The organism is Brevirhabdus pacifica, from assembly GCF_002797755.1.
Classification (GTDB): domain Bacteria; phylum Pseudomonadota; class Alphaproteobacteria; order Rhodobacterales; family Rhodobacteraceae; genus Brevirhabdus; species Brevirhabdus pacifica.
In genome coordinates, this window is the sequence record NZ_PGFI01000012.1 from 57,019 (window position 1) to 114,445 (window position 57,427).

General features: G+C 67.0%; 49 protein-coding genes and 4 tRNA genes (2 of these 53 running past the window's edge). 21 read left to right on the top strand and 32 right to left on the bottom strand.

Annotated features, from left to right (window positions below; genetic code table 11):
* The 6 genes from CLV77_RS09805 to CLV77_RS09830 form a co-directional block, all read right to left on the bottom strand.
* A protein-coding gene (locus CLV77_RS09805) for an N-acetylmuramoyl-L-alanine amidase (RefSeq protein ID WP_083707848.1) crosses the window boundary here: on the bottom strand, positions 1–84 show its 5' end (the start). The gene continues 1,254 nt to the left of window position 1, outside the view; only the first 84 of its 1,338 coding nucleotides appear in the window; its start codon is at positions 82–84; its stop codon lies beyond the left edge, outside the window.
* Between the two features lie 84 nt (positions 85–168).
* Positions 169–1,332, bottom strand: a complete 1,164-nt coding sequence (locus tag CLV77_RS09810; protein ID WP_076980715.1) for a pyridoxal phosphate-dependent aminotransferase — start codon at positions 1,330–1,332, stop codon at positions 169–171.
* 77 nt (positions 1,333–1,409) lie between these two features.
* Entirely contained in the window at positions 1,410–2,579 is a 1,170-nt protein-coding gene (ispG, locus tag CLV77_RS09815) for a flavodoxin-dependent (E)-4-hydroxy-3-methylbut-2-enyl-diphosphate synthase (RefSeq protein ID WP_076980714.1), read from the bottom strand.
* Between the two features lie 179 nt (positions 2,580–2,758).
* Positions 2,759–4,144 (bottom strand): helix-turn-helix domain-containing protein, encoded by a 1,386-nt coding sequence (locus CLV77_RS09820; protein WP_076980713.1) that lies wholly within the window; start codon positions 4,142–4,144, stop codon positions 2,759–2,761.
* A gap of 118 nt (positions 4,145–4,262) precedes the next feature.
* Positions 4,263–5,486: a 5-aminolevulinate synthase gene (gene hemA / locus CLV77_RS09825; RefSeq protein WP_076980712.1), complete on the bottom strand. Its 1,224-nt coding sequence runs from the start codon at positions 5,484–5,486 to the stop codon at positions 4,263–4,265.
* An 85-nt stretch (positions 5,487–5,571) separates the two neighbouring features.
* Complete coding sequence (locus CLV77_RS09830) at positions 5,572–6,204, bottom strand: hypothetical protein (RefSeq protein WP_076981205.1); 633 nt, start codon at positions 6,202–6,204, stop codon at positions 5,572–5,574.
* Between the two features lie 150 nt (positions 6,205–6,354).
* Here CLV77_RS09830 and CLV77_RS09835 point away from each other — a divergent pair, with 150 nt between their 5' ends.
* Positions 6,355–7,731 (top strand): M20/M25/M40 family metallo-hydrolase, encoded by a 1,377-nt coding sequence (locus CLV77_RS09835; protein WP_076981204.1) that lies wholly within the window; start codon positions 6,355–6,357, stop codon positions 7,729–7,731.
* Positions 7,732–7,785: 54 nt separating this feature from the next.
* Here CLV77_RS09835 and CLV77_RS09840 read toward each other — a convergent pair whose 3' ends face one another.
* The 9 genes from CLV77_RS09840 to lon form a co-directional block, all read right to left on the bottom strand.
* On the bottom strand, positions 7,786–8,604 hold the full coding sequence (locus tag CLV77_RS09840; RefSeq protein ID WP_076980711.1) for a hypothetical protein: 819 nt from the start codon (positions 8,602–8,604) through the stop codon (positions 7,786–7,788).
* 196 nt (positions 8,605–8,800) lie between these two features.
* Positions 8,801–8,877, bottom strand: a tRNA-Asp gene (locus tag CLV77_RS09845).
* Between the two features lie 218 nt (positions 8,878–9,095).
* Positions 9,096–9,172: transfer RNA gene (locus CLV77_RS09850), tRNA-Asp, on the bottom strand.
* A 198-nt stretch (positions 9,173–9,370) separates the two neighbouring features.
* Positions 9,371–10,306 carry a pirin family protein gene (locus CLV77_RS09855; RefSeq protein WP_076980710.1) on the bottom strand — a complete coding sequence of 312 codons (936 nt, stop codon included), beginning with the start codon at positions 10,304–10,306 and terminating at the stop codon, positions 9,371–9,373.
* Between the two features lie 106 nt (positions 10,307–10,412).
* A complete protein-coding gene (locus CLV77_RS09860) occupies positions 10,413–11,063 on the bottom strand; it encodes a class I SAM-dependent methyltransferase (protein ID WP_076980709.1) in 651 nt (216 codons plus the stop codon).
* Between the two features lie 171 nt (positions 11,064–11,234).
* Positions 11,235–11,310, bottom strand: a tRNA-Val gene (locus CLV77_RS09865).
* Positions 11,311–11,515: 205 nt separating this feature from the next.
* A tRNA-Val gene (locus tag CLV77_RS09870) sits at positions 11,516–11,590 on the bottom strand.
* Positions 11,591–11,609: 19 nt separating this feature from the next.
* Positions 11,610–12,254 (bottom strand): HU family DNA-binding protein, encoded by a 645-nt coding sequence (locus tag CLV77_RS16600; protein WP_083707846.1) that lies wholly within the window; start codon positions 12,252–12,254, stop codon positions 11,610–11,612.
* 217 nt (positions 12,255–12,471) lie between these two features.
* Complete coding sequence (lon, locus tag CLV77_RS09880) at positions 12,472–14,880, bottom strand: endopeptidase La (protein ID WP_076980708.1); 2,409 nt, start codon at positions 14,878–14,880, stop codon at positions 12,472–12,474.
* Between the two features lie 378 nt (positions 14,881–15,258).
* On the opposite strand from lon, the gene CLV77_RS09885 reads away from it, so the two are divergent.
* The gene (locus CLV77_RS09885; protein ID WP_076980707.1) at positions 15,259–16,266 is read left to right on the top strand and encodes a Hint domain-containing protein; all 1,008 of its coding nucleotides are present in this window, start codon (positions 15,259–15,261) and stop codon (positions 16,264–16,266) included.
* 29 nt (positions 16,267–16,295) lie between these two features.
* On the opposite strand, the gene tgt is transcribed toward CLV77_RS09885, so the two are convergent.
* Complete coding sequence (gene tgt / locus CLV77_RS09890) at positions 16,296–17,426, bottom strand: tRNA guanosine(34) transglycosylase Tgt (protein WP_076980706.1); 1,131 nt, start codon at positions 17,424–17,426, stop codon at positions 16,296–16,298.
* A 320-nt stretch (positions 17,427–17,746) separates the two neighbouring features.
* Between tgt and CLV77_RS09895 the strand changes: the two genes are divergently transcribed.
* Positions 17,747–18,112 carry an SUF system Fe-S cluster assembly protein gene (locus CLV77_RS09895; protein WP_076980705.1) on the top strand — a complete coding sequence of 122 codons (366 nt, stop codon included), beginning with the start codon at positions 17,747–17,749 and terminating at the stop codon, positions 18,110–18,112.
* An 83-nt stretch (positions 18,113–18,195) separates the two neighbouring features.
* Positions 18,196–18,579 (top strand): HesB/IscA family protein, encoded by a 384-nt coding sequence (locus tag CLV77_RS09900; protein ID WP_076980704.1) that lies wholly within the window; start codon positions 18,196–18,198, stop codon positions 18,577–18,579.
* Between the two features lie 22 nt (positions 18,580–18,601).
* On the opposite strand, the gene CLV77_RS09905 is transcribed toward CLV77_RS09900, so the two are convergent.
* Positions 18,602–19,564, bottom strand: coding sequence for an isopenicillin N synthase family dioxygenase (locus tag CLV77_RS09905; protein WP_076980703.1), 963 nt, complete (start codon positions 19,562–19,564; stop codon positions 18,602–18,604).
* 154 nt (positions 19,565–19,718) lie between these two features.
* On the opposite strand from CLV77_RS09905, the gene tpiA reads away from it, so the two are divergent.
* Both tpiA and CLV77_RS09915 read left to right on the top strand, forming a co-directional pair.
* Positions 19,719–20,483 (top strand): triose-phosphate isomerase, encoded by a 765-nt coding sequence (gene tpiA, locus CLV77_RS09910; protein ID WP_076980702.1) that lies wholly within the window; start codon positions 19,719–19,721, stop codon positions 20,481–20,483.
* A 74-nt stretch (positions 20,484–20,557) separates the two neighbouring features.
* A complete protein-coding gene (locus tag CLV77_RS09915) occupies positions 20,558–21,739 on the top strand; it encodes a BaiN/RdsA family NAD(P)/FAD-dependent oxidoreductase (RefSeq protein WP_269843300.1) in 1,182 nt (393 codons plus the stop codon).
* 100 nt (positions 21,740–21,839) lie between these two features.
* On the opposite strand, the gene CLV77_RS09920 is transcribed toward CLV77_RS09915, so the two are convergent.
* The 6 genes from CLV77_RS09920 to CLV77_RS09945 form a co-directional block, all read right to left on the bottom strand.
* Entirely contained in the window at positions 21,840–23,216 is a 1,377-nt protein-coding gene (locus tag CLV77_RS09920) for a TRAP transporter large permease (RefSeq protein ID WP_076980700.1), read from the bottom strand.
* A gap of 4 nt (positions 23,217–23,220) precedes the next feature.
* A complete protein-coding gene (locus tag CLV77_RS09925) occupies positions 23,221–23,904 on the bottom strand; it encodes a TRAP transporter small permease (protein ID WP_076980699.1) in 684 nt (227 codons plus the stop codon).
* A gap of 78 nt (positions 23,905–23,982) precedes the next feature.
* Entirely contained in the window at positions 23,983–24,999 is a 1,017-nt protein-coding gene (locus CLV77_RS09930; protein WP_076980698.1) for a DctP family TRAP transporter solute-binding subunit, read from the bottom strand.
* Positions 25,000–25,309: 310 nt separating this feature from the next.
* On the bottom strand, positions 25,310–26,548 hold the full coding sequence (locus CLV77_RS09935; RefSeq protein ID WP_076980697.1) for a sigma-54-dependent transcriptional regulator: 1,239 nt from the start codon (positions 26,546–26,548) through the stop codon (positions 25,310–25,312).
* Positions 26,545–28,392, bottom strand: coding sequence for a sensor histidine kinase (locus tag CLV77_RS09940; protein WP_332881328.1), 1,848 nt, complete (start codon positions 28,390–28,392; stop codon positions 26,545–26,547). Before CLV77_RS09940 ends, CLV77_RS09935 begins: the two co-directional genes overlap by 4 nt.
* Before the next feature lie 104 nt (positions 28,393–28,496).
* Positions 28,497–28,958: an Lrp/AsnC family transcriptional regulator gene (locus CLV77_RS09945; RefSeq protein WP_076980696.1), complete on the bottom strand. Its 462-nt coding sequence runs from the start codon at positions 28,956–28,958 to the stop codon at positions 28,497–28,499.
* A gap of 136 nt (positions 28,959–29,094) precedes the next feature.
* On the opposite strand from CLV77_RS09945, the gene cysG reads away from it, so the two are divergent.
* From cysG to infC, 7 genes are all read left to right on the top strand, one after another.
* Positions 29,095–30,576 carry a siroheme synthase CysG gene (gene cysG, locus CLV77_RS09950; RefSeq protein WP_076980695.1) on the top strand — a complete coding sequence of 494 codons (1,482 nt, stop codon included), beginning with the start codon at positions 29,095–29,097 and terminating at the stop codon, positions 30,574–30,576.
* On the top strand, positions 30,573–30,911 hold the full coding sequence (locus CLV77_RS09955; RefSeq protein WP_076980694.1) for a DUF2849 domain-containing protein: 339 nt from the start codon (positions 30,573–30,575) through the stop codon (positions 30,909–30,911). The genes cysG and CLV77_RS09955 overlap by 4 nt, the downstream gene beginning before the upstream one ends.
* Before the next feature lie 59 nt (positions 30,912–30,970).
* Positions 30,971–32,641, top strand: coding sequence for a nitrite/sulfite reductase (locus CLV77_RS09960; RefSeq protein ID WP_076980693.1), 1,671 nt, complete (start codon positions 30,971–30,973; stop codon positions 32,639–32,641).
* Positions 32,631–33,416: a phosphoadenylyl-sulfate reductase gene (locus tag CLV77_RS09965; RefSeq protein ID WP_076980692.1), complete on the top strand. Its 786-nt coding sequence runs from the start codon at positions 32,631–32,633 to the stop codon at positions 33,414–33,416. Before CLV77_RS09960 ends, CLV77_RS09965 begins: the two co-directional genes overlap by 11 nt.
* Positions 33,413–33,838 carry a DUF934 domain-containing protein gene (locus tag CLV77_RS09970; protein ID WP_076980691.1) on the top strand — a complete coding sequence of 142 codons (426 nt, stop codon included), beginning with the start codon at positions 33,413–33,415 and terminating at the stop codon, positions 33,836–33,838. Before CLV77_RS09965 ends, CLV77_RS09970 begins: the two co-directional genes overlap by 4 nt.
* 69 nt (positions 33,839–33,907) lie before the next feature.
* A complete protein-coding gene (locus tag CLV77_RS09975) occupies positions 33,908–34,726 on the top strand; it encodes a ferredoxin--NADP reductase (protein ID WP_269843288.1) in 819 nt (272 codons plus the stop codon).
* 299 nt (positions 34,727–35,025) lie between these two features.
* The gene (gene infC, locus CLV77_RS09980) at positions 35,026–35,541 is read left to right on the top strand and encodes a translation initiation factor IF-3 (protein WP_321174931.1); all 516 of its coding nucleotides are present in this window, start codon (positions 35,026–35,028) and stop codon (positions 35,539–35,541) included.
* A gap of 97 nt (positions 35,542–35,638) precedes the next feature.
* Here the strand turns inward: infC and CLV77_RS09985 are convergent, their stop codons facing one another.
* The 5 genes from CLV77_RS09985 to CLV77_RS10005 form a co-directional block, all read right to left on the bottom strand.
* Complete coding sequence (locus CLV77_RS09985; RefSeq protein ID WP_076980689.1) at positions 35,639–36,661, bottom strand: molybdopterin-binding protein; 1,023 nt, start codon at positions 36,659–36,661, stop codon at positions 35,639–35,641.
* The gene (locus CLV77_RS09990) at positions 36,658–37,656 is read right to left on the bottom strand and encodes an XdhC family protein (RefSeq protein WP_076980688.1); all 999 of its coding nucleotides are present in this window, start codon (positions 37,654–37,656) and stop codon (positions 36,658–36,660) included. The genes CLV77_RS09985 and CLV77_RS09990 overlap by 4 nt, the downstream gene beginning before the upstream one ends.
* Before the next feature lie 137 nt (positions 37,657–37,793).
* A complete protein-coding gene (locus CLV77_RS09995) occupies positions 37,794–39,485 on the bottom strand; it encodes an OmpA family protein (RefSeq protein WP_076980687.1) in 1,692 nt (563 codons plus the stop codon).
* Positions 39,486–39,547: 62 nt separating this feature from the next.
* Positions 39,548–40,837 (bottom strand): vWA domain-containing protein, encoded by a 1,290-nt coding sequence (locus CLV77_RS10000; protein ID WP_076980686.1) that lies wholly within the window; start codon positions 40,835–40,837, stop codon positions 39,548–39,550.
* Positions 40,838–40,862: 25 nt separating this feature from the next.
* On the bottom strand, positions 40,863–41,774 hold the full coding sequence (locus CLV77_RS10005; RefSeq protein ID WP_076980685.1) for an AAA family ATPase: 912 nt from the start codon (positions 41,772–41,774) through the stop codon (positions 40,863–40,865).
* Between the two features lie 209 nt (positions 41,775–41,983).
* Between CLV77_RS10005 and CLV77_RS10010 the strand changes: the two genes are divergently transcribed.
* Entirely contained in the window at positions 41,984–43,207 is a 1,224-nt protein-coding gene (locus tag CLV77_RS10010; protein ID WP_076980684.1) for an acyl-CoA dehydrogenase, read from the top strand.
* Positions 43,208–43,593: 386 nt separating this feature from the next.
* On the opposite strand, the gene CLV77_RS10015 is transcribed toward CLV77_RS10010, so the two are convergent.
* The gene (locus CLV77_RS10015) at positions 43,594–44,520 is read right to left on the bottom strand and encodes a LysR family transcriptional regulator (protein WP_076980683.1); all 927 of its coding nucleotides are present in this window, start codon (positions 44,518–44,520) and stop codon (positions 43,594–43,596) included.
* A gap of 150 nt (positions 44,521–44,670) precedes the next feature.
* Here CLV77_RS10015 and CLV77_RS10020 point away from each other — a divergent pair, with 150 nt between their 5' ends.
* Positions 44,671–44,946 carry a DUF4242 domain-containing protein gene (locus tag CLV77_RS10020; protein WP_076980682.1) on the top strand — a complete coding sequence of 92 codons (276 nt, stop codon included), beginning with the start codon at positions 44,671–44,673 and terminating at the stop codon, positions 44,944–44,946.
* A gap of 525 nt (positions 44,947–45,471) precedes the next feature.
* Here the strand turns inward: CLV77_RS10020 and CLV77_RS16740 are convergent.
* The 3 genes from CLV77_RS16740 to CLV77_RS10040 are packed head-to-tail and all read right to left on the bottom strand — an operon-like array spanning position 45,472 to position 50,285.
* The gene (locus CLV77_RS16740) at positions 45,472–47,166 is read right to left on the bottom strand and encodes a hypothetical protein (RefSeq protein WP_233128136.1); all 1,695 of its coding nucleotides are present in this window, start codon (positions 47,164–47,166) and stop codon (positions 45,472–45,474) included.
* A 39-nt stretch (positions 47,167–47,205) separates the two neighbouring features.
* Entirely contained in the window at positions 47,206–48,150 is a 945-nt protein-coding gene (locus CLV77_RS10035; protein ID WP_076980681.1) for a hypothetical protein, read from the bottom strand.
* On the bottom strand, positions 48,147–50,285 hold the full coding sequence (locus CLV77_RS10040; protein WP_076980680.1) for a glycosyltransferase family 2 protein: 2,139 nt from the start codon (positions 50,283–50,285) through the stop codon (positions 48,147–48,149). Before CLV77_RS10040 ends, CLV77_RS10035 begins: the two co-directional genes overlap by 4 nt.
* Positions 50,286–50,585: 300 nt before the next feature.
* Between CLV77_RS10040 and CLV77_RS10045 the strand changes: the two genes are divergently transcribed.
* The 6 genes from CLV77_RS10045 to alr form a co-directional block, all read left to right on the top strand.
* Complete coding sequence (locus tag CLV77_RS10045) at positions 50,586–51,491, top strand: hypothetical protein (protein WP_076980679.1); 906 nt, start codon at positions 50,586–50,588, stop codon at positions 51,489–51,491.
* A 242-nt stretch (positions 51,492–51,733) separates the two neighbouring features.
* Positions 51,734–52,729: a hypothetical protein gene (locus CLV77_RS10050; RefSeq protein ID WP_076980678.1), complete on the top strand. Its 996-nt coding sequence runs from the start codon at positions 51,734–51,736 to the stop codon at positions 52,727–52,729.
* Positions 52,730–53,040: 311 nt separating this feature from the next.
* Positions 53,041–54,084, top strand: coding sequence for a dihydroorotase (gene pyrC / locus CLV77_RS10055; protein WP_076980677.1), 1,044 nt, complete (start codon positions 53,041–53,043; stop codon positions 54,082–54,084).
* Positions 54,085–54,310: 226 nt separating this feature from the next.
* Positions 54,311–54,988: an orotate phosphoribosyltransferase gene (locus CLV77_RS10060; protein ID WP_076980676.1), complete on the top strand. Its 678-nt coding sequence runs from the start codon at positions 54,311–54,313 to the stop codon at positions 54,986–54,988.
* Between the two features lie 396 nt (positions 54,989–55,384).
* Positions 55,385–56,890 (top strand): replicative DNA helicase, encoded by a 1,506-nt coding sequence (locus CLV77_RS10065; RefSeq protein WP_076981199.1) that lies wholly within the window; start codon positions 55,385–55,387, stop codon positions 56,888–56,890.
* A gap of 123 nt (positions 56,891–57,013) precedes the next feature.
* A protein-coding gene (alr, locus tag CLV77_RS10070) for an alanine racemase (RefSeq protein ID WP_076980675.1) crosses the window boundary here: on the top strand, positions 57,014–57,427 show its beginning. 702 nt of this gene lie beyond the right edge of the window; only the first 414 of its 1,116 coding nucleotides appear in the window; it begins with the start codon at positions 57,014–57,016; its stop codon lies beyond the right edge, outside the window.

Genomic DNA, 57,427 nt, shown 5'->3' on the forward strand with positions numbered 1-57,427 from the left:
AATGAGCCGGCGGGCTGCCCGCCCACGCGGGCCCCGCGTCCGGGTCGACCGGGGGATGATCGTCGTTGAACGGCGCCTGCTCATTCGCCCTCTCCGTGGCGGTTGCCTGGGAGGCAGTCTAGCGGCGCGGACGGGCCTGAGGCAATCCATCCCGCGCGGCGCGGGCCCTCAACCGGCGGGCGGCACATGGCCCCGGGCCTGCATGAAGGCGCGCAGCCGCTCCAAACCCAGTTCGATCTCGGGCGTTGCCGCGGCGTAGGAAAACCGCAGGGTGCCGCCGCCCCGGTGGGGATCGAAATCCAGGCCCGGGGTAACGGCGACGCCCGCCTCCTCCAGGATCTGGGCGGCGAAGGCGCGGCTGTCGTCGGTGAATTCCGACACGTCCGCGTAGACGTAGAAGGCACCATCGGGCGGCGCGATCCGGCTGAAGCCCGCCGCCGGCAGGCCCTTGAGCATCAGCTCGCGGTTGCGGCGGTAGACGGCCAGGTTGGCGTCCAGCTCCTCGCGGGCATCCAGCGCGGCCAGCGCGGTGACCTGGCTGGCATGGGGCGGGCAAATGAACATGTTCTGCGCCAGCCGCTCAACCGTGCGGACATGATCGGACGGCACCACCATCCAGCCGACGCGCCAGCCGGTCATCGAGAAATACTTGGAGAAGGAGTTGATCACATAGACATCGTCGCTGATCTCCAGCGCCGAGACGGCGGGGCGGTCGTAGTGGACACCGTGATAAATCTCGTCCGAGATGTAGCTGACGCCTTCGCGCGCGGCCGCCTCGATAAGCGCAGTCATCGCCTCGCGGTCCAGCATCGTGCCCGAGGGGTTCGAGGGTGAGGCCACGATCAGCCCGTCCAGCCCCGCACCCGCCAGATCCTCGGGGCGCGGCTGGTAGCGGTGTTCGGCCAGGGTGCGCAGGCCCACGGGTTCCATTCCCAGGGCGCGCAGGATCTGGCGGTAGGATGGGTAGCAGGGCTCTCCCAGCGCGACGCGCGCGCCGCTGTCGAAGAGCGCGGTGAAGGCCAGCAGGAAGGCGCCCGACGCGCCCGAGGTGACGACGATCCGCGCCGGATCCACCTCCAGCCCGTACCATTCGCGGTAAAGCCCCGCGATCCGGGCGCGCAGTGCCGGCAGGCCAAGCGCCACGGTGTAGCCCAGGGCGCCCGCGTCCATGGCGCGGCCCAGGGCCTTGCGGGCAGCCTCTGGCGCGGGGGTGCCGGGCTGGCCGACCTCCATGTGGACGATGTGGCGGCCGGCGGCCTCGGCGGCGCGGGCCGCTTCCATCACGTCCATGACGATGAAGGCGTCAACCTCGCTGCGCTTGGATCTTCTCAAGGGTCTCTCCGTGGGTTCGGGCGGTGTTCGGACGGCATTCGGACCGCGTTCGGACGAGGGTCGCGCAGCGGTCCGGCTCAGCCGGCCTTGGCAACGTCGCCGGAGTCGCGTGCCTTCTCCTCGGCCTCGGCCTCGGCATCCAGGGTCTTCTGGATCTCGGCCGCGCGGGTCTCGACCAGACCAACGATGTGATCGACCATCTGCTCGTTGCTCATCTTGTGGGACTGCTTGCCGGCCATATAGACCATGCCCGCGTCCTTGCCGCCGCCGGTGAAGCCCACGTCGGTCATCAGCGCCTCGCCCGGGCCGTTCACCACGCAGCCGATGATCGACAGGCTCATGGGCGTGCGGATATGCTCCAGCCGCTTTTCCAGGGTCTCGACCGTGCGGATCACGTCGAACCCCTGCCGCGCGCAGGAGGGACACGAGATGATGTTCACGCCCCGGTGCCGAAGCCCCAGGGATTTCAGGATCTCGAAGCCGACCTTGACCTCTTCGACGGGGTCGGCCGACAGGCTGACGCGGATCGTGTCGCCGATGCCGGACCACAGAAGGTTGCCCAGGCCCACGGCGGATTTGATCGTGCCGCTCATCAGGCCGCCGGCCTCGGTGATGCCCAGGTGGATGGGGGCATCGGTGGCCTCGGCGATGCCCTGATAGGCGGCGGCAGCCAGGAAGACGTCGCTTGCCTTGACCGAGATCTTGAACTCGTGGAAGTCGGCGTCTTCGAGGATGCGGATATGTTCCAGCCCACTCTCGACCATGGCTTCGGGACAGGGTTCGCCATATTTCTCGAGCAGATGCCGTTCAAGCGAGCCTGCGTTGACACCGATGCGGATCGAGCAGCCGTGGTCGCGGGCGGCGCGGATCACCTCGGCCACGCGGGTCTTGTCGCCGATGTTGCCCGGGTTGATGCGCAGGCAGGCGGCGCCGGCCTCGGCGGCCTCGATCGCGCGTTTGTAGTGGAAGTGGATGTCGGCAACGATCGGCACCGGGCTTTCGGCCACGATCTCGCGCAGGGCGCGGGTGCTCGACTCGTCCGGGGTCGAGACGCGGACAATATCGGCGCCCGCCTCGGCAGCCGCCTGGATCTGCGCCACCGTCGCCGCCACGTCCGAGGTGTCGGTGTTGGTCATCGTCTGCACCGAGATCGGCGCATCGCCCCCCACGGGAACGCGACCGACGTGGATCTGACGGCTTTTGCGGCGGTCGATGCTGCGCCAGGGGCGAACGGAGTTGAGCGACATGGGGCAAGCTTCCTGAACGGGGGGCGTGTCGCCCCCTGAATAGAGGTGCGGGCGCGGCAACACAATGCAAGGTGGGGGGTGCGGGCTGGGGGCGCAAGGCCGGGCGGTTTCCCCCCTGCCCGTTCGCCGCGGACGCGGGCGGAAAAGGCGGCGCGGGACTGCCCCGCGCCGATAGCCCGTTATGGATTGCTGGACGAGGCGGCGTCGGGCGCGGCGGCGACGGGGGCGGCATCGGCCACCTCGATCACCTTGCGCAGCGCCGGATCGCTGTCGAGATCGGCTACCTGATAGGCGGCCTGAAGATCCTCGACCCCCAGCTTGACCTTCTTGGCGACCGAGGTGCCCGGCCCGGCGGGGCCGTAGGTCTTGCCATTGACCGCAAAATAGACCGAGCCCGAGTTGCCGGCCCGCAGAAGCGGCGGCTCTTCGGTCTTGGGCAGGGTAAAGCGTTCGCCCGTATCCAGGATCTTCTCGAAGATGACAGTGCCGCCGGCGCCGGTCACGCGGACCCAGGCGGGGCGGACGGCGAAAAGCTCGATCGCGGGGGCGTCGGCCGCAACGACCTGAAGGGGCGTCTCTGCCGCCTCGACCTCGGCGGCCTCGCGGGCCAGCGCCTTGTCGTCCAGCGCGTCGCCCTGGCTCGCCTCGATCGGGCGGACGGGGCCGTAGACATCGCTGCGCAGGGCGGCGAGGTCGAGTCCCGCCACGGGCGAAGACAGCATGCCGACACGGTCCGGGTCGAGCGACGAGATCGGTCCGTCGCGGGCAACCATCACAGGCACGTCCAGCGCTTTGGGCCGGTAGAGCCGGTCCAGCGCCTCGGCCCGCAGGTCGGTGGCCTGACTGTCGGAAGCGCCGGTCGCGACACCGGCCAGCGGATCAAGTTCCGCCACGACGCCGGGGGCTTCGTCGACGGGGACCAGGGTCACGCGCTGCACCTGCTGAAGCACCGTCCAGCCGCCATAGCCAAGCCCGGCGATCAGCGCGAACAGCACCGCCAGCGATCCCAGCGCACCGGGATCGAAGCCGAAACCGCCGGCCGAGCTGACGCCCGGCGAAAACGGCGCGCGCGGGTTGATGAGCGGATCATTGGCCGCGTTGACGCGCCCGGCGCGGGCGCGGGGCGCCGCCGGGGTGGCCGACGAATTGTTCACGGGCGGTTCGGACTGGACGCTGCGCAAAGCGCCGCCCATGGCCGCACCGCGCGCGGCGGCGGCGGGTGTGGGACGGCTGCGTGCGCCACCGGCAAGACCGGCCGCGCCGCCGAAATTCGATTCCTCGCAGAACTTGCGATAGGCCCACTCGGGATCCAGGCCGAGGTAACGGGCGTAAGAACGCACGTAACCGGCAATGAATCCGGGGGTTTCAAAGGCGGTCACATCGGACGCCTCGATCGCGGCGATGTAATTCGCCTTGATCTTGAGTTCGCGTTGAACGTCCAAAAGGGATTTGCCGAGCGTCGCCCGCTCGCCCCTCAGGACATCGCCGAGTTTGAGATCAAAGTCGTCGAACCCGCGAGGGGTATCGACTTGGCCATCCTCGGGCGGTGCGCCGCGCCTGATCATCGCCCTGCCCCTTTTTTTCTGCTTCAGTCCCCAAGCACCATCGATTCGCGGCAATGCGATGACGATGCTGTGTCCACATTATCACAGCAGAAAAATCATTGGCACCCGAAGAAATGGCCTAGGCCGAGAGTTCGGCACGATTCAGCGCACACTGGCTCCAGAGGTCGTCCATGCCGGCGACCAGGCGGTCCATCATCTCGGGCGTGTGCACCGGCGACGGCGTGAAGCGCAGGCGCTCGGTGCCCCGGGGCACGGTGGGGAAGTTGATCGGCTGCACATAGATGCCGTGATCCGCCAGCAGACGGTCCGAGATCATCTTGCATTTCACCGGGTCGCCCACGTGGACGGGCACGATGTGGCTGCCGTGATCGATGATCGGCAGGCCCAGCCCCTTGAGGCGCAGCTTCAGCGCCGCCGCCCGCTCCTGCTGAAGGTCGCGCAGGGCCTGGTCGGTCTTGAGATGACGGACCGAGGCCGCCGCCCCCGCCGCGACCGCAGGCGGCAGCGAGGTGGTGAAGATGAAGCCCGGTGCGTAGGAGCGGATGGCGTCGACCAGGTTGGCCTTGCCGGCGATATAGCCGCCCATCACGCCATAGGCCTTGGCCAGCGTGCCGTTGATGATGTCGATGCGGTGGGCCAGGCGGTCACGCTCGGTGATGCCGCCGCCGCGCGGGCCGTACATGCCGACCGCGTGCACCTCGTCGATATAGGTCAGGGCGCCGAATTCCTCGGCCAGGTCGCAGATCGCCTCGATCGGGCCGAAATCGCCATCCATGGAGTAGACCGATTCGAAGGCGATCAGCTTGGGCACATCGGCGGGCAGCTCCTCGAGCAGGCTGCGCAGGTGGGCCACATCGTTGTGGCGGAACACGCGCTTGTCGCCGCCGGCACGGCGGATGCCCTCGATCATCGAGGCGTGGTTCAACTCGTCGCTGAGGATCACGAGGCCCGGAAAGATGCGCGGCAGGGTCGAGAGCGTGGCGTCATTCGCGATATAGGCCGAGGTGAAAAGCAGCGCGGCCTCCTTGCGGTGGAGGTCGGCGATTTCCGCTTCAAGGGCGTTGTGATGCACCGTCGTGCCCGAGATGTTGCGCGTCCCGCCCGAGCCCGCGCCCGTCGCGTCCAGCGCGTCATGCATCGCCGACAGCACGGCCGGGTGCTGGCCCATACCCAGGTAGTCGTTGCCACACCAGACGGTGATCTCGGTCTCGGTGCCGTCGGGCCGGGTCCAGGTTGCGGTCGGAAACTGACCGCGGCGCCGCTCGATGTCGATGAAGGTCCGGTAACGGCCCTCTTCGTGCAGGCGGCTCAGGGCGGCGTCGATGGCGGCTGAATGATCCAAGTTTAGGCTCCGCAAGTCTGTCGCATTCAGGGTTTGCTATATGAAATCGCCCAGCAAAGCTACCCGGCGATTTGTCCCGGTTTTCTCACTCTGCGATCACGATCGCGCAATCGGCCTGGCCGGCCTTGGCCGCCTTGGTGTTGCAGGCGGCCAGCGCCTTGGCGGTCGCCTCGGCGCCGCGCACCACCGACCAGTTGCCTGTGCCCGGCGAGATCGCCATCGCCCGGGGGCCCGATCCGCGCTTGAATTCCTTTCCGAATGCCTCGGTCGCGGCCCGGGACAGGGTCAGCGACCGTTCGGCATACTTGGCGGGCAGCACCCGGGCGGCGATGGTGCAGCCGCGGGTGCCCGGCTTGCGCAGGGCGTTGCAGGCGGCGGTGGCCGCGGCGTCGGCGGCGGCCACCGAATGGTGCCCGGATGCGCCCTGGAAGGCCTGGGACTGGATCCCCTCGTCGGGCGAATAGGCCAGCGAGGCATAGTATTCCAGCGCCTGGCCCTGCTGCTGCGACAACTCCACGACCTTGCGCATCAGGTCACGCTCGGCCTCCGAGAGGCTGGACGAGGTGGCCAGCGTGTAGCCCTTTGCCGCGAACAGCATGGCGCGCGCCTCCTTGCCCGTGGCCGGGGCCGCCACGCTTGCCGAGGCGGCGGCGATCAGCATGGCCGTCGCGGCCAGGACGGTCGGTGCGGCGCGGCGTGGGCGGGGGGTCGGGATCATGGGGGCCTCCGGGCTGAAAAGGGGATCGGGCCGGGCCCGCGCGCTGCGGTCCGGGGGCGCCATTCTAGCCTGCGCCGCGCCCACTTTCCAGCCGCCGCGCCGGTTGCTAGGCTGCGCGCCCGAACCCCACCAACCGGAAGGACAATGTTCATGGCCCTCGACCCCGTTCTCGCCAGAATCGACAAGGATCTGGCCCCGGCCACCGAACGCCTGCTGGAGCTTCTGCGCATCCCCAGCATCTCGACCGATCCCGCCTACAAGGCCGAGTGCGAGCGCGCCGCCGACTGGCTGGTCGAGGATCTGCGCTCCATCGGGTTCGAGGCCGAGAAGCGGGCGACGCCGGGCCATCCGATGGTGGTGGCCCATGCCGACGGCCCCGGCCCCCATGTCATGTTCTATGGCCATTATGACGTGCAACCCGTTGATCCGCTTGATCTTTGGGACAACCCTCCGTTTGAGCCCGAGGTCCAGGACACCCCCGCCGGCAAGGTCATCCGCGGCCGGGGTGCGGCCGACGACAAGGGCCAGATGATGACCTTTGTCGAAGCCTGCCGCGCCTGGAAGGCCGAGCATGGCAGCCTGCCCTGCCGCATCTCGATGTTCTTCGAGGGCGAGGAGGAATCGGGCTCGCCGTCGCTGGTGCCCTTCATGCGCGAGAATGCCGAGGAGCTGCGCGCCGATATCGCGCTGATCTGCGATACCGGCATGTTTGGCGGCCGGACCCCCGGCATCGTGACCATGCTGCGCGGCCTGCTGGGAGAGGAGCTGACGATCACGGGCCCCTCCAAGGACCTGCACTCGGGCATGTTCGGCGGCCTTGCCATGAACCCGATCCGCGTCCTGGCCCGGATCATCGCCAGCCTTCACGACGAGACCGGCCGCGTCACGGTGCCGGGCTTCTACGACGGGGTGCCCGAGCTGCCCGATGAGATCCGCCGCCAGTGGGACGGGCTGAATTTCGACGTCTCGGGCTTCCTGGGCGATGTTGGCCTTTCCCGCCCCGCCGGCGAAGAGGGGCGCACGCCGCTTGAGATGCTGTGGTCGCGCCCGACCTGCGAGGTGAACGGCATCTCGGGGGGCTATGAGGGGGACGGCTTCAAGACGGTTCTGCCCTCGAAGGCGACGGCCAAGATCAGCTTCCGCCTGGTGGGCCAGCAGGATCCCCACGCCATCCGCGCCTCGTTCCGCGAGATGGTGCAATCCATGCTGCCCCCCGATTGCAGCGTCAGCTTCAAGGATCACGGTGCCTCGGGCGGCAGCCAGATGGCCACCAGCCACCCGGCATTCGAGCAGGCGCGCCGCGCCCTCAGCGACGAGTGGCCCGAGACGGCGGCCTATATCGGGTGCGGCGGCTCAATCCCGATCGCGGGGTATTTTAAGGACTTGCTGGACACGGATGCGATGCTGATCGGCTTTGGTCGTGACGATGACCAGATCCACAGCCCGAACGAGAAATACGACATGGAAAGCTTCCACAAGGGCACGCGCAGCTGGGCGCGGGTGCTGGACGCGCTGTCGCGGGGCTGAACATGAAAAGGCCCCCGCCGGGCAATTCCGGCGGGGGCCCTTTGCTCTACAGGATCAGCCGTTCGAGGCGCTGCGGATGAAGGCCGCAAGCGACATGTTGAGGCGAATCATGTCCCCCTCGACCTCGAACCCGCCAAGGCCCAGCCGGACCAGCCGGGACCTGACGTTCAGCGCGTTGTTGACCTTGATCCGCAGAAAATAGCGATCATTGCTTTCAACGACCTCGACAACCTGTCCCAGCAGCCTGTCATCGCCGCTGAAGACCATCTTTCCGGGCAGATCAGACAGGTTGAACGGGAAGCTGACCGGTTTGACGATTCCCGCGCCCAGCGGCGCAAGCTTGGTCACCGTGGCCTTGCCGTTGCCAGCGCCCCTGCCCGAGTTGCCGCCCGAGTTTCCGCCCGATCCTGAATTGCCACCGGCAAAGTTGAAATTGCCCGAGCCGCCGGCACCTGTCCCTCCGGTGCCGCCGCTGCCCGAACCACTGCCGAAGCCGCCTGTATTGCCGCCCGTGCCGCCAGATCCGCCTGTGCCGACGGTGACCGTGCCGCCGGTACCGGACCCGCCCGATCCGCTGCCGCCCGAGCCGCTACCGGCCGAGCTTCCTCCCAGGGAGATGTCGGCCGAGGCCGTGCTGGTTCCACCGCTGCCCGAGGTGCCTCCAGAAGATCCGCCAATCGAGACGTCGGCTGAGGCTGTGGTGCCCCCGCTTCCGCCGATCGTGGCGTCGGCCGAAACGGCGGCCGTGCTGCCCAGTCCGACCGAGGCCCCGGCATCAAGCGCCTGTGCCCCGACGGGTCCCGCCAGCCAGCCCAGCATCAATGTGCCGGAAGCCAGAATTGAAATGTTCTTGTTGGTTGTCGTGGTGGTCATGTCGAATAACTCCTTTGCTACACAGTAAAGAAGCCGGTCCCTCACCCAAACCCGACGTGCCGCGAACTCAGTTCCCAATTAACTATTGCGGCGACAGATCAACGACTTGCAGGCCTTCCAGTTCCGGAAGGTTGTGCAAAGACGGATTTGCAGGACGCGCAGAAAATAGGCGTTGACGAGTGAGTGGAGGGGAAAGTGGCGCGGTTGACGGGGCTCGAACCCGCGACCCCCGGCGTGACAGGCCGGTACTCTAACCAACTGAGCTACAACCGCGCGTGGTGGCTCGTTTAGGGCCGTGCGCAGGGGGCGTCAAGGCAAAAGCGGACCACCCGGTAAATGAAGCCCGAATGATCTGTGGGGGCGGCGCCGGGGGCTTTGGACAGGCAAGCGGCGGACGAGCGGCCGGCGCGGCCCGGGCCACTCGGGGCCATGGTGGGATGTGTCACTTTGAGGGGGAAGAAGTGCCCGCGGCATGGCGGGCGGGACGGCGGTGGCGCGGTTGACGGGGCTCGAACCCGCGACCCCCGGCGTGACAGGCCGGTACTCTAACCAACTGAGCTACAACCGCTCGCCGTCCGCCCCAAGACCGGTTGATCCCGAGGCGTGGCGGGGTTCTATGCGGGCGCCCTGCCCCCGTCAAGGCTGCAATCCGGCCGAATGCGAAAATTTCCGCGCGGGTGCCGGGGCACGCGCCGCATTCCTGCCGGAAGGCCCCGTCACCGCCCCGCCGTGACCCGGTTGGCGCGGTCCATGCGGCCCTTGGGCCCTAGTCCGGGAGGGGAATGAACTCGGCGCTGTCACCATCGGGCAGGCTGAAAGGGCCGCCTGCCCCGTCGCCCTTGCGCCAGGCCTCCTTGGCGGCCTCGATCCGCTCGCGTGAGGAGGCCACGAAATTCCACCAGATATGGCGCGGCCCGCCCAGCGTGGCACCGCCCAGCAGCACCAGCCGCGCGCCCCTCGGCCCGGCCTTCAGTGCCAGCCTGTCGCCGGGGCGGAAAACCATCATCCGCCCCTCGGCAAAGCTGTCGCGCCCGACCGTGACATCGCCCTGCATGACATAGACGCCACGATCCTCATGCTCGTCCGGTAGCGGCAGGACCGCGCCCGGCGCCAATTCCGCGTCGGCGTAGAAAAGCTCCATGCCCGCGTCGAGAGGTGCGCGTTCGCCCCAGCCCGTGCCCAGCACGAGCCGAAGGCGCTTTCCCTCGGCCTCCAGCACCGGCAGGCTGGCCTCGGGGCTATGCTCGAACCGGGCGGGGGCATCCTCCTGCGCCTCGTCGAGGGCCAGCCAGGTCTGCACCCCGAACATGGCGTGGGGATGCCGGCGCATCTCGCCATCCGTGCGCTCGGAATGGGTGACGCCGCGCCCTGCGGTCATCAGGTTGACCGCCCCCGCCTCGATCCACTGGTCGGTGCCCAGGTTGTCGCGATGATGCAGCCGCCCCTTGTAGAGATAGGTGACCGTCGCCAGGCCGATATGGGGATGAGGGCGCACGTCGATGCCCTGGCCCGTCAGGAACTCGGCCGGACCCACCTGGTCGAAGAAGATGAAAGGGCCCACCATCTGCCGCCTCGGCGCGGGCAAGGCGCGACGCACCTCGAACCCGCCGATGTCGCGGGCGCGCGGCACGATGACCGTCTCGATCGCGTCGATTGCCGCATCGAGGGGCGTGTCGGGGTCGATCAGGGGATTCCAGCTCAAGCCAAGTCCTCACCCTCGGGGCATGGCTGATCATGGCACGGATCGGCGCGGATTTCAGCCCCCCTGGAGGGGAGGAGGCCCCTTTACCCCAAGGGCCGCCCGGTCCTCAGCGCGCCAAACGCTTGCGGATGCTGTATTTCCATTTCAGCAGGGTCTGGACTATCCGGGCGCGGCGCAGCTCGGCCGCGTCGACCGGCACCAGGCGATCATCCTTGCGGCGCAGCACGACCAGGGTTTCGGATCGGCCCAGCAGCTCGAAGCCCGGGTTGCGGGCGAGAAAACGGTCGATGGCCCAGATCACCCCCTCGAACTTGGCACAATAGTCATGGGCGAAGATCAGGCCACCAACCTCAAGCTGCTCGGCCCATTGCAGGTCCTTGGTCACCGGCAGCGCCCGGTGGTCGCCGTCGATGAAGATGGCCGAGAACCGCGTGCCCAGCGCGCGCTGGAGCGCAAGCTGGCTGTCGGTGGTGCCGATCAGGAACTCGACCTCGTCGGGGTCGATCTCGGCGCCACGCAGGTTGGCGCGGACCTTCTCAAGCTGGTCCTCGAAATAGGTGAAGGGATCCAGCACCCAGAAGCGGGTCGCGACGCCGGCTTCGCGGGTCCAGCCGATGATCTGCTTGAGGGTGCCGCCAGCGGCCGTCCCGATCTCTAGGAAGTTTCCCGGGCGAAGATGCTCGCGTATCGCGGCACGGATGCGCGCGCGCTCGGCCTGCGAACATTCCGAAGACAGATCAATCGCGCTTTGCCGCATCGTGCTTTCCCGCCGTATCCTCACCTGCCCCGCGCCTAGCAGACGGCGGCGCGGGCAGCCAGCGCCCGGCGGATTTCCTGAAGAAGTGTGGGAAAAGGGGCGCGCCGGCGGGCGCCACTTCGTGACCACGCGATCGTGGCCTAACACTATATAATGTATATGGAAAAACGATGGTGGGTGATGAGAGACTCGAACTCCCGACATCTTCGGTGTAAACGAAGCGCTCTACCAACTGAGCTAATCACCCGCGCGGCTGTCTTAGACCGGCGGCGCCCCCGGCCGCAAGTGGGTTTTGGCCGGGCAGCCCCTGGATTCGAACAATCGGAATATCGCTGATCCGGGCGGGCGACAGGGCGCCGCGCCCGTGGCGCAAAGCAGTGTGTGGAGAACGGTCCGGCGCGTTCCACGGAAAGCGGCGCGTCCCGGCTTCATTCCTGCCGCAGGGGTGGGAATGGTGGGTGATAAGAGATTCGAACTCCTGACATCTTCGATGTGAACGAAGCGCTCTACCACTGAGCTAATCACCCGCCGGGTCGCTCTTTACCCTCAGTCCTCGGGTGACGCAAGACCCCCCTCGTCGGAGATCACGGTGACATCCTTGAGGCGGATCTTGGTGGTCACGACAGTCGCATTGCCGGCGTCGGTCTGGCGCACCGGCTTGATCTTGGCGCGGGGCATCAGGGCCAGGGTGCGCCCCTCCTTCAGCCCCTCGCTCATCACGTCGAGGAAGGCGTCGATGGCACGGCGGGCGTCGGGTTTCTTAAGGCCCGAGCGGCGGGCGACCTCAGCGATGAATTCCTTCTTGCGCAGGATGGAGCCATCGTCGGCGCCCTCTCCCTCGGCATCCGCCTCGCCGCCGGCCGCGACCAGCCCGGCAAAGGCCCCCTTGTCGCCGCGCGCATCGCCCTCGCGCTCCTGACGACGCTCGCGCGCCTCGGCGGCGGCGGCCTCGGCGATGGCTGCGGGACGGCCCGCGCCGCCCACCGGGGTCGAGACGGGTGCCCCAGTCTGGCCCCCGTCGGCCTTGGAGGCACCCGAGGTGCTGCGCAGCGCGCTGCGCACCGCGTTGTCCATGGCGCTGTCCATCGCGGCCGCGGGGGTGGCCCCCTTGCCGGACGCGTCGCCCGCGCGGCTTTCGGCCAAGGGCAGGACGTTGCCGCCGGTTCTTGTCTGTTTCGCTTTCTTGGCCATCTGCTGATCCGCCCCTGCTTGGGTTATCCGTTTTGACGCAGTCTAGCGCCCGAAGGCGGTTCTGACCACTTGTTGGCGACAAAGAACGGCAGCGAATGCCGTTTTTGGCTATCCTTCCCCAAGGGCATGGCTGGCCCCGGCACGCGCCCGCCCGAAATGAAACGGGGCGCCCGAAGGCGCCCCGTTGATAGATTGTGGTCTCGAAGGTGCCGCGCCCTTAGTGGGCGACGGCAGCCCCTTCCCCGCCCTGGTTCGAGACGGCGCGACTGGCGGCGGCCTCCTCGGCGGCCTCGTCCCACTCGATGGGCTCGGGCTTGCGGACGAGGGCTTGTTCCAGCACCTCACTCACGTGGCTGACCGGGATGATCTTCATCCCCTCCTTCACGTTGTCGGGGATCTCGGCCAGGTCCTTCTCGTTCTCCTGCGGGATGAAGACGGTGGTGATACCGCCCCGCAGTGCCGCCAGAAGCTTCTCCTTCAGACCGCCGATGGCCAGCGCGTTGCCGCGCAGCGTGACCTCGCCGGTCATGGCGATGTCCTTGCGGACCGGGATCTGCGTCAGCACCGACACGATCGAGGTGACCATCGCCAGGCCCGCTGACGGCCCGTCCTTGGGCGTGGCACCCTCGGGGACGTGGACGTGGATGTCCAGCTTGTCGAACTTCGGCGGCTTGACCCCGATCGACGGGCTGATCGAGCGGACGTAGGAGCTGGCGGCGTCGATGGATTCCTTCATCACGTCGCCCAGCTTGCCGGTTGTCTTCATCCGGCCCTTGCCCGGCAGGCGCAGCGCCTCGATCGACAGAAGCTCACCGCCCACCGAGGTATAGGCCAGCCCGGTGACGACACCGATCTGATCCTCCTCTTCGGCCAGGCCATAGCGATACTTCTTGACCCCCAGGAAGTCGTCCACGTTCTCGGCCGTCACGGTGACCTTCTCGGCCTCCTTGCGGACGATCTTGGTCACGGCCTTTCGCGCCAGCTTGGCAAGCTCGCGCTCAAGGTTCCGCACGCCCGCCTCGCGGGTGTAGGTGCGGATGACCTCGGTCAGCGCCTCGTCGGTGATCTCGAACTCGCCCTTCTTCAGGCCGTGGTTCTTGATCTGCTTGTCGATCAGGTGCTGACGCGCGATCTCGCGCTTCTCGTCCTCGGTGTAGCCGGCCAGCGGAATGATCTCCATCCGGTCCAGAAGCGGGCCCGGCATGTTGTAGGAGTTCGCCGTGGTCAGGAACATCACGTTCGACAGATCGTATTCCACCTCGAGGTAGTGATCGACGAAGGTGCCGTTCTGCTCGGGGTCAAGCACCTCGAGCATGGCCGAGGCCGGATCGCCACGGAAGTCCTGGCCCATCTTGTCGATCTCGTCGAGCAGGATGAGCGGGTTCGTGGTCTTGGCCTTCTTCAGCGCCTGGATGATCTTGCCGGGCATCGAGCCGATGTAGGTCCGGCGGTGGCCGCGGATCTCGGATTCGTCGCGCACACCGCCTAGGCTGATGCGGATGAACTCGCGCCCCGTGGCCTTGGCGACCGATTTGCCCAGCGAGGTCTTACCGACGCCCGGAGGGCCGACGAGGCACAGGATCGGCCCCTTCAGCTTGGCCGAGCGTTGCTGCACGGCAAGATACTCGACGATCCGCTCCTTGACCTTCTCAAGCCCGTAGTGGTCGTCGTCCAGCACCTTCTCGGCGCGCAGAAGATCCTTCTTCACGCGGGATTTGACGCCCCACGGGATCGACAGCATCCAGTCGAGATAGTTGCGCACCACGGTGGCTTCGGCCGACATGGGCGACATGGACTTGAGCTTCTTGATCTCGGCCTCGGCCTTTTCGCGGGCCTCTTTCGACAGCTTGGTGTCGGCGATCTTCTGCTCCAGCTCCAGAACCTCGTTCTGGCCGTCCTCGCCGTCGCCCAGCTCCTTCTGAATGGCCTTCATCTGCTCATTCAGATAGTACTCGCGCTGGGTACGCTCCATCTGGCTTTTGACGCGGGTCTTGATCTTCTTCTCGACCTTCAGGACGCTCATCTCGCCCTGCATCAGGCCATAGACCTTCTCAAGACGTTCGGCGACCGACAGGGTTTCCAGCAGGTCCTGCTTCTGCTCGACCTCGATGCCCAGATGGCCCGACACCAGGTCGGCCAGCTTCTGCGGCTCGCGCGAGTCGGCGACCGTTGCCAGCGCCTCTTCGGGGATGTTCTTCTTGATCTTGGCGTAGCGCTCGAACTCTTCCGCGACCGAGCGCAGCAGCGCCTCGACCGTTGCGGCATCGCCGGTCTCTTCCTCAAGCAGTTCGGCCTCGGCCTCGAAGAAGGACGGGTTGTCGAGGAATTGGGTGATGCGCACGCGCGAACGGCCCTCGACCAGCACCTTCACGGTGCCGTCGGGCAGCTTGAGCAGTTGCAGGACGTTGGCAAGAACGCCGTGGCGATAGATACCGTTCTCATCGGGATCGTCCACGCCGGGATCGATCTGGCTCGACAGCAGGATCTGCTTGTCGTCGGCCATCACCTCCTCCAGCGCCTTCACCGACTTTTCACGTCCCACGAACAGCGGGACGATCATGTGGGGAAACACCACGATGTCGCGCAGCGGCAGCACCGGGAAGGAATGGGTGAGTTGCTCGGGCATTATTTTTCCTTGTCTGCTGGCAGGAAGACCGGCCCCGCACCGCAGCGACCTGATCCTCCCCTTTCGAATGGAAGATGGGTCCTGCCGGGCCCGCATTCAATTCCCGACCTTGCCATTTTCACCAGCATGCCCGCGCCGGTGGCCGGGGGCAAGGACGCGGACGCTTTTTTCACAGCCCTTTCGCGCCGGCACGGGCACCTTTGCCACCTGCCCGTCGCGAACAGGTGAACGGGCGCAGGGCCGCGGGCCGTATCCGGGGCCGGTTCTGGGGGCGAAACCGGCAAGGCGGCACAACCGCAAGGCGCCATGATTACGCCTCATTTGCGACACATAAGGTTAAAAAACGATTCAAAATCGAGCAGTGAGCGGCGGACAGGCATGGCGATCAGCTTTTGGGCGCGGGGCGACAGCTCCAGCGCGAACAATTCCGAAATCAACTCCATGGGCACCAACAAGGTGGCCACCACCCAGCTGACATTCGAGTCGTCTGGACCGGGCGGGGACACGAAGTTCGATTTCAACGGCGGCGCGTCGGACCCCGACACCGTGCTCATCATCGACGGCATTGCCCGCACCTTCACGGTCGAGGTCGTGGGCAACCTGCCCTCGATCAACAAGCTGAAGAACGTCAACGGCGAGGATCTGCGCGGCGAGAAGGTGATGATCATCACTGACGACCTGACCGGCCAGCGCTACTATTTCCTGCAGGGCCGCCAGCTGTCTTATGAGACGATGAATGCCATGCCCAACGGGGCGATCCCCGTCGACAATATCCGCAACAAGGACAACCCGCCCCTGTGCTTCCTGCGCGGCACCGCGATCGACACGCCCGACGGCCCCCGCCCGATCGAGAGCCTCGCCGCCGGTGATCTGGTGATGACCGACCAAGGCCCCCAGCCGATCCGCTGGATCGGGCACAGCCACCTGTCGCCGCTGGAGCTGATCGTCGACCGCAGCCTCTGGCCCGTGCGGATCCGCGCCGGTGCCTTGGGCAACGGCCTGCCCATCAGCGACCTCGTGGTCTCGCCCAACCACCGGCTGCTCCTGTCGGGATGGACGCTTGAGATGCATCTTGGCATCGAAAGTGCGCTTTGCGCCGCCAAGCACCTGACCAACGGCCTGTCGATCGCAAGCTGGCTGCCCGACGAGGGGGTCGACTATTTCCACATCATGTTCGATTCGCACCTGATGGTGCGCGCCCACGGCCTCCTCAGCGAAAGCCTTTTCCTGGGCGGCATGGCCCTGCGCCACGTGGGTCCCGAGGCGATGGCCGAGCTGACCCGCCTCTTCCCCGAGGTGATGGCCCGGGCAGAGGAGGAGGACGCAGGCCGCGACACCACCGCCCTGCCCGTGCTCAAGCGCCACGAGGCCCGGCTGGCAGGCTGAGCGTCGCCGCCGCGCGAAGCGGCTGCGCCTCAGATCGGCTCGATATCACCCTCGGCGCGGCGGGCGTGGAAATCACGCTCGAACCCGGCGAAATCGCCCGCCTCGATGGCCTCGCGCATGCCGTCCATCAGCACCTGATAATAATGCAGGTTGTGCCAGGTCAGCAGCATCCCCGAGATCATCTCGCCGGCGCGGAAGACATGGTGCAGGTAGGCCCGGCTGTAGCTGCGGCAGGCCGGGCAGGTGCAGCTTTCGTCCAGTGGGCGCGGATCGTCCCGGTGACGCGCGTTCTTGATGTTGACCACGCCGCGATGGGTAAAGACCTGCCCCGTCCGCCCCGAGCGCGACGGCAGCACGCAATCCATCATGTCGATGCCGCGCGCGACCGCGCCGACGATGTCGTCGGGCTTGCCGACACCCATCAGGTACCGCGGCTTGTCCTCGGGCAGCATGTCGGGGGCATAGTCCAGAACGTCGAACATGGCCTCCTGCCCCTCGCCCACGGCCAGACCGCCCACCGCGTAGCCGTCAAAGCCGATCTGCTGCAACGCCTGGGCGCTTTCCTCGCGCAGCTCGCGGAAGGTGCTGCCCTGCTGGATACCGAATAGCGCGTGACCCGGCCGGTCGCCGAAGGCATCGCGCGAACGTTGCGCCCAACGCATGGACAGGCGCATCGAGCTGGCGGCTACCTCTTCGGTCGCGGGATAGGGGGTGCATTCATCAAAGCTCATCACGATGTCGGACCCCAGCAGCGCCTGTATCTCCATCGAGCGTTCGGGCGTCAGCTCGTGGCGGGCGCCGTCGACGTGGCTGCGGAAGGTCACGCCCTTCTCGGTCAGCTTGCGCAGTTCGGCCAGACTCATCACCTGAAACCCGCCCGAGTCGGTCAGAATGGGACGTTCCCAGTTCATGAACTTGTGGAGCCCGCCCAAGGCCGCGATCCGCTCGGCGGTGGGGCGCAGCATCAGGTGGTAGGTGTTGCCCAGCAGCACGTCGGCGCCGGTGGCACGGACGCTTTCGGGCAGCATCGCCTTGACGGTGGCCGCCGTGCCCACCGGCATGAAGGCGGGCGTGCGGATCTCGCCCCGCGGGGTCTGGATCACGCCGCGCCGGGCCTTGCCGTCACGGGCCTGCAGCTGGAATGTCACCCTTTGGGTCATGGAGATGCCTCTGTGCATGGGACGCCCGGGCCGGCGGCTGGGGCTGCGGGGGGCTTTTGCGGCATTTCGGGGCGAATGCCAAGCGCGGGAGGGGCCGGGAGGGTCGCACGTTCTGCCCGGCCCGGGGTGCGGGTTGGTGGTGCGGGAGCCTCCGGCGGGGATATTTTCGCGACACTGAAGGGATTGGCGGGCGTGACGGGCATGGCGGTGCTGGCGGGGCGCGCCTTCCGGCAAGCTTCTCGGTCACGGGGGCGTGGGCTCCCTTTACCCCGCGCTTGCTATTCCTTATATCTTTGCTCGGGTAATTCGAAAGGCAGGTCATGACATCGCAGACCACGGAAAAGCTTGAGGGCGCACCGCTTATCCGCCCGTCCAGCACGGACCATCCGCTCTACGAGACGGTGGTCGAGGCGTGCCGCTCGGTCTATGACCCGGAAATCCCGGTCAATATCTACGACCTGGGGCTGGTCTACACCATCGACATCAACGGCGAGAACGACGTCTCGATCCTGATGACCCTGACGGCGCCGGGCTGTCCGGTGGCCGGCGAGATGCCCGGCTGGGTCGCCGAGGCGGTCGAGCCCCTGCCCGGCGTACGCACCGTCGCCGTCGAGCTGACCTGGGAGCCGCCCTGGGGGATGGAGATGATGTCCGACGAGGCCCGGCTGGAGCTGGGCTTCATGTAAGGAGCGGGCCGGTCGCCGGCCCGTGTCTGAATCACCTTAGCGCCGCGCGCCGCGCGGCATAGCTCAACCTGAGGAGCATTCTGATGTTCGGAATTCCAGGCAAGCAGGCCGTCACCATGACCCCCGCCGCCCAGGCCCATATCCGGCGCCTGATGGAAAAGGACGGCTCTGTCGGCCTGCGCATCGGCGTCAAGAAGGGCGGCTGCGCGGGTATGGAATACACGATGGAATATGTCCGCGAGATCGCCCAGGCCGACGAGGTGGTCGAGCTGGACGGCGCCCGGGTGATGATCGCGCCCATGGCGCAGATGTTCCTTTTCGGCACCGAGATCGATTACGAGACCTCGCTGCTGGAATCGGGGTTCAAGTTCCGCAACCCCAACGTCGCCGATGCCTGCGGCTGCGGCGAATCGATCAAGTTCAAGGACGTGGCCGAACTTCAGGCCGAGGGCGGCGAAGGCAGCTAAGCGCCCCGACCGGGGGGCCCACTCAGGCGCCCGCCTTCAGGTGCAGGTAGGTCTCGTCGAAGCGGCGGGCCAGGTGATCGCCGGCCAGGATGGGCCGGTCCGATCCCGGCGGCGCGACATTCGTGTCGTGGTTGGGGTTGAAGAAGAGCGGCACCGAGATCCGTTCTTCCGCACCGCCGATCACCCGGTGGGGCGTGGCCCGGACACGGCCGGCGGTCCACATCTCGAACATCTCTCCGAAATTGACGATGAACTCCCCGGGCGGCGCGCTTACGGGGATCCACTCCCCTGCCCTGCTGCGCACCTCGAGGCCGGGCTGGCCATCGGTGGCCAGCAGGGTCAGGCAGCCATAGTCGGTGTGGGGCGCGATGCCGAAATCCCGCGCCGTCGCCCAGGCGGGGCGCGCGGGATAATAATTGCCGCGCAAAAGCGCCATCGGCCGGTCGAACCGGTCGGCGAAATACCCGGGGTCCTGCCCCACCACGCCCGCAAGCGCCGACAGGATCTGGCGCGAGAAGGCTGTGGCGCGGCCATAGTAGGCGCGCACCGTGCCGGCAAAGCCCGCGGGCGCGGCAGGCCAGAGGTTCGGGGCATAGACCGACAAGCCACGCTCCGCCATGGGATCGCCGGCCGGCAGCTCGTATCCGCAATCGAAGACCTGCTTGTAGTCGGGGTTGGCCTCGGGATCGACCTGTTCCGAACCGGGCGCGCCCCAGCCGCGGTTGGCGCCGGTGCGGGCCATGTCGATGCGGCGCTTCTCGGCCTCGGGCAGGCGGAAGAAGGCGCGGTAGCAGTCGATGAGGCCAAGCGCCTCGCGGGCGGAGAATGGCGTGTCGTGCAACGTCAGGAAGCCCGCCTCCTCGGCGCCTGCGCGCAGCGCCGCCAGGGCCCGGTCGTGGCCGGGGCGCGCGGGATCCAGCAGGTCGCGCGCGCTGATCCGGGGGATCGCGGCGCCTGTTCCGGCGTGGTTGGCGGGGCGGTTCATCGGCGTGCTCCCTGCTGCGGTGTCGGGCTGGGCGGAGGATCGCCGCCCCCCAGAGATTTCCGATTTGCCGCAGGCTGGCAAGCGGGTTCTGTGTTGGCGGTGTCGCGGCATATCGCCTATACCGCATGAAGCACGGACGAGGGAGAGGGCAGACATGCGCAGGAAACTGGCGGCGGGAAACTGGAAGATGAACGGCTGTGCGCCGGCGCTGGAACAGATCTCCAAGCTCTGCGAGGGGTTGGCCGACGGCAATGCCAACGCCACCGGGACCGATGTGCTGATCTGTCCGCCATCGACCTTGCTGCACCGGATGTCCGAGCGGGCCGGCGGCCGCATCGCCCTGGGCGGGCAGGACTGCCACCCCGAGACCTCGGGCGCGCACACGGGCGATCTGTCGGCCGTGATGCTGGCCGATGCCGGTGCAAGCCACGTGATCCTGGGCCATTCCGAGCGCCGCGCCGACCACGGCGAGAGCGACGAGCTGGTGCGCCGGAAGGCCCGCGCCGCCATCGCGGCGGGGCTGACGGCGGTGATCTGCGTCGGTGAAAGCAAGCAGGAACGCGACGAGGAGCGCGCCCTCGAGGTGGTGGGCCGGCAACTGGCGGGATCTGTCCCCGACGCGGTCACCGCCCGCAATCTTGTCGTGGCCTATGAGCCGATCTGGGCCATCGGCACCGGCGCCACCCCCACCCTGGAAGAGATCGCCGAGGTGCATGACCACATGCGAGCCCGCCTGGAAGAGCGGTTCGGCGGCGGCATCGGTCGCGGCGTGCGCCTGCTTTACGGCGGTTCGGTCAAGCCGGCCAACGCCGGCGAGATCTTCGGCGTCGAGAACGTGGACGGTGCCCTTGTGGGCGGCGCCTCGCTTTTGGCGCGGGACTTCCTGCCGATCATCAAGGCGCTTGAAGCGGCTTCGTGACCGGGCCGGACACCGAGACAGGGGCGCCGGAGCCGGGCACGGGCACCAATCGCGGGACCACCACCTTTGACACGCTGATCCTGGGCGCAGGGGCGGCCGGGATGATGTGCGCGGCCGAGGCCGGGCGCGGCGGCGGTCGGGTGCTGGTGGTGGATCATGCCCGCGCGGCGGGCGAGAAGATCCGCATTTCGGGCGGCGGGCGGTGCAACTTCACCAACATGCACGCGGAGCCCGGCAATTTCCTGTCGCAAAACCCGCATTTCGCCAAATCCGCCCTGTCCCGCTATACCCAATGGGATTTTCTGGACCTTGTCGGGCGGCACGGCATCGACTGGCATGAAAAGACGCTGGGACAGCTTTTCTGCGACGGCTCGGCCAAGGAGATCATCGCCATGCTGCGCGCCGAGATGGATGCGGTGGGTGCCGATCTGTGGCTGGAAACCTCGGTCGAGGGGGTTTCGCGCGAAGGGAACGGGTTCCGCGTCGCGCTTCGGCGGGGCGACAGCCGCCACGATGTCAGCTGCCGCAATCTGGTTGTGGCGACGGGCGGCAAGTCGATCCCCAAGATGGGGGCTACCGGCCTTGGCTATGCGCTGGCCGAGCAATTCGGCCTGCCGCTGGTGCCCACGCGGGCGGCGCTGGTGCCGCTGACCTTCTCGGATGCCACCCTGCCCCGGCTGAAGGCGCTGGCGGGCCTGTCGGTGGACGCCACGGTCGAGACCGCCGGCACCCGCTTCCGCGAGGGACTCTTGTTCACCCACCGCGGGCTGTCGGGGCCTTCGGTGCTGCAAATCTCAAGCTACTGGACCGAAGGGCAGGACGTGGTCGTCGATCTGTCGCCCGACACCGATCTGGGGGCGCATCTGCGCCAGCTTCGCGCCCAGGCCGGGCGGCAGGCCGTGGCGACGGCGCTGGCGTCGGTGCTGCCGAAACGTCTGGCGCAGGACGTGGCCGACCGGGCCGCGCCCCGTGGCAATCTGGCCGATCAGTCGGACGCCGAGATCGACCGCATCACAGCCCATGCCCACGCATGGTGCCTGCGCCCTGCGGGCACCGAGGGCTATCGCACCGCCGAGGTGACGCTGGGCGGCGTGGACACCGCCGCCCTGTCGTCGCGCACGATGGAGGCCCGCGATGTCCGGGGCCTTTATTTCATCGGCGAGGTGGTGGACGTGACCGGCTGGCTGGGCGGGTTCAACTTCCAGTGGGCCTGGTCCTCGGGCTGGGCCGCCGGACAGGCCATCGCGGCGGGGTGAACCCTGCCTCCGGCGGGGATATTTCTGCGACACTGAACGAAAAAGGGCCGCGCCCCCATCCGGGTGGCGCGGCCCCTTGGGCGCGGGGTTGCCCCCGTCGCTAGCGCGTTATCAGCTCCGGCCCCATCATCGTCGTGGGCAGGAAGGTCGAGATCCAGGGCACGTAGGTCACGAGGATCAGGAAGACGAACAGCACGGCCAGGAAGGGCAGCGCCGCCCGCACCACGGCCAGCATCGGCATGCCCGCCACGCCCGAGGTCACGAACAGGTTCAGACCCACGGGCGGCGTGATCATCCCGATCTCCATGTTGACCACCATGATGATGCCCAGATGGATCGGGTCGATCCCCAGCTGGATCGCGATGGGGAAAACCAGCGGCGCCACGATGACGATCAGGCCCGAAGGCTCCATGAACTGACCGCCGATCAGCAGGATCACGTTGACGATGATCAGGAACATGATCGGCCCGAAACCGGCCGACAGCATGGCCCCGGCGATCTGCTGGGGGATCTGCTCGTCGGTCAGCACATGCTTGAGGATCAGCGCGTTGGCGATGATGAACATCAGCGTGATCGTCAGCTTGCCGGATTCGAAGAGCGTGCGCTTGGTGTCGCGGTGGAAGAAGGCCGTGACCAGAGCCAGCGGCTTGTTGATCAGCGGCGTGTTCGGCTGCCCGTCCGCCGTCGCCAGCGGCCCCATGTCGCGATAGACGAAAGAGGCGATGAAGAAAGCGTAGATCGCTGCCACCGCGGCCGCCTCGGTCGGGGTGAAGATGCCGCCGTAGATGCCGCCCAGGATGATGACGATCAGGAACAGGCCCCAGCCCGCGTCCTTGGCCGAGGCCCAGACCTCGCCCCAGCCCTTCCACTCGCCCTTGGGCAGGTTGCGGGCGACGGCGATGCCGTAGATCGTGGCCATCAGCATGAAACCGGCCAGCAGGCCCGGAATGACGCCTGCAAGGAACATCCGCCCCACCGACACGTCGGTTGCCGAGGCATAGACCACCATCACGATCGAGGGCGGGATCAGGATGCCCAGCGTGCCCGCGTTACAGATGACGCCAGCGGCGAATTCCTTGGAATAGCCCACCTGACGCATGCCCGCGATCACGATCGAGCCGATGGCCACGACCGTCGCCGGCGAGCTGCCCGACAGGGCCGCGAACATCATGCAGGCGAAGACGCCCGCGATGGCCAGACCGCCCGGCAGATGGCCGACGATGGCGATGGAGAAGCGGATAATCCGCCGCGCCACGCCCCCCGTCGACATGAACGATGAGGCAAGAATGAAGAAGGGGATCGCCAGAAGCGTGTAATGCCCGGCCATCGCCTGATAGAGCGACTGCGCGATCGAGGCCAGCGAGGTGTCCGAGTAGACCAGCAGGAAAACGATCGAGCTGAGGCCCAGCGACACCGCGATCGGCACGCCGATCAGCAGCAGGGCGATCACCATGGAAAAGAGAATGACGACGTCCATGTGCTCAGACCTCTGCGTTCTTGGCGGCGACTTCCTCGACCGCTTCTTCGGCTTCGTGGCTGACGATCAGACTGCGGCGATGGCCGCGCCAGACGCCGATAATGGCCTGGACCAGCCGTACCAACAGCAGGGCCACGCCGAATGGCAGCATGGTGTAGGGAATGACACGGGGCAGCTTGTCATACCGCTCGCCCTGGTTCAGCCAACCTTCCATGAAGCGCAGGAAATCGGGCATCGGCACCTGATCGGTGATGTACCACGCCTGATCGCGGGTCTTCTCGAACCCCAGCGGGAACCAGTGCCCCGAGGTCCGGTCCAGCCCGGCATAGGGCGCCCAGTAATCCCAGGCTCCTTTCATCAGCAGCATCGCGTAGATGATGCACAGCACGCCGACGACCAGCGCAAGGCGGCGCTGACTGCGCGGCCCAAGCAGGTTGACTACCGCGTCCACGCCCAGATGGGCGTTGACCTTGACGCAGTAGCTGATGCCCAGAAGCACCAGCCACGCGAACAGGATCAGCGTGACCTCCAGCCCCCAGATCAACGAGGTGTTGAAGCCGTAGCGCAGCACGACGTTGATGAATGTCACCAGCGTCATCAGCCCCAGAATGACGGCGATTGCTGTTTCTTCCAGCGAATTGATGGCACGCGCGAAGCCCGACTGCGGTTCGTAGCGATAGCTGCTCATGGAAGGATCCCCCCTAGTGAAATGGCCCGGACGACGTGCCTCCGGGCCATTCGATCGTTTTAACTCGTGATCGGCGAATTACATGGATTCGTTGATCTTCTGGGCCGCTTCGATGTTCTCGGCGCCAACGTCGCCTTCGAACTTGGACCAGACGGGCTTCATCGCGTCGACCCAAGCCTGACGATCTTCGGGCGACAGTTCACGAACCACGCCGCCGGCGTCCAGAATGGCCTTCTTGGCCTCTTCGTTGACGTTGAACGACTCGGCGTTGCGGGTCTCGGTGACCTCGCGCAGGATGGTGGTCAGCTGCTCGCGCACGTCGTCATCCAGGCTTTCGAACCAATCGACCGAGGTCACGACCAGATAGTCGATGATGCCGTGGTTGGTTTCGGTCACGCCGTCCTGAACTTCGAAGAACTTCTGGCCGTAGATGTTGGACCAGGTGTTTTCCTGACCGTCGACAACGCCGGTCTGAAGCGCGCCGTAGACTTCCGAGAAGGCCATCGGCTGCGGGCTGGCGCCCAGGGCTTCCATCTGTGCGACCAGCACGTCCGACGGCTGCACGCGGAACTTCAGGCCCTTGGCATCCTCGGGCTTGTTCAGCGCCTTGTTGGCCGAGAACTGCTTCATGCCGTTGTGCCAGAACTCCAGCCCCAGCAGACCGCGACGGGACATGGATTCCTTCATCGCCTGACCGGTTTCCGAGGTCTGGAAGGCGTCGACTGCGTCAACGTTCTTGAACATGAACGGCAGGTCGAAGATGCGGAACTGCTTGGTGAAGGCTTCGAACTTCGACAGCGAGGGGGCGGCCAGCTGGACGTCGCCCTGCAGCATCGCCTCAAGCACCTGGTCGTCGTTGTAGAGGGTCGAGTTCGGGAAGACTTCCATGCAGGCCTTGCCGTCCATCTCGGTGTTGACCCGCTCCATCAGCAGCGAGGCCGCGATGCCCTTGGGGTGACGGTCCGAGTTGGTGACGTGGCTGAACTTGATGACCATTTCGCCGTCGTCGCAGCCGCCCGAGTGGCTTTCGGCCGAAACGGCACCTGCGGTCAGCGTCATTGCCACGGCGGTGGTGGCAGCGGTGAAGAATTTCATGGGGACCTCCCTTGATAGTCCAATTGATCGACCCGGCAGAGGGGTCGGACGCGAGGAAGAGTGATGCATATGCCTGCCTTGGGGGAAGGTGGAATCGCGGCCCATCACACGAATGGCGGAAAGCGCCTCTGAATCAGTATGTTAGAAAAAGTTGCGAAAGTCCCGCATGGGCCGGGGCATAACTGCTGGGCGGAATTCCGCACATCCCTCGACCCGCACTGTGTGGAAACCCGCACAGAATCGGGGCGCCTGCGTGGGCCGCCGGGCCTTCACTGCCCATGGCTTTGGCAAACAGCCACAAATTACAGCATCACCGGAAGTCGTCGGCTTTCAGACCGTGGCGGGCCAGCTTGTCGTAAAAGGTCTTGCGCGGCAGGTCGAGGGCGCGGGCCGTCTCGGAGGCGTTGCCCCGATTGCGGCGCAGCGCCTCGACGATCAGCGTCCGCTCGACCTGGCGCATGCGCTCGGAAAGACCCACGTTGCGGCTGCTGTCGCCGATGTCCGTCACGCCCAGCGCAAGGCGCATGGCGACGTTCTGAAGGGCCCGGGCGTTGCCGGGCCAGTCCTGTTCCATCAGCCGCGCGATGACCTCCTCCGAGATTTCGGGCACCGGCAGCGCCGCCTGCTCGCAGGCGATGGTCAGGAAGGCGCGGAACATGGCCGGGATATCCTCGGCCCGCTCGCGCAGGGCGGGGATGCGCACGCTGGCCAGCTCCAGCCGGTAGAACAGATCGGCGTTGAACCGGCCCGCCGCGACCTCGGCGTCGATGTCGGCATAGGTGCCGGCCCGTACCGGGGTGGCGGGATGCTCCTCCATCAGGTCCAGCAGGCAGAACTGCGCGGCCTGTCCGAGGGCGCTGACCTCATCAATGAAGATGGACCCGGCGCCCGCGCGCGAGAATTGTTCGGACAGGCCGGCGGGCGTGGCCCCCGCGCCCGAAATACGCACGAAGGGCTCGTGCGAGCGGCGTGACAGCAGGTGCAGCACCTCGGCAATGCGGGCCGTGCCGGTGCCCGCCTCGCCGGTGATGAGCACGCTGACATCCGCCGCCGCCAAGGTCCTGAGCCGCCCGCGCAGCGCCTCCGACGCGGCAGAGCCGCCGATGATCATCCGCGCCGCGGCATCGCCGGTCTCGACCTGGCGGCGCAGGGCGCGGTTTTCCAGCACCAGGGCACGGGTGCGCAGCGCCCGCTCGACCGAGTTCAGAAGATCGCCGGGCGCGCAGGGTTTTTCCAGAAAGTCGAAGGCGCCCGCCGACATGCCGCGCACGGCCATGGGGATATCCCCCTCGCCGGTCAGAAGGATGACCGGCAGGTCGGGATCACGCCCCTGCGCAAATTCCAGCAGGGCAAAGCCATCCTTGCCGGGCATGCGGATATCGCTGACGACCACCCCTTCGAACTGGGGTGTCAGGTGGTCCTTGGCGACGATGAAGGAGCCCGCCGCCACCGGCTCCAGCCCGGCCAGCTCCAGCGTCTGGACCAGCGCCTCGCGCACCGCCGGGTCGTCGTCGACCAGCAGCACGCGGCGGGTGGTGGCGCCGCTCATGCCGCCCGCTCCACCGAAGCGCGCGCCAGCTCGACCGTGAAGACCGCGCCGCCGCCGGGCGCGTTGCGCCCGCGGATGACACCGCCAAAGCTTTGCACCAACCCGTAGGAGATCGACAGACCCAGGCCCATCCCTTCCGAGCGGCCGACCTCCTTGGTCGAATAGAAGGGCTCGAAGATCTTCTCGGGCTTCTCAATGCCGGGGCCGCTGTCCTGCACCCGCAGGGCCACCGTGTCTTCGCCATCGCCAGCAGGCTCGATCGCGATCTCCAGCCTGTGGGGCCCGGGTTTGCCGTCCATCGCGTCCATCGCGTTGCCGACGAGGTTCAACAACACCTGCTGAAGCCGCACCTCGCCGCCCCGCACCATCGGGCGCACCGCCGGCGGGTTCCAAACCAGGCGCACCCCTGCCCCGGTCATCCGCCCCTCGGAAATCTCAAGGACCGCCTCCACCACGGCGACCAGGTCGACGTCGGTCATAGGCTCGCTTTCCTGACGGGCGAAGGCGCGCAGGTTCTGGATGATGCGGGCCATGCGGCGCGACAGCTCCGAGATGCGCAACAGGTTGGCGCCCGCCTTGTCGCCGTCACCGCGCTTGAGAAACTCGGCGGCGTTCTCGGCGAAGGATCGGATGGCCATCAGGGGTTGGTTCAACTCGTGGCTGATGCCCGCCGACATCTGGCCCAGCGCGCCCAGCTTGCCCGCCTGGACCAGATCCTCCTGGGTGCGCTTGAGGACGCTCTCGGCTTCCAGCCGTTCGCGCACCTCGCGGCGCAGGGCGGCGTTGGTGGCCGAAAGCTCGCGGGTGCGGCGGGCGACCCGATCTTCCAGTTCGGCCTTGGCGGCGGCCTCGGCCTCCAGCCGCACGGCCAGCACCTTGCGCCGCCCCGCCAGCACCAGCAGGGCCGCGCCGAAGGCAAGGCAGATCGCCGCCGCGACCGCCGCCTGCAAAAGCGCGAAGGCCCGCGCCGGCGCGACATCGTGCAAAAGCTCCCCCGTCAGGCCGATCACCGGCAGCGGCAGGCTGAGATGCATGGCGCGGGCCGGAAGGTAGGGGCCGCCGGCCAATTCCCAGATCTCATGCCCGTCGACCTGTTTGGCCGCGAAGTCATAAAAGGGGCGCACGTCGTTGGCGCGGTAGCCGGGTGCGGGGTCGGCCCCCGCTTCCGCACCGCGCGGGGCGCGCTGGCGCAACAGCATCTCGGAGCGGTTGGAGATGAAGACCACCCCCGCCCGGTCGGTGAAGAACACCGTCTGCGGCAGGCCGCGCCACTCGGATTCCACCGCGTCGATATCGACGGTCACGATCACCGCGCCGCGCACCCGCCCCCGGTCGGGTCCAGAAGGGGCATGGATCGGCGCGGCGAAGGTGAAGACGCGCTGGCCCGTCTGGCGCCGCTGGGCGTTGTAGGTGCCCAGCATCCCGTCCAGCGCGCGGGCCAGGTAGGGGGTGCCGTCGTGGTCCAGATCGCCCCGCGCGTCCGACCCCGCCAGCCGGCGCCCCGAGGCATCCAGCAGCTCGATGCTGAGCCGCCCGGTCATGTCGGCGGTGCGCAGCAGCACCTCGTCGGCCCCCGTCGCGTCAAGCTGTGTGCCGCCTTCCCCGCTGCGCCCCTCGGCGGCGGTGACGAGAGAGACCAGCGCCGGGTGGTCGGCCAGCATCACCGCCACCTCGCGGTAACGCTGCAACTGTCCCACCAGCCGGTCGGCGGCCAGTCTCAGGTCGGCCTCGGCCCGGTTGGCGGCCTGATCAAGCGCGGTGCCATAGGCGACGCGCCACACCCCGGCGGAGAACGCCGTGATCGCAAGCAGGAACAGAAGGATGGCCATGGTCTGGCGGGGCAAGCGGGCCTCCGGGGGCTGGGATGCGCCTATCTTGCAAAATTTCCCACCCGGCGAAAGCCTTGGCTGCCTTCCCTGCCCGACAGGCCCGTCAGAACGTCAGGCGGTCAGATCGGCAGGCGGGTCGTCGACTTGATCTCCTCCATCGACAGGAGGGCGGTGACATTGAAGATCCGCACCTCCGAGATCAGCGCCTGGTAGAAGACATCATAGGCGCGCGCGTTCTGGACCCGCACCTTGAGGATATAGTCGATCTCGCCTGCCAGGCGGTGGGCCTCCAACACCTCAGGGCGGGCCAGCAGGGTGTCGAGGAAGTTGCGCTGCCACTCGGCGTCATGCTCGGAGGTGCGGATCAGCACGAAGAAACAGGCCTCAAGCCCCAGCGCCATCGGGTCGAGGATCACGGTCTGATGCCCGATCACCCCCGCCTCGCGCAGCTTGCGGATCCGATTCCACACCGGCGTCTTGGACGAGCCCACTTTCTTGGCAATTTCGTCCAGGGACTGGCTTGCGTCCTCCTGAAGCTCGGCCAGAATTTTCCGATCCAGCGCATCCATGCGAACGGCCATTCGCCTGTCCTTTCGTTTTTGGGGCCGGCGTTCCGACGCGGCCCAATATTGGAACATATGTCCTTATATCCCACGGGCGATGGCGCAATACCAGAACAATATTCTATATATAAGCCATCAAGCCAAGAGGCCCGCAATGCGACATTTCCCGATCTACCTCGACATGAACCGCCAGGCCGTGCTGGTCGCCGGCGGCGGCGAGGCGGCGGTGTCCAAGCTGCGGCTGCTGCTGAAGACGCCCGCGCGGATCACCGTCGCCGACCCCTCCCCCGCCCCCGCGATCGAGGGCTGGGCCGCCGAGGGGCGGCTGACCCTGCTGCGGCGCGAGGTCGAGGCGGCGGATGCCGTCGGCGTCTCCCTCGTCTACGGCGCGACCGAGGATGCGGCCCGCGATGCCCGCGCCGCCCGGATCGGGCGCGAGGCGGGTGCGCTGGTCAATGTCGTCGACGACCTGAAGGCCAGCGCCTTCATCACCCCCGCCATAGTCGACCGCGCGCCGCTGACCATCGCCATCGGAACCGAGGGCGCGGCCCCCGTCCTCGCCCGTCTGGTCAAGGCCGCGATCGAGGCACGTCTGCCCCCCGGCATCGGCCGGCTGGCCCGGCTGGGACAACGGTTCCGCGCCCGCGCCTCGACCCTGCCCCGGGGCCGGGCCCGCCGCGCCTTCTGGAAGGCCTTCTACGACGAGGCCGGCCCCCGCGCCCTGGAGCGCGGCGGCGAGCGGGCTGCCGAGACGGCGCTGGAGGGGCTGCTGCACGAGCACGCGGCCCGAGCCAGTAACGGTGCCGGGGCCCCCGGCCACGTCGATCTGGTCGGCGCCGGCCCGGGCGACCCCGAGCTTCTGACCCTGCGCGCCCGCCGCGCCCTCGACCGGGCCGACGTGGTGATCCACGACCGACTGGTCAGCCCCGAGGTCCTGGAGCTTGCCCGCCGCGAGGCGCTCATCATCCCCGTCGGCAAGCAGGGGTTCGGCCCCTCGGTCCCCCAGTCGCGGATCGACGCGCTGCTGGTCGAACACGCGGGCGCCGGCGCCCATGTGGTGCGCCTGAAATCCGGCGACCCCACCGTCTTCGGACGGCTGGACGAGGAGATCGAGGCGCTGGAGGGCGCGGGCATCTCCTGGGCCATCGTGCCCGGCATCACCGCCGCCTCGGCCGCCGTCGCGGGTCTGGGACAATCCCTGACGCGGCGCGGGCGCAATGGCGCGGTCCGCTTCCTGACGGGCCATGACATGCAGGGCTTTGCCGAACAGGACTGGCGCGCGCTGGCCCGCCCCGGCGAGGTCGCGGCGATCTACATGGGCAAGGCCGCGGCGCGGTTCGTTCAGGGCAGGCTTTTGATGCATGGCGCGGATCCCGCGACGCCCGTCAGCCTGGTCGAGAACGCCTCGCGCCCCGATCAGCGCATCCTTGCCACCACGCTGGGCGACCTGGCCCGCACGGTCGACGATGCCCGCGCCGGGGGCCGGTTGTCCGGCCCGGTGGTGATGATGCTGGGCCTGTCGCCCCGCGCCGCCGCAAGCGCCCTGCCCGCCCGTGATGTCCCGGGGGCCGAGATTGTCCCCGACCACGTGCTCACCCCCGTTCTGGAACCCGTCCTCAAGGAGGCCACGCCATGAGCCGCCGCTTCACACCCAAGATCGTCACCGCCAACACCCTGATGGGCGGCGAGCCGATCTACCTGACCGCCACGGACCACTGGAGCCACGATCACCAGGCCGCCGAGCTTCTGATCGACGAGGACCAGGCCGAGCTGAGGCTGATCTTCGCCATGGGACAGCCCCATCTGGCCGTCGGCCCCTACCTGGCCGATGCCCGGCCGGGGCGGCGTGGGCCCGAACCCGCCAGCCCGCGCGAGCGGGTGCGCACAATCGGCCCGTCGAACTATGCGCACGGCCCACAGGCGCGGCGGCGCCCCGGCGCACCGGACCGCCCCGACCGCGCGCCCCGCTGAGGGCGCGCCGCTCCCAGGCCACCCCAGGATCCAACACGGCCCCACAAGGACCCGACCCGATGTATGTCTATTCCGAATTCGACCGCGATTTCGTCCGCGACCGCAACGCCCAGTTCCGCGAGCAGGTGGCCCGCCGCCTGTCCGGCGCGCTGACCGAGGACGAGTTCAAGCCCTTGCGCCTGATGAACGGCGTCTATCTTCAGCTGCACGCCTACATGCTGCGGGTGGCCATTCCCTATGGCACGCTGAACTCGGCCCAGATGCGCAAGCTGGCCTACCTGGCCCAGCGCTGGGACAAGGGATACGGCCATTTCACCACCCGCCAGAACATCCAGTACAACTGGCCCGCGCTGACCGACATTCCCGACATGCTGGATGCGCTGGCCGAGGTGGGCATGCATGCCATCCAGACCTCGGGCAACACGATCCGCAATGTCACCGCCGACCATTTCGCCGGCGCCGCCGCCGACGAGATCGCCGATCCCCGCCCGGTGGCCGAGCTGCTGCGCCAATGGTCCACCGACCACCCGGAATTCCAGTACCTGCCGCGCAAGTTCAAGATCGCCGTCACCGGCAGCCCGCTGGACCGCGCGGTGATCCGCGCCCACGACATCGGGCTGCGGCTGGTGCGCGACGCGGATGGCGCGCCGGGCTACGAGGTGATCGTCGGCGGCGGCCTCGGGCGCACGCCCATGGTCGGACAGGTGCTGACACCCTTCCTGCCCCAGGCCGACCTGCTTCCGTATGTCGAGGCGATCGTCAGCGTCTACAACCTGCTGGGCCGGCGGGACAACAAGTACAAGGCGCGGATCAAGATCACCGTCCACGAGAACGGCATCGACGAGATCCGCCGCCGGGTCGAGGCGCGCTTCGCCCGCCTGCGGAAGGAATTCCGCGGCGTCGATCAGCAGATGCTGGCCTCGATCGAGGCCCAGTTCGCCCCGCCCGCGTTCGAGGTTGGCCGCTCTGCCCTTCCCTACGAGGACGCGCGCGAGATCGACCCCGTCTTCCAGGCATGGAGCGATACCAACATCCATCCCCACAAGCGGGACGACCACGCCATCGTCACCGTCTCGCTGAAACGCCCCGGCGAGACGCCGGGCGACGCCAGCGCCGAGCAGATGCGCGTCCTGGCGGACCTGGCGCAGGAGTTCGGCCACGATGAGCTGCGGATCAGCCACGAGCAGAACGTCATCCTGCCCCATGTGCACCGCGCCGACCTGCCGACCTTGCACGCGCGCCTGCGGCGGGCGGGTCTCGCCACGGCCAACGCCGGGCTGATCTCGGACATCATCGCTTGCCCGGGCATGGATTACTGTGCCCTGGCGACCGCCCGCTCAATCCCCGTGGCGCAGGAAATCGCGTCCCGGTTCGAGGCGCTGAAGCTCGAGCATGAGGTCGGGCCGATGAAGATCAAGATCTCGGGCTGCATCAACGCCTGCGGCCATCACCACGTGGGCCATATCGGCATCCTCGGCCTTGATCGTGCGGGGGTCGAGAACTACCAGATCACGCTGGGTGGCGATGCCGGCCCCGACATGGTGCTGGGCGAACGGGCCGGCGCGGGTTTCCCCGCCGACCGGATCGTCGACGCGGTCGAGGCCCTGGTGCGCGGCTATCTCGACCTGCGGGCGGGACCGGCCGAGACTTTCCTCGACACCTACCGCCGCCTCGGGGCCGAACCCTTCCGCGCAATCCTCTATCCCACGGAGAAGGTCCATGCCGCTTGAAGCCCCTCCCGCACCCGTGGCCGACCGCGCCCGGGCGCTGAACCACCGTCACCGCAACCACGCGGCGACCACCGTGCTGGAACATGCGCTGAACGACCCCGAAATGGGGCGCGTGGCGCTTGTCAGCTCGTTCGGGGCCGAGTCGGTCGTGCTTTTGCACATGGTGGCCTGCATCGACCGGACGACCCCGGTGCTGTTTCTTGAGACCGGCATGCTCTTTGCCGAGACACTGGAGTATCAGCGCGATCTGGTGGCCCGCCTGGGCCTGACGGGGCTGCGCCACCTGGCGCCCGACCGCACCGAGCTTTTCACCGAAGACCATGACGGGCTGCTGCACCTGGCAGAGCCCGACGCCTGCTGCGCCTTGCGCAAGACGCGGCCGCTGGAACGCGCGCTTGGGAGTTTCGACGCCTGGATCACCGGGCGCAAGCGTTTCCAGGGCGGGCAGCGCCAGGCGCTGGAGTTCTTCGAGCCGGACGGCGATACGCGGTTGAAGATCAACCCGCTGGCCCATTGGTCCGCTAGGGACCTGTCCGATTACATCGACAACAACCGCCTGCCCCGGCACCCGATGGTGGCGCGCGGCTACCCGTCGATCGGCTGCGCCCCCTGCACCGGCCCGGTCGAGCCCGGCCGCGATCCCCGCGCCGGGCGCTGGCCCGGCATGGCAAAGACCGAATGCGGCATCCATTTCACCGCCGGCGGTGTCCGCCGGGACGGGGGCGCCACCCCCGCGAAGGCGGCGACCGAACAAGACGCGAAAGGCACGCAATGAACGTCATCGTCACCGACCGGGGCTTCGGCCACGAAGCCATTCCGACAGTCTGGATCAGCCTGGCCGAAGCGCTGTCGGCCCCCGCCGAAGGGGTCGCAGATCTGCGCGTCCACCTTGATCCCGACACCGACCCGGCAGCACTTGCCCCGCTGCTGGGCCGGTTGGGCGCCGTCCGCGTCGCCTTCCCCAGCAGCGCCGACGGGCGCGGCTTCACCATCGCGCGGCAGCTCCGGCTGATGGGATACGAGGGAAGCTTGCGCGCCTATGGCCACGTCATCGCCGATCAGTATTCCCTGGCCCGCCGCGCGGGATTCGACGATGTCGAGATCTCCCACGACCTCGCCAGCCGCCAGCCCGAGCACATGTGGACCGGCCCCGAAAGCCGGCGGCAGCAGGATTACCAGGCGCGCCTGCGCGGCTGAGACCCCTTTCAACCCGGACACCCAGACGTTAGACAGAGGCCGGCGGCCAAGACGCCCCGGAAAAGCGACATGAACAAGCCCATGACCCTGAGCGATACCCAGACCAAGAAAGCCGTCACCATGCCGGACGCGCAGACTGTCACCTCGGTGCGGCACTGGACCGACAGCCTGTTCTCGTTCCGGGTGACGCGGCCGGCCTCGCTGCGCTTCCGCTCGGGTGAATTCGTCATGATCGGCCTGCTCAAGGAAGACGGCCGCCCCTTGCTGCGCGCCTATTCCATCGCCTCGCCCAACTGGGACGACGAGCTTGAGTTCTACTCGATCAAGGTGCCCGACGGCCCGCTGACCAGCCGCCTGCAGCATATCCAGCCGGGCGATCAGGTCATCCTGCGGCCCAAGCCCGTGGGCACGCTGGTCCATGACGCCCTGTTGCCCGGCAAGCGGCTTTACATGTTCGCCACCGGGACCGGCATCGCGCCCTTCGCCTCGTTGGTGCGCGACCCCGAGACATTCGAGAAGTTCGAGCAGGTGATCCTGACCCACACCTGCCGCGACGTGGCCGACCTGGCCTACGGGCGCGAGTTGGTCGAGGGGCTGCGGGACGATCCGCTGATCGGCGAGATGGTCGCCGGCAAGCTGATCTACTATCCCACCACCACCCGCGAAGAGAGCCCCCGGATGGGACGGATCACCGACCACCTGCGCGACGGCACGCTGGCGCGCGAGCTGGGCCTGCCACAGATCTCGGTGGCCGAGGACCGGGCGATGGTCTGCGGCTCGATCGGGCTGAACACCGACCTCAAGGAGATCCTCGAGGGTTTCGGCCTGACCGAGGGGGCCAATTCCGAGCCCGCCGAATACGTGGTCGAAAAAGCCTTCGTCGGCTGAGAATCAACGGCCCCTTTCGGGGGGCTCTTCGCCCCTACCCGGACCGCCGGCAGGGGCGCGGGTCCCTCCATCGCCTCCGGGACGGTACCCTGTTACCGGCGCGGCGCCCCGGATGCGCGCTGCCACAGGGGGCTCCTGCCCCCATGAGGCGAATTTATCGCGTCCCGGAACCCCTCTCCGGGAAAAGCAGTTGAAGACTGGCGGGTTGCCGTCTAATTTGCCCGCCAGTCGAACGAACCCATAGATCCAACCACAGAAGGAACGGCAAGATAGCCCGCAGACCCCACAACGCCCCCCCGGTGCGCGAGACCGGCCCCCGTGTAAACGAACGGATCCGGGCCCCTGAAATCCGCCTGATCGGTGCCGAGGGTGAAAACCTCGGGGTCGTGACGCCCAGCCGCGCCATGGAGCTGGCCGAGGACGCCGGGCTGGATCTGGTCGAGATTTCCCCCAACGCCGCGCCGCCGGTGTGCAAGATCATGGATTTCGGCAAGTTCAAATACGAACAGCAGAAGCGCGAATCCGAAGCGCGCAAGAAGCAGAAGACCATCGAGGTGAAGGAGGTGAAGTTCCGCCCCAACACCGATACGCACGACTATGAAGTCAAGATGCGCAACGTCTTCCGCTTCCTCGAGGCCGGCGACAAGGTGAAAATCACCCTGCGCTTCCGTGGCCGCGAGATGGCGCACCAGAACCTGGGCCGCGAGCTGCTGGAGCGGGTTGCCGAAGACGTCAAGGAACTGGGCAAGGTCGAGAACATGCCCAAGATGGAAGGTCGTCAGATGATCATGATGATCGGCCCCATCGCCAAGTAAATCCGGCTTTCTACGGAACGCCAGGCAAGCCCCCTCCTACCCGAGGGGGCTTTTTGCTGTCCGGGGCAAGCGCGCGGGATGCGGGATGGCGGCACGCTCAGCCCTCGCGCGGACGGCCCCGCTGCCGGGTTTCCTTCAAGAGGCCACCGATCGCCATATCGGCGAAATCCTCGGGGCCCGGGTGGATCCCGCAGGCCACTCGCGACAGAACGAAATCGGCACCGTTCAGCGCCGGGGAGCGGGCGCATCCCGGCAACCCGATTACGGGGGTGCCGCCAAGATCGCCCAGAAACAACAGGTTGCCCGGGTCGACCGGCATGCCAAAGCGGCTGACCCTGCCGCCCGCCGCCACCAGCGCCGTCGGCGCCACGTCGTGAATGTCCGACGTGGCCGAGCCAGTAAGGATAAGCCGCAGGTCGGCCCGCCCCTCGCCCAGTGCCGCGGCGATCGCGTCCTGGCGGTGGGGGGCCGTCACCACCCGCTCCAATGCTATCCCCAAGGCCGCAAGGCGGGCGCGCACGGCGGCGATGCCCTTGTCCTCGGGTCCCTCCTCTGCACCCCCGCCCGCGCCATCCGTGCGCGTGACGATCAGCTCGGCGCCGGCCAGCACGACGGGCCGCACCTGCATGGCGCCACGGGCCAGGGCCGCCACCTTTTCCAGCGCGCGGGCCTGCACCCCGTAGGAGATGATCTTGACCGTGCCGATCATCCCGCCCTCGGCGCATTGGGCGAAGGGCCGGGTCACTGCCAAGGTGATCATCGGGTCGATGGCGTTGAGGCGGCGGATCCGGTCGGCGTCCATTTCGACCACGCCGGTCCGGGTGGCATAGAGGTTGACCCGACCCGTAGCGGCGGCGCTGGCGCGCAGGCCGGTATCGGTGGCATCCCCCGCCCCGGCCACCAGGGCCTGGCCCAGCCGCGCCGCGGCCTCGTCCTCATGCAGGTCATCGGCCCCCAGCCGCGCGACGGTGATCCGCGCCACCCCTGCCCCCAGCAGCATGTCGATGTCGTCCCGGCCCAGGACCTGCCCCTTGCGCAGGCGCCCCCCGCCCGGCAAAGGCACCGAATGGGCCAGGATCGCCCCCGCACAGTCACGGGTGTCGAGGATTCCGAAGATCATGGCCCGCGCCGCAGGGCGCGGGTGAGTTCGGCCAGGGCCGACAGCGCGATCTCGGCCGGCGATGCCGCCCCGATGTCGAGGCCCAGCGGAGCGTTGATGCGGGCAATGCCTTCCTCGGACACGCCCGCCGCGCGCAGCCGCGCCACCCGCTTGGCATGGGTCCGGGTCGATCCGAGGCAGCCGATGTAGAAGGCGTCGCTTTCCAACGCCGCAAGGATCGCGGGATCATCCAGCTTGGGGTCGTGGGTCAGGGTGATGATGGCCGTGCGGTGATCGGGCGCCAGCGCCTTCAGCGCCGCGTCGGGCCAGTCATGGACCAGGTGACGGCCCGGAAACCGCTCGGCATTGGCGAAGCTTTCGCGCGGGTCGATGACGCAGCTGGCATAGCCCAGTGTGTCGGCCATGGACAGGAGCGCCTGGGCGATATGAACGCCCCCCACCACAACCAGGCGCAGGGGCGGATTGCCGATGGCGACGAATTCCGCCCCCTCGAAGCCAGAGCGATCAAGGCGAAACCTCTCGTTCAGTCCCTCATCGGCCCCATCCTCGGTCACGACGCGACGGGTCCATGTCACGGTGTCGACCAGATAGGCATGGGCGCGCCCCGCGGTGCGGCGGTCGATAATCTGGCGCAGGATGCCGACGGGAAGGCCGCCGCTCTCCGCCCGCTCGGCCACAATGGGCTCAAGCAGCACCCGGATCCGGCCGCCGCAGGCCAGGCCCACGGCAAATGCCTCGTCATCCGAGACACCGAATTCCAGCAGGCGCGGCGCGCCGTCGGCGATGGCCTCCTGCGCCTCGACCACCACCGCCCCTTCAACGCAGCCGCCCGAGACAGAGCCCGCGATCCCCCCCTCGCCGCTGACGGCAAGCTGTGCGCCCACGCGCCGGGGGGCCGAGCCCCAGGTTTCCACCACCGTGGCCAGAGCGGAGCCGATGCCGGCCTCGTGCCAAGCCAGGGCCTGTTCGGGAATGTCGTCGTGATGCGTCTCCATGGGCCGACTATTCGCCTGCCGCCGCCCCTTTGCAACCCGCGCCAAAGGCGTAAGCCAAAAACGAAAAACCGCGCCCCCGGGTGGGGGGCGCGGCCTGTTCTTCCCTGATCCGGCCAAGGGGGCCGGAAAGGTGCTGATTAGCGCGAAGCGGTCAGCAGCGGCGTGATCCGGCGGACCACAGCGCGGCGGTTGCGACGCTCATCGCCCTGGGTTTGCACCTTGAGGTATTTCTCACCATAGCCCTGAACCACGAGGTTCTCGGGCGGCACGTCGAAATACTCGGTCAGGGCCAGCGCAACGGTCTCGGCGCGGCGGTCCGACAGGGCCAGGTTGTAGGCGTCGTCACCAACGGCATCGGTATGACCTTCGATCAGGAAGACCTCTTTCGGGTTCTCCTGGATCTTGGTCTTGATCACCTCGCCAAGCTGAACCAGCGCATCGACCTGCTCGGGCTCGATCGCGGCCGAACCGGTGCGGAAGGTCACGGCCTCGAGGCTGACGGCCGGAGCGACGGCGCGCAGTTCGGGGGTCGAGCGGACCTGGGCCAGCGAGTAGGTGCGGCCAAGGTTCGGATCGCGGCTCAGGGCCTCGCGCAGGGCAGCCTCGTCAGCCGAGGACTGGATCTCGGGCTGAAGCTCGGCATCGCGCAGGGCAACGCGGTCGACCGGCTTGAACTCGACCGTGTCGTCGAAAAGCACGGTCTCGGTGCCATCGGCCTCGATCCGGATGCGGCGCAGAACGCGCAGCTCGGCATCGCGGACGGTCACGATCTTGGAGCCGTCCTCGCGGGTGATGGTCTGCTTGGTCGAGCCGTCGGCGTAGGTCGCGGTCTCGACGGTGCTGCCGGGCTGGCGCAGAAGGGCGTTGTCGTCCTTCAGCACGACGATGTCGTTGCCTTCACGCACGACCACACGGTCGCCCGAGTTGGTCACGACGTCACGGTTGGCCAGAGCCACGGCACCGATTGCCAGGGCGCCAAGACCCAGGATCGCCTTTTCCTTGTCGGTCAGGCCACTGTTGCCCGAGCTGGCGGTTGCGGTCGCACCAGTGTTTGCGTTGGCATTCGCGTCGGTGGTGGCGGGCTGTTCGCCCACGGCGTTGGCGAAGTCCTGGTCGCTGGTGCGGACCTCGTCGGCGGTCACGGTCTCTTCGGTGACCTGAGCCTCGGCGTTGCCGCTGTCAGCGGCGGCAGCCGCGGCAGCTGCGGGCATGACGCCAGCGGCCTTTTCGGCATTGGTCTGCTCACGCTGCTGGTGGGCGGGAACGGGCTCGGCCTCGGCAGTGGTGGACGTGGTGCTGCCATCGGTCGTGGCCGCCGCGTCACCGGTGCCGGAATCGGCCGTCGCGGTGGCGGTGCCATCCGTCGGGGCCGTGCCATCGGTGGTGGTGTCGGCCGTGGCCGTGCCGGTGGGTTCGGCGGTGGCCGGCTCACTGGCTGCCGGCGCGGTCGGGGTCGCGGCGGTTTCCGTGCTGGTGGTCGTCGACTGCTCGGTCGTCACGCCCGAACCATCGGCCTGCGCCTGAAGATAGGCGCGCTGCGCGTCCTCGGCCTGGATACGGGCCTGCTGGATCGACTGGCTGCGAACGTTGGGATCCATGTCCTGGCTCAGCTCGGCGTCCATCTGCTGGGCTTTCAGCTCGCCGGCCTGCTCGACCGTCAGCTCGGGAATGCCTTCGCAGGGCTCGCCAACAGGCGTTTCACAAGCCTGAAGGACCTCGGGGCTGGGCTCTTCCATGGTGGTCTCGGCGGTCTGTGCCATGGCCGTGGAGTTGAGCAGCATGGACAGGCTGGTGACCAGAGCGGTCGAGAAAGTGAGTGAACGATGCATTTTGTTCCCCTCCGTGGGTTTTTCTGCTTCGGCACCCAACGTCCACGTAAGGTTGCTGTTCCCTACCCATTTTCCGATTTTGCGAGATCGGCAAGAAGTCGCGCTTTTTCGCCCATGTCCCCGGGATCCGACAAGGCACGCGCCAACCCCTCGAACGAGGCGATGTTATGCCCGGCGCGGAAACTGTCTACGTGGGGCAGCATGGCGCGTATGCCCGTGGCGCGGGCCGCAAACCCGTCCCAGCGCAGCAGCGGGTTCAGCCAGATCAGCCGCCGCGCCGAAAGGCGCAGGCGTCGCATTTCGCGATCCAGCAGGTCCGGCGCGTCCCGATCCAGCCCGTCGGTGATGAGAAGGACAACCGCCCCCTGCCCCAGCACCCGGCGCGACCAGTCCCGGTTGAACGCGTGCAGCGCGGCACCGATGCGCGTCCCCCCTTCCCAGTCGCGGGCCTTGGCCCCGGCCTGGCGCAGGGCCGCATCGACATCGCGCTGGCCCATGTGGCGGGTGACGTTGGTAAGCTCGGTCCCGAAGGTGAAGGCATGCACCCCGGCCCATCCCTGTCCCTGCCGGTTCGAGACGGCGTGAACGAAATGCAGAACGGCGCGGGAATATTGCGACATCGACCCCGAGATGTCGCACAGCACCACCAGGTTGGGCCAGCGGCGGCCAAGGCTTCGCATGCGCGGCGGGCGCATCTCGCCTCCGCTGCGCAGGCTGTCGCGCAGGCTGGCCCGCCAGTCGGGCAGCCGCCCGCGCCGGTCCGGCGTCATGCGGCGCGAGATCAGCGGCGGCACCGGCAGGCTGAGCGTGGCGAGAACGCGCCGCGCCTCCGCCATCTCCTCCAGGCTCATCTGCTCGAAATCCAGGCTGCGCAGCCGTTCGCGCGCCGATTGGCTGCCCGTGGCATCAAGGACCAGCTCCTGGCTGTCGTCTTCCTTTTCCTCGGGGTCGGGCGGGACGTGATCGTCGGCCCTGTCGCCCAGCAGGGCCTGGGCCGCGCGCTTTTCGGCGTCGCGGGCCTTGCGGTCCTGCTGCACCCCCCGGACCGAGGGGCGCAGCAGCGACATAATCTGTTCCATGTAGCGCGGGTCGCGCCAGTAAAGGCGGAACAGCTGGGCAAAGACGGGCCGGTGCTGGGGCCGCGAGACGAAACAGGCATGCAGCGTCCAGTAGAAATCGGCCTTCTCCGAGAAGCCCGCCGCCTCGACCGCGCGGATCGCACCGATGGCCCGGTCGGGTCCCACGGGCAGACCGGCGCGGCGCAGGGCGCGCGCGAAATGCAGGATGTTGCGCGCCAGTTGCCCCTCCTCGGGGATCTCGAGCGAGGGCAGTTCCGGCCGCGCCGTCGTCATGGCCCGCCCCGGGGGCGCCCCGTCCTCACGCCGGCGCGCCCAGCTCGCGCGAAACTTCGTCCAAAAGACGCGCGGCCTCGGCGCCCTGCACCTTCTGGATGTCGTCCTGATATTTCAGGATGGCGCCCAGCGTGTCCGATATGACCTCGGGGCTGAGGTCGATCACATCCAGCGCCAGCAGGCACTTGGCCCAGTCGATGGTCTCGGCCACGCCGGGCTTCTTGAACAGGTCCTCGGTCCGCAGCCGCTGCACGAAGGCCACGACCTGGCGCGACAGGGCTTCGGCGGCCTCGGGGGCGCGGCCCTCGAGGATGCGCATCTCCAGTTCGAAATCCGGATAGTCGACCCAATGGTAGAGGCAGCGCCGCTTGAGGGCGTCGTGCACCTCGCGGGTGCGGTTCGAGGTCAGGATGACGATCGGCGGCTCAGGCGCCGCGATGGTGCCCAGCTCGGGGATGGTGACCTGAAAATCCGACAGCGCCTCCAGCAGAAAGGCCTCGAACGGGGCATCGGTGCGGTCGATCTCGTCGATCAGCAGCACGGGCGCGCCGCCCGGCTGGGGCCGCATCGCCTCCAGCAGCGGCCGCTCGACCAGATATTCCTCGCTGAAGAGCTCGGCCCTCAGCGCGTCGCGGTCGGCTTGGCCGCTGGCCTCGGCGGTGCGGATCGCGACCATCTGCGCGGCGAAGTTCCACTCATAGACCGCCGAGGACGCGTCCAGACCCTCATAGCATTGCAGCCGGATCAGGCGCCGGCCCAGGGCCGCGGCCAGGGTCTTGGCAATCTCGGTCTTGCCGACACCGGCCTCGCCCTCAAGGAACAGCGGCCGGCCAAGGCGCAGGGCCAGGAAGGTGACGACGGCAAGGGCGCGGCTGGCGACATAGCCCTGCTCGGCCAGCCGGTCGCGCACGGCATCGGCGGTTGAGATGTCCGTCAAGTCACGCTCCTTTCGCGGTGAATTCCAAAGCTGCACGCCCCGCCGCCTGCGTCAAGCGCCGCGGGCCCCCGGGGCGGGCCGCCCCCTCTGGACATTGGTCGCAGGCAGGGCTTTGATGGCGCGGCCCCGCGCCCCGGTATCCCGATCGTTGCCCGGCGGAACCGCGAGGCGTATACCGCCACCACACATGTTGCCAGGAGAGACCGCAGATGAACCAGACCGCCCCGATCCGCGCCGCAAAGGACGCCCCCGACATGGCGGCCTTCTCCTGGGAAGATCCGTTCCTGCTGGAGGATCAGCTCTCGGAGGATGAGCGGATGCTGCGGGACGCGGCCCACGAATTCGCGCAAAAGCGCCTGCAACCCCGGGTCATCGACGCCTACCGCGAGGCCAGCGTCACCCCCGAGATCTTCCCCGAGATGGGCGAGGCCGGCCTGCTGGGCACCACCATCCCCGAGGAATACGGCGGGCTGGGCGCAAGCTATGTCACCTACGGTCTGGTCGGCCGCGAGATCGAGCGTGTCGACTCGGGCTACCGTTCGATGATGTCGGTGCAAAGCTCTCTGGTGATGTATCCGATCTACGCCTACGGCTCGGAAGAGCAGCGAAAAAAATACCTGCCGGGCCTTGCCGCCGGCACGCTGATCGGCTGTTTCGGCCTGACCGAGCCCGACGCGGGCTCGGACCCCGCCGGCATGAAGACCCGCGCCGTCAAGACCGATGGCGGCTACCGCCTGACCGGCTCGAAGATGTGGATCTCGAACAGCCCCATCGCCGATGTCTTCGTGATCTGGGCCAAGTCCGAAGAGCATGACAACCAGATCCGCGGCTTCGTGCTGGAAAAGGGCATGAAGGGTCTTTCGGCCCCCAAGGTGGGCGGCAAGCTGTCGCTGCGCGCCTCGGTCACCGGCGAGATCGTGATGGACAATGTCGAGGTCGGCGAAGACGCCCTGTTGCCCAACGTATCGGGCCTTAAGGGTCCGTTTGGCTGCCTCAACCGCGCCCGCTACGGCATCGCCTGGGGCGTCATGGGCGCGGCCGAGTTCTGCTGGCACGCGGCGCGCCAATACGGCCTTGACCGCAAGCAGTTTCGCAAGCCGCTGGCCCAGACCCAGCTTTTCCAGAAAAAGCTCGCGGACATGCAGACCGAGATCACCTTGGGCCTGCAGGCCGCCCTGCGCGTCGGCCGCCTGATGGACGAGGGCCGCGGCGCCCCCGAGATGGTCTCGCTGATCAAGCGCAACAACTGCGGCAAGGCACTGGACATCGCCCGCATGTCCCGCGACATGCACGGCGGCAACGGCATCTCCGAGGAATTCCAGATCATGCGCCACATGGTCAACCTCGAGACGGTCAACACCTACGAGGGCACCCACGACGTGCACGCCCTGATCCTGGGCCGCGCCCAGACCGGGCTGCAGGCGTTTTTCTGAAACGCTCTGGCCCAGAGCAGACGGGCCCTAAGGGTGCCCAAAGCTTGAACCTAGGCTGACCGTTTTCGCTTCAAAGAGGGCCGCCCCCCGCAGGGTGGCCCTTTTGCATTTCGGGCTGCTGCTTGGCAATCGCACCCTCGGAGATGCAACATCCGCTTTGAGCCCTCTTTGACCGATACTGCGGGATGTACGAACGGCAGCTTTTGATGGTGCGACCAAAAACGTGACAAAACTGACGGCGATTTTGCTAAGGGTTTGTGGCACAAGACTTTTCACTGATTTCGGTTAATCATAGCGGAGAGCCAAAAAACGACCGTCTTAAGTACATGGAGTTTGGCAAGGGTTTTTATCCACGAGGCATGGGCAGGCAAAACCTCACGAAACGTTCAATCAGAACTGCAATCCCCCAACTTCTGGATTTCATCGCGTGTTTCGATTGCCTTGCTTCGAAGCCACGCGGCAAACCTTTGCACCTGCGGTCGCTTTGCGGCATCCGCCCGAAGTATTAGCCTATAGGGATGCGGCGCTATCAGGTGTTTATCCAAGCTAAAAGGATTGACGATTGAACCGTCTTCCAAATCACTTAGGACCAGAGACAAGCCGCATACAAAAAATCCAACGTTCTGGCGTACCGCATCCAATGCAAGCCGGGCATTCGGATAATGAACACCACGATCCGGGCCGCTTTCACGATGGCCGAATTTCTGAAACCATTCGACCCATCCGGGATGATCAACATCGTCCCGCTGTCTTTTCAGATGCAGGAGCGGCATCCCTTCCATCTGAAGTACAGGGTCCCAGCCTGCAATACGACGTGCGTTATCCGGACCGGTCACAGGTAGAAAGGCATCGGTGAACAGAGCTTCTCCGGGGCCTTCTCCGTAGTCGATACGTATATCGGGTACGCCCAATCTCAGCGGCACGTCTCCCGATCCATTTATACAGAACAGAATGTTGGGGTTTGCTTCACGGAAAGTGCCGAGACGCGGTTCAAGCCATAAATCCGCCCAGTCCGGGTCCGCAACAATCTGTATTTCGCTGACCCGTTGGAAGTCGAGCGTATCTGTCACCCGTTCGAGCGCGGCAAAGGCCATCTGCAAATCAGCAAGAGCGTTTTCAAGCTGGGCCGTCGGACGCAGGCCCGAACGCCCCCTCAGCAAAAGATCGGACCCAAGATAGTCTTCGAGCGTTCGAACACGCTGTCCGACTGCGGCAGGCGTGATGCCCAGCGTGTCGGCCGCAGCTTTAAGTGAACCCTTACGGATAGAGAGCTCAACCGCTTGGAGTGACTTTAGGTGGGTTAAGGTTACCATAGGTAAAGAATATCTTTAGTCCGCAAAATGTCAATGATAACTGCGTTAGGAAACCTTTAGTAGGCTAAACAAATTAGGGTTTTGAATTTGGCCGGAGGTCATGCACGGTCATGGAGCAACATCATTTGCACCACCAAAGGAAATCATCAAATGGACCGCTTCATTATCGAACGCGACATTCCTGGCATCGGCGAGTTTTCCCTTACTGAGCTTTGCGGTGCCGCCCGGGCGTCAAATAAGGCACTGGCCACACTCGGCCCCAGCATACAGTGGCAGCACTCTTATGTGGCAGGAGAGAAAACGTTCTGTGTCTATCTTGCGGAGAGCGAGGAAGAGATCAACAAGCATGCAGAGCTGAGTGGCATTCCGGTGTCGAACATCACAAGGATTTCACAGGTCATCGATCCATTGACAGCCAATAACTGAGTTCCTCGCGACTTCAAAAAAACCGGCAACGATTAAAAAATGGTTGTCGGTTTTTTTCGGCTTTGATCTGACAAACTCGGAATGTCTGATGAGCCAAAACTCGTCGTTTCTGTCACAGGCGAAAACGCCGGTTTTTGGAAAGAGATTATTTTGGCAACGATTGTTTTCGTTTAAATATACCGAACATCTATCTCTCCAACTCTCCTGAACATCACGAGTATCTAATTAGGAACTGAACCAACACCACTAACTCGTTGGCTATGAGTCCATATGCATGAACTTCCGAAAACCACCGTTTCTAGCAACGTCTCCTGCAAGCGGACATTGGTGTATTCTCGACCAAGGTCTGCTCCGTCCACTAAGCTGCCACGAGGCGTGGCTCCTTAGCCGCCGCTAACGGATCTGGTGCCCGAACCTTGCACTGCAAGAGGTGACCATGTCCGGGATCACACAACTGTTTACATGGCCCAACCGCCCCACGGTCCGTTTTCCCGACACGAAACGGCACCGCTAACCACGACCCCATCACCGCTTATGGATTACAGCGATCTGGTCCTTGCGGTCCTTCAGGTATCTCACCTGGTGGATGAAGCAGCCCGAGATGTCGTCGCGCAGGGCGTCGAAGGCTGCGGCGACCTCGGGGTCGTTATGGGCGAACTTGCGTTCGGCCAGATAGCTCTGGAACAGGTCGGCGGTCTTGGTGATGCGCGGGCGCTCGTAGGTTTCGGGCTGCCAGCGCAGGTCCTCGATGATGTAGAGCCCGCCTGATTTCAAGCGCGGGAACATCTCGAGGAAGGCGTTCTGCTGGTGATGGCTGGCGTGGCTGGCGTCGTCGATGATGATATCGCAGACCGGCAGGCTGTCGCCCGCCTTGGCAAGCTGGGCGCGGCTGTCCATGTCGCAACGCACGAAGCGGAAGCGGTCGTGCCGGAACCAGCTGAAATCCGAGACATCCAGCCCGATGATCCGGGCATTGCGGAAATATTCCAGCCACATGCGGATCGACGGCAGGTCCGGGGTCTCGCGGTCGGGGTCCTCGCCATGCTCGGGCCCGCCGATCAGCAGGCCCATCTCCATCAGCGTGATCTTGCGATCGCGGTAGGGCTGGAAGAGCATGTGATAAAGCTCGGTATAGCGGTGCTTGTCCGAGCCCTTGTCCGAGCCGAAGCGATTGGCAAGTTCGGTCAGGTCGGGTCGGCGCGTTCCGGGCTTCGGCGCCGCGGTTCCCGTCTTGGCCTCCGCCCTGGCAATCACCTTGCCAGCCGTGGCCGGTGCCGGCCTTTTGGTCTTCAACGTGGTGCCGCCCCTGCCCGTCGTCGCCGAAGCCGCGGGCGCGCCCTTGGCACGTTCGGCCCGGGCCGCACCCGGCTTCAGCGCCCCCGGCAGAGGCGTGGTCTTGACCGGCGCCTTCGCCATGTCGATCCCGTGCTTGTCCAGCAGCATGTGCAGGTAGCTGCCCTCCTCGGGCCGCCCGCCGTGGTTGGCGATGAAGCGTTTCATCCGCCGCCCGTAGAAATGGATCGAGAAGCTGTCGGGCTTGACCATGGCCGCGATCTTGGAATGGCCCGCCGCCCGCATCATCTTGCGCCGGTCGGCAAAGCCCATCGGGTAGAGCATGTGGCGCGGCAGCGCGAACCGCGCCTCACCGGTCTTGTGCAGGTAATGGCTGATGGCATGGGGCCCCCAGACCCCCCAGTCCATTTCCGAGACATGCTCGGGCGTGCCCGCGTCGGCCAGCGCCTGCAGGCGCTTGCGCTCATGCTCGGGGTACCATTCGGGGATGCCGAATTCATCCTCGGTCATCTCGAGAAGCTGGCCCAGCGCGTCGCTGTCGCGCGGCAGGCCCAGGACGCCGCCGTTGATGTGACGCTCGCTCTCCCAGCCGTAGAAATGGCCGGTGTCGGTGGTGAAGGGGCGCAGGCAATAGGCGTCGGTGTCGGCCCAGATCACCCGGTCGTTCTGTTGCAGCAGGTGATAGCGGAAGACATCCGAGAACAGGGCGAAGGACCCGGTGCGCCCGTGCTGGATGAAATTGTCAATCGACAGCACCTCGTTGCCATCCACCACCTCGACCCCGTCGGGCACATTCTCAAGCTCGCCATAATGGTAAAGCTTCACATGCTGGCCCGCGTCCAGAAAGGACTTGGCGCAGAGTTGTTCGACAAAGCTCAGCGGGCCTTTGACCCACAGCATCGCGATTTCGTATTCCGGTCCTGCCACTGGCTGTTCCTGTCTTCCTGTATTCTGTCGTCCTGCGGCTCAGGCCGCGCTGGCGGTTTCGGGCCGGATCAGGGTCAGCCCCGGCTCGGCCGCCAGTTCGGCCACGTCCTTGTCGTAGAAATGGGTCAGATGCTCGCGCTCCTGGGGGGTCCAGGGATCGTAGCCGCCGTATTCCGCGCCGCGCGGGTAACGTTCCTGAAGCTCGACCCGCTGGCGCAGCGCCTCGTCGGCGCCCTGCTCGTAGATCAAGCGCAAAAGCTCGGCCACCGCCCGCCCCGAGGCGGTGGGACGCTTGTTGCCATCCTTGGGCGGCTTCAGCTTCGAGATGTCGACGTCGGGTCCGACTAGGTTCTGGAACAGGCGCGGTTCCAGCTTGCGGAAATCCTCGTGCCGCCAGACGTGGATGCGGCTATCGGGAAAGAAGGTCTGGATGGTTTTCAGCACGTTCTGCCAGCTTGGCATGTTCTCCAGCACCTGGCGCTTCATCTTCTCTTCGCTGATGAACCACTCACCCGTGACCGAGCGCAGGTATTCCACGTAAGCCGAGGCGAAGAAGTCGGCATAGTTGCGCACCGCGATATGCACCTCGGCCACCGGCAGCGGGATCTGTTCGGCGAAATTCTGGATGAGCGCCCGGCGCCAGCGGTAAAGCACGCCGCGTTTGACGCAATGGCCGCAATGGCCGGCCATGTTCTCGTCGCTGAGGATGATCCGGCTGTGGCCCGATGCGATCAGCGGGTCGAAAAACGCCTTGGAATGGGCGGCAAGCTCGGCGTCCGAGATCCGGGGCGACCAGTCCAGCCCCAGCTTTTCATAGGCGTTGACCTGACAGGGGATCGTCAGCTGTTTGCGGGTGTCGCGGTGATGCACGTAGCCCACCCCGCGCTTGGCCAGATAGCCCGAGTTTCGCCCCAGCGTCGATTGCACGTGGCTGGTGGCGGTCTTGTGAAAGCCGCCGTGAAGGATGACCTGCGGCTGGCTCAACCCGCCTCTCCCCCTTGGGCGTCCTCGGGTCCGACCAGTGCGGTCTTGTCCACGGGGTCTTCCCCCGGCGGGTTGATGGCGACGATCTGGCTGTGGAAATCGGTCCAGCCCTCGCGTGCCTTCAGCTCGTCGATCTTGGCCCGGTGGATGGCAACGGCCCCGTCGTGCAGGCGCTTGAGTTCCGGATCGCTCATCAGCATCTCGAACTCGGCCCGCGCCTTCGGCAGATGCGGCGCGATCGAGGTGTCCTTTTCCTGATTCAGGTTCATGTCCGCCCAGTAAAGCAGCCCCTGATCCCGATCGATATGGTTGGTCCGGCCCCGGTCACGCTTGACCAGAAAGCTGTCGGCCGAGCGCACGGCGTAATGATGCAGCCGCGCGTTGTCGTGGCTGAAATTCTTGTGGGCGGACCAGCCCTGGGTCATGTAGCCCGGTGGCATCTCCTGCCCGCCCGCGTCCTTCCAGACCAGATCGGTGCGGTCCTGATGGAACTTGGGCCGGTGCACGCTGAGGCGCAGCAGCTTGTCGTTGCGCCGCACAAGTGTCTTGAGGCCCCGGGCCTTGTATTTCTCGAAATAGACCTCGGGGGCGGCCCATTCGAACTGCTCGGTCACGAAGCCTTCGCGGTAATCCACCTGTCCGCCCGCGCCGAAGATCTTCCAGCAAAGCGAGATGGCGTCGGCATAGCCCGTGGTCTCGATCAGATCGTCAAGGGTGCCCCCCTTGGTGCGGACGTTCAGGAACTCATCGCAATCGGCGCAGATAAGCCAGTCGGCGTCCTGGGTGAACTCGTGGTTGAACCCCCGCCGCAGGGCGACCCGCTGGGGGCTGGCGCCTTTCTTGAAACGGTTGTCCTCGTGCCGGGCGATGCCCAGTTCTTGCAACCGCTTGCCGATCAGGTCGGTGTTGTCGGTGCAGTCGTTGGTATAGATCAGGAAATCGGTGAAACCGATCGCGCGGTTGTAGGCGATCCACTCCAGCATGAAGGGACCTTCGTTCTTCATGGTGGTCAGGATCAGCTTCTTGTCGTTGCGCACGGGCGCCGGGTGCAAGGCGGGCGCCGGGGAAGCGCCTTTCTCGGTCTTGGGGTCCTTGGACCCTTTCCCGGCCGCCTGCCTGGCTTTCGGTTTTTCCGGCGCGTCCGCGGCCTGCCCCGCGCTTTCCGCCTCGGCCTCCATGCGCCGCAGGTTGACGCGGAACGCCTGGGTTGCCCGCTCGGACATCTGGGTGCGGCCCCGGTCGTCGAAATACTTTGCCAGCCCGCCACGATACCAGCGCAGCCCCCGCCGCGCCCGGTAGATGCGGTAGAAGTCCAGGGGCGTCAGCTCCTCGAACAATGCCTTATACATCACCGGCTTCAGCCCCGAGATACGGCGCATGAACACCGCCGATTTGTGGTTCGAGAACCAGCACTTGTAGCCGATGATGTTGTCGCCCGAGAAGCGGTTGAAATGCTTCAGATCCAGATCGAAGAACGGGTCATAGAAGATATGGACCTTGCCCAGCCCGGACGTCAGCTTTGCCGCGTCTCCCAGCGGCAGGCTCCAGTCCTGGCGCCGCCCGGACCAATAGCGCGTCTCCCACGGGACCAGCTCGGTATCCAGCGTCGACTGGGGGTTGAAGGCCACCACATGCGCCCCCGGCACCAGCGAGCCGAAGGCGATCGCCGCGTAGGCCCCCATCGAGGTGCCGGCGAACACCACCCGGTCGTAGCCGTCGAAGAACCCTTCCTCGGCCAGGCGCTGCATGCGCGCGATCAGATCCGCGTCGCGGTACCAGTCGGCCACATGGGCCATGATGCCCAGGTGCGAGATCTTCTGGTCGCGGGCGAACTTGAAGGCCCAGGGCACCCGCTCGGCGCTGCTGTCGTTGACGTTGGCCAGATTGTCGAAGCTGACCAGCAGACGCCGGACCGGCCGGCGCACGAACATCAGCGAATGCTTGCCGCCCTTCTCGAAGAACCCTTCACCATTGCCGCCGGGCGACAGCTCGTCGAACCACAGCGGCATCGCCCCCGCCTCCTCGCCCGTCTCGCCGTCGGGATCGTCCTGCACCGAATCCTCCCGGGCGTCCCCATCCTCGGCCCCGGTCGTGCGGCCGTCGTCGAAGGCCGTCTTGGGCTCGGCACGGGTCATGGCAATCCTCTTCACTGGTGCGGTCACGGGCGACGTGGCGGCCGCCTTGCCGGGCGGCTCTGCCAGCGGCAGGGCAACGGGCCCGGCCTGGGGCAAGACTACCCACGCGCCGGCGCGAAAGTAAGGCATTTCGCGCGCACCCGCGCGGAAATCCGGCGCAAGGCGGGCCATAGGGCAACAATGGCGCGTTCCACCCGGGCGCAAAACTTTCTAGGCTGCACCTGCCGATAGCCGCCATGCCGGCCCGAATTCCGACCCGCCGCGCCACACCGCCTAAGCCGCCACGCCGAAGGAGACACCATGGACCGCCCCGCCCTGCAGCTGCACATCGGCGTGCACAAGACGGCCACGACCCACCTGCAGAAAAGCCTGCGCAACAACCAGTCGCTGCTGAAGACCGTGGGCACCCGCTTCCTGCCGCCCGGGCAATATCGCAAGACCCTGGCCCCCCTGCATGCCGCCCTGCGCGACGGCGGCCCCGAAGCGGAGCTGCGCGACCAGGCCGCGACACTCGTCCACGGCGCGGCCCAGGGCTGCCCCCGGCTGGTGCTGAGCGACGAGAACATCGTCGGTAACCTGCCGCGTGTCGCCCGGGGTGCCCATCTCTACCCCTGGTCGCCGGGGCGCGTGGCGCGCACCTGCGCCCTTTTCGAGGGGCACGAGCTGACGCTGTTCCTGGCGATCCGCAACGTCGCGCGCTTTCTGCCCTCGGCCTACAGCGAAAGCCTCCTGCACGGCCCCTACCAGGGCTTTGCGCGCTTCGTCTCCAATACCGACCCGGCAGATCTGCGCTGGTCGACCATGATCGAGCGTCTGCTGGAGGAGCTGGGCGGCCTGCCCCTGGTCGTCTGGCGATACGAGGATTACGCCGCCCACCGCGACGACATCGCCCGCGCCGTCATCGGCGCCCCCCTGCCCGAGGGGTTCGAGTTCCTCGACCGGCGCACCCGCCCGGGCCTGACCGCCGACGCCCACGTGCTGCTGGACCGCTGGGCCGAGGACGGACGCGACTTGCGCGACGAACGGCTGATCGCCCACGCGGCCCAGATGTGCCCGCCGGGACCCGACCACGCGCCCTTTCGCCCCCTGCCCGAAGAGGTGGTCGAGGAATGCGGCCGCAACTACGCCGCCGACTGGGACCGGATCGCGGCGCTGCCCGGCGTCACCTGCCTTGGCCACAGCACGGCGGGCGGCTGGTCGCTGTAAGGGGCGCGCCCCGGGGAATCACCCGCCCGTCGCCGCACCACGCCCCGCACGGCAGACACCTCGCATCACCGCCGACGGCCGGGTGACCCGGCCGCCCCGCACCCGAAAACGGCCACCCCCCCGTCCCCCAACTGTTTCCCATCTTTCACCACAGATTTTCCAGCTTTCTTCTTATTGCCGCCTGTTTGTGCCGCGAGATGGAATTAAGTATGATGCTGCGTGAAGGGGGCGGATAGTTTTCCATGGATAAAGAACAGAGTGAGCAAGATCTTCTGAATCACTCGGGCCCGACCCTTGAGCGATCGCTGGAACGTGCCGGGGATGAGCTTGGGTTTTTCGAGAATATCGGCCGCCGTCACATGGCGATCTTCCTCGATGCCGACACCACCCTTTCCGAGGATGACCGCGCCACCCTGCTCGTGACCTTCGTGCAGGCGGGGCCCGACGACATGGGCCTGGCCGACATCTGCCCGCTGGGTCATCACCTGCGCAAGACCGCCGGCTGGGCGCAGCTTTGCGTCGTCGCGACCGAGGAGACCTGGTTCCGCGACCCCGCCCTCTACGGCTTCTTCGACCGGCTGGTCGACGACGCCTTCTTCGAGGATTTCGACAAGGTCATCTTCATGGGCTCGCAGATGGGCGCCTATGCCGCCGCCGCCTTCTCGGTCGCGGCCCCCGGTGCCAGCGTCGTGCTGTTCAGCCCCCGAGCCACCCTCTCGCCCGACCGCGCCGGCTGGGACGGGCGCCACCGTCAGGCCCGGCGCCTCGATTTCACCACCCGCTACGGCTACGGCCCCGCCATGTCAGAGGCGGCTGCCGAGGTCTTCGTCATCTACGACCCGCTCGAGACCGAGGACGCGATGCACGCGGCCCTCTTCGGCGCCCCCCATGTCCAGCACCTGCCGATCCGCCTTCAGGGCCCCGACACCGCCGAAGAAGTCGACACCACCGGCTTTCTGGCCGAGATGGTCGTCGCCATCGACGAGGGCATATTCGACCGGCTGATGTTCTACCGCTGGTTCCGCCGCCGCCGCCGGGTACGGCGCTACCTGCGTCGGCTGCTGGCCGAGTGCGAACGCCGCGAACGGCCCTACCTGACCGCCATGGCGGCGCGCGCGATGATGACCTACATCGTCGGCCAGCGCATCCGCGATGCCTACAGCCGCGCCTGCGCCCAGCTTGACGCCGAAGGCCGGCAACTGCCGCCCCAGCGCGTGAAGGTCCTGCAATCGGCCTGACCGCCCTGCCCGCGCCATCCGCCCGGACCAGTCCCCGCATCACCTTCATTGTCGTGAAAATATCCCCGCCGGAGGCTCCCCCGCCGGGGTCTACGCAGGTCCCGCCGGGGCGCGGGGACACGATCCGCAAGACACCGCATTTGCGTTTCCGGCCCCGCGCCGGCACTGGCCAAGCCCCCGCGCGATCGTGTATGTCCTCCTCTGATGCAACCAGGCCCCCTCGACCCCGGCAACGACCGGCCGGGTCCGGTCAGGCGGGTCCGAGCTTCGGGCGCCGACCGGCGGGGAACGACGACGGAGTGAGCACAGCCATGCAGAGCCTGACCCTCAAGCGGCCGGATGACTGGCACCTTCACCTGCGCGACGGCGACATGCTGCGCGCGGTGCTGCCCGAAAGCGCCCGCGACTTCGCCCGCGCCATCATCATGCCCAACTTGGTGCCACCCGTTGTCACAGGTGCCCAGGCCATGGCCTACCGCGACCGGATCCGGGCTGCCCTGCCCGAGGGGGCCGATTTCACCCCGCTGATGACCCTTTACCTCACCGAGGAGACCGACCCCGAGGATGTCGCCCGCGCCCACGAGCAGGGGATCATCCACGCGGTCAAGCTCTACCCGGCGGGGGCCACGACCAACTCTGCCTCGGGGGTGCGGGATTTCGACAAGGTGCGCGGCGTGCTTGACCGCATGGCCGAGATCGGGCTGAACCTCTGCGTCCATGGCGAGGTCACGGCCGGCGATGTCGACATCTTCGACCGCGAGGCGGTGTTCCTGGAAAAGGTGCTCGACCCCATCCGCAAGCGCACCCCGGGGCTGAAGGTCACGCTGGAGCATGTCACCACCCAGGACGGGGTGGATTACGTGCGCGACGGGGGCGCGGGAATCGCGGCCTCGATCACCACCCATCACCTGATCATCAACCGCAACGACCTGCTGGCGGGCGGGCTGCGCCCCCATTACTACTGCCTGCCGGTCGCCAAGCGCGAACGCCACCGGGTGGCGCTGGTCGAGGCCGCGGTCTCGGGTGACGCGCGCTTCTTTCTCGGCACCGACAGCGCGCCGCACCTCGACGAGGCCAAGCAGAGCGCCTGCGGCTGCGCCGGCGTCTTCTCGGCCACCAACACCATGGCCTGCCTGGCCCAGGTCTTCGAGGCGGCGGGCCGGCTTGACCGGCTGGAGGATTTCACCAGCCTGAACGGGCCCCACCACTATGGGCTGAAGCCGAACGAGGCGACCCTGACCCTGGAGCGCCAGGACGAGCCGGTGGTCTTCCCCGCCGGGATCGACACGGCCCAGGGCCGCGTCACGCTGTTCGATCCGGGCTTCCCGCTGCACTGGCGGGTGCGGGCGGACTGATCGGAATCGGACCTTTTGTGAGCGGGCCTGTGTCCTCAAGCCTGCGTGGTCGGGCCTGGTTGCGGCTGCGCGCCTGACCGGCTGTGTCGCGGGTTTTGGGGTGGTCAGCCTCCGGCGGGGATATTTTTGCGACAATGAAGCCGGGCGGGGGTCGGGGGCGGCCGGGGTCTTTCCTTGGGACGGGGTTTGCGTCTAAAGGGGGGCGTTCAATGACCGAGGCCCTTCCATGATCCCCAGCACCCATCCCGACGCCAAGACCATCGCCCGCCTGACCGCCCGCATGCTGCTGGAGATCGAGGCCGTGCATTTCAATGCGCGCGAGCCTTTCACCTTGGCCTCGGGCCTGCCCTCGCCCACCTATATCGACTGCCGCCGGATCATCAGCTTTCCGCGGGTGCGCGCGACGCTGATGGATTTCCTGACCTGCACGGTGATGCGCGACGCGGGCTTCGAGGCCTTCGACAACATCGCGGGCGGCGAGACGGCGGGCATTCCCTTCGCCGCGCTGGTGGCCGAGCGCATGGGCCTGCCCATGAGCTATGTGCGCAAGAAGCCAAAGGGCTACGGGCGCAACGCCCGCATCGAGGGCGCGATGGCCGAGGGCGACCGGGTGCTTCTTGTCGAGGATCTGACCACCGACGGCGGATCGAAGCTGAGCTTTGTCGACGCGATCCGCGAGACCGGGGCGAGCTGTGGCCACACGGCGGTCGTCTTCTATTACGGCATCTTCCCCGAGACCGAGAAGACGCTGGGCGATCATGGCGTAAAGCTGCATCACCTGTGCACCTGGTGGGACGTGCTGGACGCCGCGACCGAGACCGGCGCCTTCGATGCGGAGACCCTGGCCGAGGTGCGCAGCTTTCTCGATGATCCCCGCGCCTGGCAGGACGCGCGCAAGGGCTGACCGGCGCCCCCAGGGGCGGGTCCCGGCGGGATGATCGGCAAGGCGGGCCTCGGTCCCCGGCAAGGGGGCAGGCCTGCCCTCGCCCGTGTTTTGCCCACAGGCTTTCCACAAGAACATACATTTTGCCCCGAGCCCCCCGGATGGCGTATCCTTGCCGCCGTGAGGATGACCGGCGCGGGTGGGGCTTTACAGCCGGCCCGCGGTGACGGAGAGACGGGCCTGATAATGTCGGACGCGCCCTGGGCGACGTCCGCGCGCCCGATGGCCGCAATGGCCGCCGGGTGAGGTGAGCGGGGACAGACAATGAACGAGATCAGCACGATTCCGGGCAAGGCGCAGGAATCGGGAGCGGAGGGCGAGGCCGGTGCGGCCACCGCCCCCGCGACCGGCACGGGCATGACCGTCGCCTCGGCCAACCTGCCGCTGGCGGGCGTGGCGGGGGCCGAATCCATGCCCCACAACATCGAGGCCGAGCAGCAGCTGCTGGGCGCGATCCTGACCAACAACGACCTTTACGACCGCATCGCCTCGATCGTCGGGGCCGAGCATTTCCACGAGCCGGTGCACGCGCGTATCTTCGAGATCGCCGCCGCGCGGATCCAGAAGAACGCCCTGGCCTCTCCCGTCACGCTGAAACCTTTCCTCGAGGAGGATCCCGGCCTGGGCGAGCTGGGCGGCGTGGCCTACCTGGCGCGTCTTGCGGGCGCGGCGATCTCGGCCTTCGCGGCGCGGGACTATGCGCAGATGATCTATGATCTGGCGATCCGGCGCGAGCTGATCCGGCTGGGCGGCGACATCTCGGCCAAGGCGCGGGAGATGGAGGTCGCAAGCGAGCCCAAGGACCAGATCGTCGAGGCCGAACAGGCGCTTTACAAGCTGGGCGAACAGGGCAAGACCGACAGCGGCTTCCAGTCCTTCCTGAAGGCCGTGACCGACGCCGTCAACGTCGCCAACGCCGCCTATCAGCGCGAGGGCGGGCTTGCCGGCGTCTCGACAGGTCTGATCGACATGGACAAGAAGCTGGGCGGCCTGCACCGCTCGGACCTTCTGATCCTGGCGGGCCGGCCCTCGATGGGCAAGACGTCGCTGGCCACCAACATCGCCTTCAACATCGCCAAGGCCTACAAGCGCGGGCGCACGCCCGACGGCTCGGACGGCACGGTCGACGGCGGCGTCGTCGGCTTCTACTCGCTCGAGATGTCGGCCGAGCAGCTGGCCGCGCGGATCCTTTCCGAGGCCGCCGAGGTGCCCAGCGAACAGATCCGCCGCGGCGACATGACCGAGACCGAGTTCCGCCGCTTTGTCGAGGCTGCCAAGTCGCTGGAATCCTGCCCGCTTTACATCGATGACACGCCCGCCCTGCCGATCAGCCAGCTGGCCGCCCGCGCCCGCCGCCTGAAGCGGACCCACGGGCTGGACGTGCTGATCATCGACTATTTGCAGCTTGTCCGCCCGGCCACGGCCAAGGACAGCCGCGTCAACGAGGTGTCCGAGATCACCCAAGGCCTCAAGGCCATCGCCAAGGAACTGGACATCCCCGTCATCGCCCTGTCGCAGCTGTCGCGTCAGGTCGAGAACCGCGAAGACAAACGCCCCCAGCTTTCGGACCTGCGTGAATCGGGCTCGATCGAGCAGGACGCCGACGTGGTGATGTTCGTGTTCCGCGAGGAATACTACAAGGAACGCGAGAAGCCCGGCGATCACGATCTTGAGGCGATGGCCACGTGGCAGACCGAGATGGAGCGTCTGCACGGCAAGGCCGAGGTCATCATCGGCAAGCAGCGCCACGGCCCCATCGGCACGGTGGAGCTGAGCTTCGAGGGCCAGTTCACCCGCTTCGGCAACCTGGTGCGCCCCTGGCAAAACAACGAGGGTGGCGGCGGGCCCGACGTGGGGTTCTGATCCCGCGGCCCGGTTGCGCCGCGCGCGCAGGCCGGGCGCGCCCCCTCCCCTGCGCTTCGGGCCGCAACCTGAAAGCCCGGGTTTGCCCTTGACCTCGACCCCAACCCTTCGGATACCGCTGACATGGCCAAAGGCATTCTCTCCATCGATCTCGACGCGCTTGTTGCGAACTGGCGCGCCCTCGACCGCCTGTCGGCGGGCAGCGTCGAAACCGGCGCGGTGGTCAAGGCCGACGGCTACGGGCTGAACGCCGGCATCGTCGGCAAGGCGCTGGCGCGGGCCGGCGCGCGCCGCTTCTTCGTGGCCCTGGCCGAGGAGGGCGCGGCGCTGCGCCAGGCATTGGGCGGGTCGCTGGACGAAGGGCCGCAGATCCTGGTCTTTTCGGGGCACATGGCGGGTGACGCCGCGCTTCTGCGCGACCACGGGCTGGTGCCGATGCTGAACTCTCCCGAGCAGCTCAGCCGTCACCTCCAGTTCCTTCCCGGCCATGCTTTCGGCGTGCAGCTCGACAGCGGCATGAACCGCCTGGGCATGGAA

Excerpts from the sequence above, each read along its gene's own strand:
- CLV77_RS09965 (WP_076980692.1), top strand. The coding sequence starts at position 32,631 with ATGCCGCTTGAAGCCCCTCCCGCACCCGTGGCCGACCGCGCCCGGGCG.
- CLV77_RS10020 (WP_076980682.1), top strand. The coding sequence starts at position 44,671 with ATGGACCGCTTCATTATCGAACGCGACATTCCTGGCATCGGCGAGTTT.
- CLV77_RS10015 (WP_076980683.1), bottom strand. The coding sequence starts at position 44,520 with ATGGTAACCTTAACCCACCTAAAGTCACTCCAAGCGGTTGAGCTCTCT.
- CLV77_RS09990 (WP_076980688.1), bottom strand. The coding sequence starts at position 37,656 with ATGGAGACGCATCACGACGACATTCCCGAACAGGCCCTGGCTTGGCAC.
- CLV77_RS10010 (WP_076980684.1), top strand. The coding sequence starts at position 41,984 with ATGAACCAGACCGCCCCGATCCGCGCCGCAAAGGACGCCCCCGACATG.
- CLV77_RS10000 (WP_076980686.1), bottom strand. The coding sequence starts at position 40,837 with ATGACGACGGCGCGGCCGGAACTGCCCTCGCTCGAGATCCCCGAGGAG.
- CLV77_RS10045 (WP_076980679.1), top strand. The coding sequence starts at position 50,586 with ATGGACCGCCCCGCCCTGCAGCTGCACATCGGCGTGCACAAGACGGCC.
- CLV77_RS10060 (WP_076980676.1), top strand. The coding sequence starts at position 54,311 with ATGATCCCCAGCACCCATCCCGACGCCAAGACCATCGCCCGCCTGACC.
- CLV77_RS09925 (WP_076980699.1), bottom strand. The coding sequence starts at position 23,904 with ATGAGCAGCTATCGCTACGAACCGCAGTCGGGCTTCGCGCGTGCCATC.
- ispG (WP_076980714.1), bottom strand. The coding sequence starts at position 2,579 with ATGTCGCTCAACTCCGTTCGCCCCTGGCGCAGCATCGACCGCCGCAAA.
- CLV77_RS09885 (WP_076980707.1), top strand. The coding sequence starts at position 15,259 with ATGGCGATCAGCTTTTGGGCGCGGGGCGACAGCTCCAGCGCGAACAAT.
- lon (WP_076980708.1), bottom strand. The coding sequence starts at position 14,880 with ATGCCCGAGCAACTCACCCATTCCTTCCCGGTGCTGCCGCTGCGCGAC.
- CLV77_RS09895 (WP_076980705.1), top strand. The coding sequence starts at position 17,747 with ATGACATCGCAGACCACGGAAAAGCTTGAGGGCGCACCGCTTATCCGC.
- CLV77_RS16600 (WP_083707846.1), bottom strand. The coding sequence starts at position 12,254 with ATGGCCAAGAAAGCGAAACAGACAAGAACCGGCGGCAACGTCCTGCCC.
- CLV77_RS09970 (WP_076980691.1), top strand. The coding sequence starts at position 33,413 with ATGAACGTCATCGTCACCGACCGGGGCTTCGGCCACGAAGCCATTCCG.
- CLV77_RS10065 (WP_076981199.1), top strand. The coding sequence starts at position 55,385 with ATGACCGTCGCCTCGGCCAACCTGCCGCTGGCGGGCGTGGCGGGGGCC.
- CLV77_RS10040 (WP_076980680.1), bottom strand. The coding sequence starts at position 50,285 with ATGACCCGTGCCGAGCCCAAGACGGCCTTCGACGACGGCCGCACGACC.
- CLV77_RS09985 (WP_076980689.1), bottom strand. The coding sequence starts at position 36,661 with ATGATCTTCGGAATCCTCGACACCCGTGACTGTGCGGGGGCGATCCTG.
- CLV77_RS09960 (WP_076980693.1), top strand. The coding sequence starts at position 30,971 with ATGTATGTCTATTCCGAATTCGACCGCGATTTCGTCCGCGACCGCAAC.
- pyrC (WP_076980677.1), top strand. The coding sequence starts at position 53,041 with ATGCAGAGCCTGACCCTCAAGCGGCCGGATGACTGGCACCTTCACCTG.
- CLV77_RS09860 (WP_076980709.1), bottom strand. The coding sequence starts at position 11,063 with ATGCGGCAAAGCGCGATTGATCTGTCTTCGGAATGTTCGCAGGCCGAG.
- tgt (WP_076980706.1), bottom strand. The coding sequence starts at position 17,426 with ATGACCCAAAGGGTGACATTCCAGCTGCAGGCCCGTGACGGCAAGGCC.
- CLV77_RS09820 (WP_076980713.1), bottom strand. The coding sequence starts at position 4,144 with ATGATCAGGCGCGGCGCACCGCCCGAGGATGGCCAAGTCGATACCCCT.
- CLV77_RS09955 (WP_076980694.1), top strand. The coding sequence starts at position 30,573 with ATGAGCCGCCGCTTCACACCCAAGATCGTCACCGCCAACACCCTGATG.
- CLV77_RS09840 (WP_076980711.1), bottom strand. The coding sequence starts at position 8,604 with ATGACCACCACGACAACCAACAAGAACATTTCAATTCTGGCTTCCGGC.
- CLV77_RS09975 (WP_269843288.1), top strand. The coding sequence starts at position 33,908 with ATGAACAAGCCCATGACCCTGAGCGATACCCAGACCAAGAAAGCCGTC.
- CLV77_RS09945 (WP_076980696.1), bottom strand. The coding sequence starts at position 28,958 with ATGGCCGTTCGCATGGATGCGCTGGATCGGAAAATTCTGGCCGAGCTT.
- cysG (WP_076980695.1), top strand. The coding sequence starts at position 29,095 with ATGCGACATTTCCCGATCTACCTCGACATGAACCGCCAGGCCGTGCTG.
- CLV77_RS10050 (WP_076980678.1), top strand. The coding sequence starts at position 51,734 with ATGGATAAAGAACAGAGTGAGCAAGATCTTCTGAATCACTCGGGCCCG.
- tpiA (WP_076980702.1), top strand. The coding sequence starts at position 19,719 with ATGCGCAGGAAACTGGCGGCGGGAAACTGGAAGATGAACGGCTGTGCG.
- CLV77_RS09995 (WP_076980687.1), bottom strand. The coding sequence starts at position 39,485 with ATGCATCGTTCACTCACTTTCTCGACCGCTCTGGTCACCAGCCTGTCC.
- CLV77_RS09920 (WP_076980700.1), bottom strand. The coding sequence starts at position 23,216 with ATGGACGTCGTCATTCTCTTTTCCATGGTGATCGCCCTGCTGCTGATC.
- CLV77_RS09935 (WP_076980697.1), bottom strand. The coding sequence starts at position 26,548 with ATGAGCGGCGCCACCACCCGCCGCGTGCTGCTGGTCGACGACGACCCG.
- CLV77_RS09930 (WP_076980698.1), bottom strand. The coding sequence starts at position 24,999 with ATGAAATTCTTCACCGCTGCCACCACCGCCGTGGCAATGACGCTGACC.
- CLV77_RS09900 (WP_076980704.1), top strand. The coding sequence starts at position 18,196 with ATGTTCGGAATTCCAGGCAAGCAGGCCGTCACCATGACCCCCGCCGCC.
- CLV77_RS09830 (WP_076981205.1), bottom strand. The coding sequence starts at position 6,204 with ATGATCCCGACCCCCCGCCCACGCCGCGCCGCACCGACCGTCCTGGCC.
- CLV77_RS09905 (WP_076980703.1), bottom strand. The coding sequence starts at position 19,564 with ATGAACCGCCCCGCCAACCACGCCGGAACAGGCGCCGCGATCCCCCGG.
- CLV77_RS09835 (WP_076981204.1), top strand. The coding sequence starts at position 6,355 with ATGGCCCTCGACCCCGTTCTCGCCAGAATCGACAAGGATCTGGCCCCG.